Origin of the sequence: Paenibacillus sp. GCM10027628 (assembly GCF_042676385.1) — a bacterium.
Taxonomy (GTDB): Bacteria; Bacillota; Bacilli; order Paenibacillales; family NBRC-103111; genus Paenibacillus_E.
This window is the reverse complement of record NZ_JBHTHA010000044.1, coordinates 1-57,671: the sequence shown is the minus strand read 5'-3', so window position 1 is coordinate 57,671 and position 57,671 is coordinate 1. Positions and strand designations below refer to the sequence as shown.

The window sequence follows — 57,671 nt, the reverse complement described above, 5'->3', positions numbered from 1 at the left end:
CACCCGAAATATAGAATGGACCGCTGCGCAACCAAGCATGCGCAATAAACTTTCCTTCGGCATTTTTCGCCGTCCCTAAATATAACGTGCTTTCAATGCCTCGTTTCTCCAGCATTTTCATTCCGGCGATCGCCATGACAAGACACTTGCTTTCCCAAAACGTATGCCGGCTCATCGTTTGAATGGCTAGTGAAATATCTCTTATTAAGTCTTCGTTTTCGGCTTTATGAATTAACGCAGTTTCATGTCTTTTGCTGCCTAATGTAGGAGCCACTTTATTGAAGGGAAGTGCCTTTAAGAAACGCGCCAATCCCAGGTAAAAGAAGGCTTCAATGAACAACATCTGCATGAAAAACCGCATCGAAAGGAATTTTTTCACTTTTTTCACAGTCTCTCTTATTCCTTTCTAATTTGAATTAAACCTTCCTTCGATAAAAGATCCAGGAACGAAAGGACATGCTCTTCGCATTGTGATGTTTCTATATTGTATTCTGCTTCAAGCGAGGCAACGATCTGGCCAACCGACACCGGGCTCTCACATAATTCCCATATTCTCCCGCCCGTTGAGCCCAAATTATAATATTTCCCGGATGCAATGCTGAGCATTACTTTTTCACCGTCCATGTTGCTTACATAATTGCCTTCATTTTGAATAATGGTATGATCCAGTGTTATTTGTTGAATTGTCATTGTGTGATAAACTCCCCTTCATCAATTTGATGTGTAATTTGAGACACGAGATCGAATGCCGTGAATCGAGTTGTAGACCGCAGCACGTTATACATTTGAATTTGCCCTGCAATTGCTGCTGTCATTGTGAAATGCCATTGTTGCAAGCCCATCTTTGTTATAAGAGAACCTCGATAGGTATGCCTCATTAACGCATATATTTTCTCAAGACTGTTCATGGGCGTCATAGAGATCGTATCATTTTCTGACTTCGTCAGCTCAAAAACGCCTGCCAAAGGAATTTCCGTCTGATGAAAATTAGAAAAAACCGGTACAGCAAATTTGTTTTCTTCCTGAAAAATAGGACTGAACTGATTGGATTGCAAGCCGAAATGATCCATACTTTGCTGCCACAACTTTTGTTGCGGGTATGCCGGATGGACGATTGCCATTCCAAGCTCTGGATTTAAAGTGACTGCAATGACATCGTCAGTTAATAGTTGATAACCTTTTTGTCCAAACGCAGCTGCCAATGTTGATTTACCGGCACCGGATTCGCCTACAAACGCATAGGCTTTGCCATCAATTACAACCGCACTGCCATGCAAAGGCAGCACTCGCCTCTGCAGTAGAGTTGCTCCCATACAAGTTCCCAGTAAAAATAATCGAACCTTATCAATGTCGGCCCCAGGTAAAGGTGAAACCGTAATTTTACTTCCTTTTTCCATGCAATAAATCGCTGTATCGGGGATCTTAAATAGGAATACATCATTTTGGGCAATGAAGTTATTACCATCATCGACCATTTCGTCCCATCGTTGAGTTAAATTATCCATGGTTATTACAAGATCTTCAGAATGCTCTAGTCCTTCAGATTGCATGAGCTCCGGCAATGGAATTTCACTGGATACATGCATACCAAAGGCTTTGTAAGTGTTTCTGCTGTTTATTGCAATCATTCTCCCCTCTCCAGTCATCTTTGTTTATTAATAAAGTAGAAACGGATGCCGCCGTCTTTCGACAGGACAGCACCGTTCCACTTTTCAGAAATGCCGATACTATGTACTATACATCTCTGAAACATTGCAAATAACATTGATAAATAAGGAATTAGGATGGATCGTAAAGGTCAGCATCATGAGTGGATACCCAGTCAATCACTTTAGTACCTTTACCAGCCATAGTCATGCTTACTTCCAGAACTTCCAGAGTTGGTTGTTCCCATTCTTTTTTTTGCATAGTTTCACCCCCTTTCCAAGGAAGCTCCTATGTAAAATCAAGTCTCAGGATGGATCATAAAGGTCAGCATCGTGTGCAGTAACCCAGTCGATCTCTTTGGACCCTTTACCAGCCATAGTCATGCTTACTTCCAGCACTTCCAAAGCAGGTTGTTCCCATACTTTCTTTTGCATTGTATACACCTCCTTTCCAGAGAATAAATGCTTATTTAACGGCTTAGGACGGATCGTAAAGGTCAGCATCGTGTGCAGTAACCCAGTCGATCTCTTTGGATCCTTTACCAGCCATAGTCATGCTTACTTCCAGCACTTCCACAGTAGGTTGTTCCCATACTTTCTTTTGCATTGTGTACACCTCCTTTCATTAGAAGTTTTTAAGAAATCGATAAACAATCAGACTGTGCATAAGCAGTCTCGCCTTCGGATTCGTTGCATGTTCTGACCGCGGATCACTCACTTCATTCATAGCCTCTTTGATTTTATCGATGTTCAAATAGTCTGCGGCAACCCCGTCCTTGCAAAGCTGCTGCAATTCTTCTATAAATAAATGCCACGCAGGTGTCATACGATGAACCCAATCTGCCGGTTGTACCCCACGTACTCGCTGGTTCAATCTTACTTTATCCGGCAAATAATGATGTGTCGCCCTACGGATCAAAGACCTGTCTTGACCATTCTGGACATATTGTTCAATAGGAACAGATAAACAGAATTGAACGACTCTGGGGTCGCTCGTAGGATCTCGTTCCAGCAGACCGTAACTTAATGATAATTTTGTTGACAATGCTCCATTCTTATTGGCGATGGATAGATTCGTAAATTTATCTTTTCTCACTTCGATGGCATCATCTCTGGAATCGCGAAGATTCAAAACTGATTTTGAAAGATGCTCCATCACATTGGTTTTGTCTGCAAATGCAGGATGGATAAGATCAGAAATGCCTGTATGATCGGCATGTGATGTTTTCTTCATAAACGGAAATGCATTCCTGCCAATAATTTTCAGCAGTCTTTTTTTGCCAATTCCCGTAAGATTACTATATTGATAAATCTCTCTGGAAAAATGAATCCATTTCATTTTTTTCAACAACATGGTATAGTATTCCATCGTTGGTCCCCACGAGATTGTGAAGTTTCCCCTTGCACCCGTCAACAGAACTCCCACATCTTCAGTCTGAGCTCTTTCATAAAACCCTTTAATCCAGAAAGAATTTTCAAAGAATTTATAGGGCGTTTCCAAAGAAGTCAACATAGCGTCAATCTCTGAAAAAGGACTAATTCCATTAAAGTCCATATAATTTTCTTTAATATTCCCTACGTGCTGAACAGTCGATTGAATGAAAGGGCGCTCGTCAGCAATTAGTCTATTCGAGGTCCAATCAACAAAATCACTAACAGGCACATAGCTAAAAGCATGAATTGGCTTACCTTCCTGCCGTAAGGTCTCTGCCGCAAAGCTAACAACAGCACCGGAATCTAATCCCCCACTGAGGGCCGCGCCAATTTGTCGATGTGTACGAAGTCTAGCATTAACAGCTTCTTGAAAAATGTCGCGGAATGCCTCCACGTACTCCTCATTGGATTTAAGGTGAAGCGGCTCTACGTCAGATAGCACGGCATATCTATTCAACAAGATCCTGCCATCCTTAACTAGAATGGAATGAGCCGGGGGAAGTTGGTCAATACGTTTATAAGGGGTTGCATATATATTGGTAGATTCAAACATATCCGGTATGCTTAAAAACTCTGCCAGCCATTGTTCATGCAGTTCTTTTCTATTACCTGGTAAAGTAAAAAGAGGGGAAATCGCGGTACAAAACGCAAAGAACCGTTGCTCGTTATAATAATACAGCGTTCGATTCCCAGAGATATCTCTTGCTCCAAACATCTGCTGCTTGGTTTCATCCCAGATCATAAATGAAAAGTCGCCTATTAAATGCTTGGGAGACTCTTCACCCCATTTTAAGTAGGCTAGCAGGATTAATTCACTATCCGATATATGGCCCCTTCTACCCGGATCCACTTGCAACTGCTGGAATAATTCTTTACGGTTATCGATGATCGCATCCGCTGTAATAGCCAACCTATATTCGCTGTTATAAAAAGGTAACTTCTCATGAACGGATTCGGGTGTGATCCATTGAGCATGGCACCCTAGAAATACGGATCCATTAAGCCAAGTATGTACACAATCAGCGTGATATCTTTGCAAAGCATGCATAAGATTAGCACCTTCATCCAAAGACACTGGCTTCTCCTCATAATAGTAAATACCGGCTATAGCACTCATTTATTTCCTCCCACGATGAATCAAATAATCCGATGCCCAATTGGACAGCCGATTCCCAAAAGGAACGATTGACTTTATTCTGTTAACCTTGCTTTGCAACGCTTCAAGCTGATTCTTAGCCCGTCTTTGTTCCTTATAACTGTTTTCCAACCTCTTTTCCAATGAACGCAATGTGGCCTGAAGTTGAAACACTTGGCTATTCACATGACTTTCGGTACGAACAGTATCCATATCAACCGCTTCTATTTGATGCATCTTCATTTTATATTCGTCTTCCCATTTGCACCCTGTGGCGTCTACTAATTGTTTGGAGCGATATGCAATCAAATCCGAATCCGGTTTGGATGCAAAAGTAACCCCCGTCCATCTTTCCGCCTCTTTCAGTTCATCACTGTAACCGAGATCATGGAACAATTGAGCACCCAGCACATTGCAGTAGGTTTCAACTTCCTTCTTATCAAGCACTTCTTTCCAGCTATGTATGGAATCACGATGCGGTTCCGCATGAGTGGCTAGAAAGGGATCTCCTACGCCCATGCTGTAGAACATCTCCGATTTGGGAGTGTTCATATGCTGCCCATACTTTTCCAAACCTTCTTCATATTCAATTCCCATGAATTCGCATACCTTTTTCATTTCTTCTTGAGGTTCGGAAACCAACTTTTCATATTGCAAACGATATGTAAGAGGATGGTTAGACGAAAAATAGTTGAAGTAACGAAACAAACCCGCTGTAAGATCTGTGCTCTTGATATTAAATCGGGGATTCAAAAGATCTTCACTGATATTAAATCGATTGATTTGCGCTTCAACTTTTTTGTACGAAGCTAAAATACTTAGAGGGTTTCGGATAAGCCATATTCGTTTGGATTGCGGGAACAACTTATCCAGGAATTCTAATACGTAGTAATACCGAGGTGACTTGTCTACAACGATCTCAGCATCGCTGCTTTGAAGTAATCCATTGTACACTTGAAGTGAGAACGACCTGCAGGCTTGCTCAAACACTTCTCCTGGAAGTACGCCATTAAAGAACTGATTAACAATTCCCGCTCCTCCATACGGACGAGACTGGTTATTTTGCAAATCGTACAAGCTCATCAAAAACCACATCTCTTGGGTTGCAAACACTTTACTATGGTTTTGGAGCATAACAGTCGCTAATGAACTTCCGCTCCGGGGAACACAGAGCAGGAAAGTGAGGTTATTACCTTGAGCATTTATCAATCGAGCAGCCCCCTGCAAACTTCATTTTCTTTCTTTAGATACATTATGTATCATAGTATAGCACAAAGTATCCGTTTTGTATCGTATTTATGGAAATTTTATTACTTTTTTTTAACTCTAAGGATTGTACCCGTTAATTCCGAAGGATTGTTATCGTTACTCCCCATTCCAAAGTAAAAATCACCATTCAATTCTTCAAAAGACCTTGCAAAGGTATTTTGTTTAAAACTAAATAGTTCAGTCCAGTTGACTAGATCACTGCTATTCGCTTTATATACGATATTGGTATATTGTCCAGGGGAGGTTTCCACATAGGCTAATGCAAAAACCGTATCTCCACGAACTAGTAAGTCCATAGGCAGCGCTTTAGGATTAGGAAAGGCTACACTGCGGGCATCATTGATATCAGTGGCGACAAATAAAGATTGAGGGATCCAATGCTGATCATTCACTATTTCCCCAGCAATATACAATAGTTTATTATCAATAACGGTTGTTCTAACCATCCTTACATAAGGAGGCACTTTCGTCGCATTTTTGGAAATCCCGGGCAGCATTTCGCTCCCGAAAACGGTTGTCTGGCGAGTTTCTTGTTTCGCTATTCCTTCACTTGCACAACCTTGAATGCACAATATTTTAGTCTCATCTGACCAATTATTATTTTTGGGCAACAATGCACTTACTGCATACAGCTTTTTCTTAAATTCAAATAAAGTATAAGCTCTGGTCGGACCGAATTTATCGACGGAACCTATCTTGGACCACGTTATGCCGTCATCCTGCGACATGAGAACATCAGGACTGGTATCTGTACCAATAGCTGCATAAAGATTGCCATTAAAGTAGGCCATATCGTAAACATGTATGCCATTCGGAATGTTTCTATATTTTATCCACTTACCGTTATCCAATTTATAATAGTTGCCAAATTCCCAACCCTCGCCATGCGCGTCATTGCCAGGAATATAGAGTTTTCCGTTCAGCACTTTAAACGTGTCGATTTGTTCTTCATCAACATATTTCTTAGTACCCGTTTTTTTTGCCGAAGAGGAGACGACATCCTGTGTTTCAAATTTGTTTGTAGTTGGGTTATAATAGTAAATTGGAATAGGCCCCGCATTTGGCGAAGGCCCATCATTACTGCTATTGCCGTGCCCTAAATAGATTTTTCCATCGAAAACTTGCATGTCCCATACATTTCGCGCGTATGCTGATTTTGAAAATGGGTTCCCCAAGACTTCTACTCTTGATGTTACATCTTTATTGTTTGTTTCCTTATTATCAATTAATAACGATGCTTCCGGAGTCGACGCTGATACAAAGAGACCAAATATAAGTAATAGCAACGTATTTTTCAAAAAGAGTAGACTTGACATAACTCCTCCTCAAACAAAAAATAATTAGTTTTGATACATTTTGTATCACGGTAAGTATTATAGCACGCTTCGCAGTGATCTTCCAACTCATCCTTTCGCCCTCGCCTGATAATCAAGCAATTGACCGAACATGCCATCCCGCTCCGCGGAAAGTTGCTGATACCCTCCCTGCTGAATTACTCTACCATGGTCTAATACAATGACTTGATCCGCATGCCGGATCGTCGATAACCGATGGGCAATGACAATAATGGTCATGCTTCCCTTCAAGCGCTCAAGAGCTTCTTGAATCTTAGCTTCATTGTCACTATCAAGTGCACTTGTGGCTTCATCCAGAACCAGGATGGACGGTTTACGCAAGATCGCTCTCGCCAGAACGATTCGTTGCCGTTCCCCTCCTGATAAGCGTACCCCACGGTCCCCTAGGACAGTATCCAATCCTTGTGGAAGCTTCTTCACGAATTCTTCAGAAGCGGAGAAGCGTAAAGCCTCCCACATCTGCATTTCACTTGCATGAGGTGCTGCGATTATCAGGTTTTCCCTAAGACTTGCATGGAACAAAAAAGGATCTTGTGAGACATAGCTGATTGTACGCCGTAAAGAAGATGCGCCATCCATAGCAGATGGTTTTCCATCTACTAAGACCTCTCCCTTTTCTGGATGAATGAGTCCGATCAATAGATCAATAAGTGTGCTTTTCCCCGCTCCCGATTTGCCAACAATAGCCGTCATACTATTAGCTGAAATCCGCAGGTTAATATCCTTAAGTGCATAAGTGGAATTATGACTGTCATAACGATAATAAACGTTACGGCATTCAATTCCCTGCCTAATGCGAACCGTATTTTCATGATTAAGTTCCTCTAGGTCCATTTCTTGGGCAGCTGCATACTCTTTTTGCAAATCCGCCAAGCTCTTGAAAGCGGGAAGCGTTGCAGTAATTTGTTCCCAACTGGACTGTAATGTTGAAAACTTGGGCCATAAGCGCGAAAAAATAATGACAATAAAAACAAGCCTTTCTGCCGGCACATGAAAAACCATAAAGGATAAAAAAACAAATAAAGCAATTAATAATCCCGACGCTACTTTGTAATAGTATTGAGAAGCCGATTGCAATCTCGTAAATTGAATAAAATTATGCTCCATCTGATAACAAAGTGAACGGAACCAGGTCAAATGCTGTCCTTCCATCATATTGCTTTTGATGTCTTTAATACCGTTGAAATGATCGGTCATACCGGCCATATAGCTCTGTGACAGCAAAGTCGTATGCTCTCCGATTGTTTGAGATTTATGAATAAACCTGCGTAAATAAAGGGCGAGAGCCAATCCGCAGAGCAGGACAGAAACCGTAAGCGGAACTGATAGCCAAAGTGCGAATGCGATTTGGACAAAGGTAAACAGAAACGTCGTTATTAATTGTAGGGATTGGTAAATGCCATAACTGACCCGTGGCAATTCGGTTGTCATGATGTGAATAAAGTCCGATTTTCTTTTTCTCAGGAAAAATGACCAGTTGGACTGCAATAAAGCTTCATAAACTTCCAGTCGCAGATGCCGGATAAATCCTTGTTCGATTCCCTCATTCAAGTTCGTTTGATAACGCTGCAGAAGCGACTGGATGACAAGCAACAGAATAAAGAGCCCAAGAATCACACATAACTTAAATCCTTCCGGCAATCCATTCAATGGCTCAAATATCGATGAAACAAACGGAATACCTTCAGAAGCTGAACGAAATAGGCCGATTAAACTTAACATCGGTGCCAAAAGAAAGATGCCTGCACCTTCGAGCGAGCTGATCACAACCATACCGATTAAATTGACATATAATCGAATCCCTGCGAAATTATGCAGCTTCTTGATGAAAAGGAGTAATTGCTCCATTCAAAAGGCCCCTTCATTGACTGTTTGTAATACTTGGGATATCAGATCGTTAATCGTAAAACCGACAGACGGCCTGCGTAATTGGTACATATTTACCTTGCTGCTAATGTTTGAAATCGTTGAAAAATGCCACTGTCCCGCGCCCAATTGCGGAATCAGAAAATGACGGTAGGTGTGATAATACAAGATCGGCAGCCGTTCAAGCCCTCGGTAGCAATCTATTTCTACAGCATCGGTATCCGTCTTGAGCAGTTCGAATATGCCAGCCAATGGAACAGGCCTCTCGCAGAACATAGATGATACGGGTACGGCGTACTTGGTATCATATATGGTTTGGTAGCGATTCGCTTCCATCCCCAATTGATCAATGCTTTGCTGCCACAGCTTTTGCTGTGGATAAGCCGGAATCACGAAAGGATGATGGCTATCCCTTTCCAGTTGCACGGCAATCACATCATCGCTAAGAAGTGGATAACCGTTTTGGAGAAACGCAGCAGCAAGCGTCGACTTCCCGGCACCGGAATCACCAACGAACGCATAGGCTTTCCCATCAATAACTATTGCACTTCCATGGAGAGGAAGTATTCTTCGCTGTATTAAGATCGCCCCCATACACGTTCCGAGCAGGTATAGACGAATGCTTTCCTCTGTAGCCCCAGCTAAAGGAGATACGGAAATTTGTCTTCCTTCACGGATACTAAAAATTGCCGTATCGGGAACATAAAACAAAAACTGATTTTCGGTATATGCGCAGAAGTCATCAGGATCCCCGAATTCACTCCATAGTCCTGATAAGTCCTCCATCTTTATTTCTACATCCGCTATGACCTCTTGTTCTGCTGCATGCAGCACTTCTGGCAGAGCTATTTCACTCACTAGTCTTAAGCCGAATGCATGATAAACGGTTTGTTTTAAAGTAGGTATGATCTTCCTCACCTCGGATTTGGTTTTCTAATAAATAAGCCCTTATACTTTAATTGTATAAGGGCTAAGGACAATTGCAGTTTACTCTGGAAATGGATATCCTACGAGTCTCCTAGCTGCGGTTATTAGACCCTTTGCCATTTTTATCAGGAACACGGCCATTGGGTCCACCCATCGTCTGTGTGACGTCGAGCACTTCCAATGTAGGTTGTTGCCACTCTAGCTTCGTTTGGTTTTCCATGGATATCACCTCCTTTCAAGCAGCCGGATCTGCTAAGAGACACTTTGTAAAAATCGATACACAATTAGACTCTGCATAATCAATCTTACATCCGGATTATAGGCGAGCTCCGGCTTCGGTGAATCTCCGATTTTCGTAAGCGACTCCTTGATCTGTTTGACATTCAGCAATTGCGAAACAGCGGAATCGCGGCACAGTTGATTCACTTCCTCAGTAAGCAAGCGCCATGAAGGCAGCACACGGTGTATCCAGTCGGCCCCTTGAATACCGCGAACGCGTTGATTTAAACGGACTTTATCAGGCAAATACCCTGCCGTCGACCTTCGGATGAGCGAACGGTCTCTGCCCTCTTGGACATACTGCTCGACGGGTAAAGATAAGCAGAATCGAATGACTCTCGGATCACTGGTCGGATCTCTTTCCAAGACACCATAACGTAATGATAATTTCGTTGTCGACGTTCCTTGGTGATTCGATACCGCTAAATTAATGAATTGATCTTTTCTTGCAGCGAATTCGTCCAAAGAAGATTCCGTCAATCCGACATCGTATTTAATTAGCTTGTCAATGACTCCAGTTCGTGCTGCTAAGTCCGGATGAATTAATAGTGGGTTACTCGGTTGGGGCCTAGAAAATGGCATGCGCGTCATTGAAGAAATTGCTTGCTTGCCAATGAAAGGCAGCAAATGGACTCTTCTAATATTTTCTATTTTTCCATAGAGCTTCATTTCCCGGTAAAACCGGATCCAACGCAGTTTCTTTAAGAGCTGGGCATAATAATCGATAGCCGGTCCCCATGAGATCGTATAATTTCCTCTTGCCCCATTTAATAACACTCCAACTTCGTCAAGCCGCGCTTGTTCGAGCATCCCTTTGAGCCAAAAAGAATTCTCAAAAAATTTGTAGGGCCCTTCCATAAGATCAAGCAAGTCGTCAATTTCGCCGTATGAGTCTCGACCCGAAAAATCCATATAGCGATGTGTCAGATTGCCCAAATGTTCAACCGTAGCTTGAATATACGGGCTTTCGTCGGCAACCATGCTTTTTGAAGTCCAATCCACAAAATCCGATGGAGGGATGTAACTGTATGTGCGTAACGCCTTTCCCTCCATTTGCAATGGGTTTACGGCAAAACTGACGACTGCACCTGAATCTAGTCCCCCGCTTAGGCTTGCTCCGACCTGACGGTAGGTTCTGAGTCTCGATGTAATCGCTTCCATAAAAACTTCGCGAAACGCCTCTTCATATTCGGTGTTCGTCTTATACTTAAGTTTCCTATCAGGAACGGCAAATGTTCCATATTGCTCCAATCTTAACTTACCGTCCTCTATCGTAAATGTATGAGCTGGAGGAACCTGATCAATTGCACTGTACAAGGTGGATTGAACATCGATCGAATCCAAAATGAAGGGAATCGCCAGAAATTCGGCTAGCCACGATTCATTAAGTCTTTTTTTGATGCCGGGTAAAGTGAAGAGCGGATTCATTACCGTGCAAAAGGAGAAATGCCGCGTATCATGATGATAATATAGCGTTCGGTTTCCTAATAAATCGCGCGCTCCAAAGAGTTGACGTTTCTTCTCATCCCAGATGACAAAGGCAAAATCACCGATCAAGTATTGCGGCGCTTCTTTTCCCCATTTTTGATAGGCTAACAAAATAAGCTCACTGTCCGTTATCCGTTTGCGCCGATGATAATTGACTTGTAGTCGATTAAACAACTCTTCCCGGTTATCAATGATCGCGTCTGCCGTAATCGCCAGCATATTAGATTCATCATAATAAGGGAGCTGCTCGTGAATCGATTCAGGTGTGATCCACTGAGCATGACAACCCATAAACACAGATCCGCCATACCATGTTCTTACATCATCAGCAGGATATTTCTCCAGGGCATGCATCATATTCCGGATAACCTCGGTAGATACAGGTTCACCGTTACTGTTGAGAACGCCAGCTATAGCACTCATACATGCCTCCAATTTTATACGCCTGTAGTTCAAATGTACCAATTGGTTACATCATATCACATCGGATACGTTTTGTATCTACTTTTAATAATATTCTTCTTGTTTTTATGGTTTACTAGATTTTCGCGGCCTTATACTCCTAGATTTACGGCTCTTAATAGGCCAAATGTACCGATCACTTTTAGCATCGAGCTGGATACGAAACGTAACTCCATTGTCGCATTCTAGGACATTTTTAGTCGATGCATGGTTGTCCGGAAACTTTGCGAAGCTCGTTTGCCAGGCGGTGAAATTCTGATTTTGCATGTCATTTATCCATGATCTCCCCCCTTGCTTCTAAGTACTTGTATAATTTGTTTAATCTGATTCGGCAGCGGCAGCCCCATCCTTCCGTAATTTTCAGTAATTGAAATGAACTCATTAGCCAGATAAAAATATAAAGCGCCGGTCATCATAAGATCAATGTTAAATAAAAGATCTGCTCGATGAGCCAGCATAATGACGAGCAGCATAAACCCTTTACGCATTAGGCCCCAAAAGCCAACTTGGCTGTTGAGGCATTTCGATTCTTTGATAGAAACGGCGATGCTGGTGAAGTATTCAATGACAATTGCCAAAATAAAAAGGCTCAACAATTCATTCCATCCGCCAAAGGCGTACGTCAATAGCGTTCCGAGAAAAGCGATAGCGAAGTTGAGGCCAATTTGGTTCATTGTTTTTTGCTCCTTTCGGTTTTTTGTTTTGAAATTCAAAACATTTTTTTCATAAAAAGTATTTACGCTCTTTCACAAACTAACCTGCTGCAAAACTGTTTCACTCCTTCCCACCGCCCCCATACGCATCCTTGGCATAACGCAGGCTGCACTACTTGGGACTTGCTTAGCTCCTTCTTGCTCACGTTGATCACCTCCCTCATTCGTCTACATTACAAGCTTACCACACCAATAACCTAATGAAGTGCCAACAAACGGCCAAAACTCGGACACCCATCGACTTTCGCCAGACGGCCTTTGATTCACAGACTCATTGCTCATCAGCGCGTCTACTTCCGCATCACCTCAAGCCGAAGCATGTAAGCAAGCTTAGCCATGGCCTTCGCCTTGACCCTGCGATAAGTTCTCTCACTCATATCCAGCTCATAGCACAACATGAAATCAGGCTCTTTATCCCGCTTCAAATAACGCCTCCGAATCATTTCCTGCTCGTTGTCGTCCAAGCACCCGATTGCTTCTTCAACCTCCTTGCAAAGCTTGGTTAACCGCTCTTCTGTATCTACATTATAGACAGCGACGCGCTCGGTCACCTTGTTGAGCAGGTTTGTCGGCCCATGATAGAGCGGCTCATATCCCGAAATCACACTCGACTGTTTCCTCACAAAGCCAATCTGACCATAAACGCGAACCGTTTCCAGAACCCCCTCGACCTTTTTGCGTGTAGCTTGACGATCTATTTGTTCATTCTCAATAAGCTGAATGCTTTCCATATTCATTACATCATCTCCTAAAATTTGTTGTTTTGTATTTCTAAACAAATCTTACTCCATCCCGTTTATAAACTCAATACAAAAGTTTTGTTTTCCGAAACATTTTTCCGCATAACCCCTTGTTTTTCAGTCCCCACTACATTTACAATAGAAAAAGGTGATATATCGATGAAAGATATGGTGCAATTCGGCATTCGCATTCGGCGTCTGCGGCAGCAGCGCAATTTCTCGCTCAGAGAGCTGGGAGAACGATCGGGCGTTAGTTATTCCTTCATTAATTCCATAGAAAATAACCGCTTCAATCCTTCCAGAGAAACGGTCATTGCCTTAGCTGACGCCCTCAGCGTCGGTGATAAAGACGAGCTTCTGCTGCTCGCGGGGTTTGCCCCAACCGAAAGCGATGCCCTCGAATCCCAAACCGGGACCGAAGCCGCGGAAGTCGATGATCCGGAGGTCAACCTTTTTTTCAAGGATTTCAAAAACGCCCCTAAGGAACGGCGCGACGAAATGCTGCGTTTTTGGCATTTTATCCAGGATCAGCAGCAAACTCGGAAACCTGACAGTCAACAATGAGCAACTTCAAGCCCGCTCGGGCTTTTCTTTAACCTATATAAACGAACGTATATTCCCATAACGAGGTGTTCTATGTTTACTCATTACCAAGCCACGCCTCTGGAGCAATGGATCGAAGCTTTATACGAACGACACGGGATCACAGCTCCCGATCAGCTTCATATTATGAATCTGGCGGCTAAGCTTAATATTTGGACCTATTTCTTGGATATGAACAGCATGGCCGTAGAAAATAACGGACTGTTCAGTATCAATATCGATCGCCGTCTATCCGCCAAAGAGCAGTGGGAGGACTTCCTCCACGAGCTCTGTCATGTGTTGCGTCATTCCGGTAATCAAATGACGATGCCGGAACGTTATCTGGACTGGCAGGAGCAGGATGCAGCTTCATTCCAGCTGTACGCCGCCCTCCCGATCTCCATGCTCAAGCATATCCCGCTTCCGGAGCGAAAAAGTGAAATTATCGAGGTGCTTTCCGAGGAGTTTAACGTGACCTATCGTCTTGCTGCTGCGCGTCTGGAGCAAATTCAGCGACGCATCTTGCAAGGAATTATGGACTATGAGTTCCACAAGTATAACCAAGACCATACCACGAAGTATAACCCTGACAATTGGTCCGATGCTACGAAGATCATGATGGACAAGCTGGCGCACTTAAAACGAAAAGGAGCATCTATAGATGGCCAAACTCACCGTCCTTTATGATTTTCATGAAGAGCGGCTGCAGCCCTTCGTTATGTCAATCCGATTTAAACCGGGAGAGCTTGATTGGAGCAAGTCAGTCCTCTACGTGCCGCTCGCTGCTCCTTTTCAAAAACTCCAGGTTGAAGAAGTCGATGAGACGGAAGCCGCTATCTCTGTACTGCTCGATGATCTCATTATAAATCCGCGGCATCCACAATGTGTTGGGATTAGTTTAAGCACGATCAAACAACGTCATGCGGCTTTGGCAAGTAATCTTAAGTGTATCGGGCAATTATGGATACGTATGAATGATATCGAGGATGTCATGCAAATGGATAGCCGTACATTTTTCACCTGGGATCCCAAGCCAAAATAAAAAGAGAAGGTTTCTTTGACAGAAGCCTTCTCTTTATTTTTATCCGATTCCTATTGACTTTACCCGGTTGGATTCATTTGTAATTCTTGAGACGACAAGGGCTTGCTGCAAAAGAAGCGCTAATAGTCGTCGCATCGAACTAATCCCGATTTTACTCATAATGTTGGCCAGGTGTATCTTCACTGTTTTCTCACTAATATAACAATATTCAGCCAGCTCTCGATTCGTATAACCGTAAGTAGCAATTAACGCAAGAATTTCGGATTCACGCTGTGTAAGACCATAATTGGAAAAAAGCCGATTCAACACAGGATCCTGTTCCTGAATTGGGTCCTTATGACTATAAGCAGCCTCATTCGTCAGTGTACTATTATTCATGCGATTACTTCCTTTTTATGAGTATACTTTTTAAGAATTCAAAATATAACCAATTTCAATTATATACGACAGAATTCTTCACAGCCATGGGAGTCTATGCCTGAATTTCATCATATACAATGGGAAAATAATCCTATTTACATGGTAAACTCCTAATATTTCGTCTGAATTCATTTTACCGTGACATCCGTCTACCCGCCTGCATATAGTAAGTATCGAAAATATCCGCATTTACCCAAGGAGGAACAACGAATGGCATCGAAAAAAACGCAAGAAGTCCGCGATACGCAAAATAAACAAACCGATGAAACACGCTCAGCTTCACCAACTTCCTTTCCTTCCCAGTATCCGCAACCGGTACCTTATCCGGCATACACACCCTACCCGCCTCAAGCCTATGCCTGGGTGCCTGCTTACGATCCTCGCAGCTTCGGAGGAGGCGGCTTTCCTGGCTTAGGCGGTTTCCCTGGCGGAGGCGGCATGCCCGGATTCGGCCAGCCTGGAATGGCTCCAGGATTCCCTGGATTCCCTGGGTTCCCTCAACCAGGAGGTCCACAACCCGGATTTCCGCAGCCGGGACCATCCATGCCAGGCGGAGCGCAACCGGGTAGCGCGCAGGCGCCGACAAGTCCACCTCCATCCTATACGCCGCAGAAGCCATTTAAACCCGCTGGAGCCGTTTTCGCCGTAGATCCGGGCGCCATTGGCGGCTGCTTGTTCCGTTTCACTTATGTCTGGCTGAGTAATGGGCAGCAATTCTGGTACTTCCCGATTTTTGTAGGATCTACCTCCATTGCCGGCTTCCGTTGGACTGGATTTACATGGATGTATTTCGGAATTGACCTGCGATTCATCGATTCATTTACTTGTTAATCGATATCAAGATGAATAAAACGGATGCGTATTTTGAGCGCATCCGTTTTTTTCTTGACACTGTTTATTATTTTGTAATTTTATATTTATCTTCCATATAGTATTTCTGCAAATCGCTTATCGTCTCAGCCTTTTCCCTGATCAAAAGCACTGCACGATCTTTTTCATTCCAAGATACTTGATAGCCTAAAGATTCGGCAGCCGCTCTTACAGGAAGATAAGACTTGTTAGATTTAGTCACAGCGGGCACCTTTACATTTTTTGCATCTACGCCAAGACCAAGAAGAAGTTTATCCGCTTGAATGTAACTGGATCCGTCCTCAATGAACATTTGAGCAGCTTGGAACGGATAAGCTAAGCCATTAACTTTCAGGGTAAAAGTACCCTTTTCTTCTGCAACGGAAGACTTGGGTCTGTCCGCAGTAAATTTGACCGCGTCGACTCCGAGAACCGTACCTTCCCTTGTCTTGTCCGCACCGCCGTACATTTTTCCGTTTTCAAAATCGAAGATCACGGCTTGGACGTTTCCAATGCTTTGAGGATTTTCGTCAAATCGGTGGCCTCTTCCCAAAAGTTCAAGGACCACATCTTGATCAATTCCCTCTTCCCAGCTCACGTTCGGGTAGCTGCTGGAAAAGATGCGAGGCGTAAAGATCGCTTTTTGAATGGGCAGCTGATGATCGATCACGTTCATAATCGTTTGAGCTACGGATGCAATGATGGTGGATCCCCCAGGAGACCCGACGGCCATAAACGGTTTTCCGTCTTTGATGATTAGTGTAGGAGACATGCTGCTTCGCGGACGTTTACCTGGTTCAACTTGGTTAACCCCGCCCGGCGTGGCATCGAAATCCGTCAGTTCATTGTTGAGCATGAAGCCGTAACCCGGGACCATAATGCCGGAACCGAATACTTGTTCAATCGTGGTCGTATACGAGACAATATTTCCCCATTTATCCATAACGGAAAAGTGGGTGGTTTGTCCGATCGGTTTTTCTTCTTTTACCTTGGCTTTACCGGACAAATCCTTATCTTCATACTTCCAGGGATCTCCTTCTTTGACTGTCGCCGTTGCCGTAACCGGATTGATCAACTGCCTTCTTTCATTAATGAAACGTTCATCCAGCAAGCCTTTTTTCGGCACCGGATAAAAATCTTCATCAGCCATATAAGCGGCACGGTCAGCGTATGCCAGATGCATAGCCTCTATTAAATGCTGCAAATAATCGGCGGAATTAACTCCCATTTTATGTACATCATAACCTTCCATTAATTTCAGGATTTCTATGACGGTAAGACCGCCTGAGCTTGGAGGAGCTGAACTGGCGACTTCATAGCCGCGATAATTCCCTTTCACAGGCTCTCTTTCTTTCACGATATAGTTCTTCAAGTCGTCCGTGGTCATGGAGCCTCCGCGCTTTTGAACTTCGGCCACAAGAGCTTGACCGATTTCGCCACTGTATAATACGGTGGACCCCTTTTCTTTAATCAGCTTAAGCGTCTTGGCGAGATCCGGCTGAACGAGTTGATCCCCTTCTTTGAGAGGTTGGCCGTTTGGAACGAATACATTTCCCGCTGTTTCAAACTTTTGAAGCTTTTTTACGTTCTGATCGATATACTGAGCCGTAGCCCAGTTTACCTTAACCCTTTTTCGGCGTACTCGATAGCCGGGTCTATGACTTGGGACAATTTCATGGTGCCGTACTTCTGAAGAGCCGTTTCCACGCCTAGAAGCGTGCCCGGAACCCCTACAGCTTTACCGTTGGTATGGCGATCGTAAAAAGGAACCGGTTTGCCGTTTTCGTCCAAAAACAGTTTGGGCGTCACATTTTTCGGAGCCACTTCGCGGCTGTCGACCACAGTAATTTTGTTTTGATCTTTCAGGTAGATCATCATAAATCCACCGCCACCGATTCCCGACATCATCGGCTCCACCACATTTAAAGACATTTGAATAGCAGCGGCGGCGTCAACGGCATTCCCGCCTTGTTCCAGAATCTTTCTCCCGGCTTCAGCCGCCAAAGGGTGAGAAACGGCGACAATGCCTTGCTTTGCTCCAACGCCTGAAGGATCGACCCCTGGGACGGCAGCGAAAGCTGGCGATACCGCCAAGAATGAGGTCAAGGATGTTACCATAACCATTTTGACAAATCTCATAATCTATTCCCTCCATTTCTGCTTTTAATTTGGATTTAAGCGTTCACAAATTGTGGAAACGCTTTCAATTTTTATTCTATGAACACGACTATAAAAAACTATAAAAACCTACAGCTTATAATTATAAAAATATAAAACAAGAAAAACCCTTACTGGGTAAGGGTTTCAAACTTGTAAAACTGGGATGCGGTCGGAGGGATTTGAACCCTCACGCCTTGTGAGCGCCACCCCCTCAAGATGGTGTGTCTGCCGTTCCACCACGACCGCGCATATGTGGGAAGAATATGTCTTCCTATTCCTGAATAATGGTGACCCGTAGGGGATTCGAACCCCTGTTACCTCCGTGAAAGGGAGGTGTCTTAACCCCTTGACCAACGGGCCATAATGCCTTCGAACTATGCAGCCCGTTTTGACGACAAGTGTTATTATAACGGATAATCCAGAGTATGACAAGCACAAATTCTGGAACTTCGCCCTTCAACTATGATATGCTGAAATCAAATTAACGGACACGAGGTGCAAGTCATCTATGCTGATTTATGACACAATTCATGGTAGCATCCACGAGGAGGCCCCCCGCTTCCCAAAAGCGGATGAAGTGGCATGGGTTCGAATGGAAAACCCATCCGCAGAAGAGGTTAAACAAGTGTTGGGCCGCACGTTTAAGTGTCATCCCCTGCTAGTTGAGGATGCCATTAAACTGAATCAACGTCCGAAGATGGATACATATAAGGATCATATCTTTTTAACATTCTTCGCGATTTCTGAACAACTGCAGCCGCGGGAAATCGGGATCGTAGTCGGCCCTAACTTTGTTATTACCGTCTATAAAGAAAAGCTTCCCTTTTTAGATCAACTGTACGAAACCTGCCTGGAAGTCAAAGAAAAAATGAGCCATCCCGGCACCATTCTTCACGCGCTCCTAGACCGGTGTGTCGATGACTATTCCGTCGTTGTCGATCATTTTGATGAACGGCTGGATACGATGGAGCAAGGCGTATATGACAACCCTGCGATTCGGATTGCGAAGGATATTTTTCAGCTCAAACGCAGCATGCATCAATTAAGACGTGTCATCGTTGAAGAGAGGATTATCCTTTCCGCGATTAGTCATCGTTCCTTTCCGTACACCCGACAGGAAGACGAGGTCTATTTCATTGATATTATGGACCATATTTCACGGGTGGTCGATTCGCTGGACATTTTCCGGGAATCCCTTACAGGCCTGCTGGAGCTTCAAATGAGTATGAAGTCCGATCGGATGAATGAAATTATGAAAACCTTGACGGTATTCAGTACGATCTTTCTACCTCTTACTTTTATCGTTGGACTGTATGGCATGAATTTTAAAGATATTCCTGAATTGAGCTGGAATCACGGCTACTTGTATGTTTGGATTCTGATGATCCTCACTAGCGCTTTGATGTGGTATTACTTTAAACGTAAACGTTGGTTCTAAGTGTTCGAAAACTAATATAATGAAAAGGCACTTCGCTATGATACGGCTATCATAGGAGTGCCTTTCGTTTTCACCGTCTACTCGATTTTGAAATAAGCAACGGATTCGTTCAGCGTTTTCACCACGGATTGCAACTGCTCCGAGGCTGCGGCGATATTCTGCATCATGGCGAGCTGCTCCTCTGTCGCTGCGGCTACTCCCTGCGATTTCATAAGAATTTGTCCTGCGGTGTTTGAAGAATGCTCCATGGTAGCTGAAATTTCTTGCGAGCTTGCTGACATTTGCTCCGTAATCGCCGATGTCTCATGAATCTGCGCAACAATTTCTTGAACGGACTGCATGATCGTTTGAAAGCTCCGGTTCACTTCCTGCATCATGTTCGATCCGGCACTTGCTTCTTGTTTGGTCGTGTTCATTGAATCGGAGACACTAGTAATCTCGACTCGGGTTTCATAAATGAGGTGGTTAATTCCCTCAGCAGAATCAATGGATTGGCTGGCCAGCTTACGTATTTCGTTCGCAACAACATTAAACCCTTTGCCATGCTCTCCGGCTCTAGCCGCTTCAATGGATGCATTCAGAGACAATAGATTTGTCTGATTAGCGAAATTCGTGATACTTGAAGCAATTTGCCCAATTTCATCGGATTTGCGCGTCAAAGATTGGACCGTATCCGACAAATGATCAACCGATCTCAAGATGCTGACCATTTGCTGCTGAAGCTTGCTCAATAGATCGTTCCCAAGCTGAGCATGGCGAGAGGTCAGAGAGGAGTGTTCCGACATCACGCTGGAGTTCTCTGCCACACGCTGAATCCCAATCGCCATTTCTTCAATCGCTCTGCTTGTCTCCATGCTGCTTCTAGTCTGGTGTTCCACATCCTGAGTCATCTCTTGAATGTTGGTGGCTACATGCTCCGCGGCGGCTGCCGATTCTTTGGAACTATCACTCAATTCGAATGAAGATGAGTGTACGAATTGTGTATTGTGAGCAATCACACCAATAAGATCCTTGATTTTCAATACCATGGTGTCCACCGATGCTGTGATTTGCCCCAGCTCATCTCGCGAATACTTCTGCTGCGGCTCAAGACGAAGATCTCCTGCGGCCACTTTTCCAGTAACTTCAACAATGCGGCGCAACGTTTTCATAATTTTACGGATGACGAACGATCCCGCTGCTAGTAAGATCAAAATAATTATAGCTACAGATACGTATACTGACCATTTACTCCTTTTGTCTTGAGCTTGAATCTCTTCAATGCCGGTTTTGGCATACGCATCTAAAATTTCACCGATTTGATTGATACCTTCACGTCCTTTTTCGAACGTATCGGTTAATTTGGCGTCATTCACGACGCCCATTCCTGTTTTAGACGATTCAACGACCTGCGTAGCTTCTTTAGCCCATTGATCGAATAAAGAATGAAAGTTATTGAAATTTTGCTCAATTGTTAACTTCGTTTCGCTATGTACCGTTTGAAGCAAATGCTTTTCATTTAATATAGCGGTCGCTTGACCGACACGATCGTTTGCCTGCTTAATGTTTTCTTGAAAATTCTTCATCTGAACGGCTTTCTCTTCCGCACTTAACGCACCAGAGACAATCAGCTGATATGCGGTCAACGCTTGATACATATCGCGATCGGCGTTCAAAATCAGTGAGGTGCTCTTGTCCGTAGTTTCATACAGCGTAGAAGTGAGCTTACTTGCGTTAGCCTCATTGAGCTGCAACAGATACATGCTTGTTCCCACATACAACAAGGAAGGGACCAACAGTAAAAGAAGTAGCCTTACGCGTATTGAAAGTAGTTTTGCCATTGTTGTTTAACCCCCGTCTGTTTGAATAAGTCCTTATCATAGCAGAAAGTAATTTAGACGGTGTTAGAAAACTGTTAGAGATCAAAATAAAAATAAGCCCGACGGATTTAGCACCATCGGACTTATCATCATTATATACGGAGAGAGAGGGATTCGAACCCTCGCACCGCTTACGCAGTCTAACCCCTTAGCAGAGGGTCCCCTTATAGCCACTTGGGTATCTCTCCAAAAGATATGGCTCCCCGAACAGGACTCGAACCTGTGACAACTCGATTAACAGTCGAGTGCTCTACCAACTGAGCTATCAGGGAATGAAGTATTATTATTTTATTATGAAGGTGCCGGTAAGTCAAGTGTATACGATTTCAACTTTCCCCTACATTTTCCACAGGCGTATTTCCGCACATCCATCTTACGCTTACGATAATATTCAGTCTTGCAATTCACGCATTCCAACCTATATTTATAGGCTTGTTTCTTCGATGGCCGCGGAAGCGATTGACAAAATCGACTGCCTCCGACTTGTTTCAGCAGCTTTTTGAAATCGTAATCCCGGTGTTGGTACCCTCTTTTAAGTATATGCAGATGATAATGACACAGCTCATGCTTAATAATCTTCTCGATTTCATCATGGCCGAACGACTCCCACTGCACCCAGCTAATCTCGATATCATGGGATTTGGTGAAGTAACGCCCGCCCGTCGACCTTAATCTTCGGTTAAACCGCGCTTGATGAACAAAAGGTCTACCAAACGATGCCAAAGAGATCTGTTCCACCCATTGCTGCAGTTCCCGATCATCCATAAGCAATCCTCCAAAAGTGAAGAAATCCTTCGAAGCCTAATCCTTTTATTTTGGAAGGAGCGACCATTTTCCACAGAAATAAGCTTCGCATCATTTTCTAGAACGCTCCTTTGCCAAGTTCTCACTTGAATTTGTACCGTATCTACGGCTATACTGTCAAGTAGAAAAGAAGAACGAAAGCTTTACAGAGAGGGGATTTAACGATTATTATGCCACAAATGCGATATGCCATTCTAAAGCTTGAACAGCAACTGGAATTTGTAGAAATGCCTTCCTCCTATATGTATCAATTGACAGCACTTAATCAACGCCTGCACAAAGAAGTAGATAAGCTTACTGCTGATGATGTACCTCAACTTCCAAGAGTGATCGCTGAGTGCGATAACCTGGAACTCATCGGCTCCGCCTATACGCTCGTCCACGGATTAGAGTACATTAATCGGTTAGAGCAAACTTTTGCCGGCATTCAAGAAAAGTCGTACCCGCTCGTCTCTCTCCTGACAGAAATTCGCGCGCTGCAAGCTCAGCTCGAACAATGGTATGAAGAAGAGTACGAAGCTTAGTTCGTGAGCTAACTAACGCCAAAGCCAATAAATACGGACCTGCACGCAAACCGCCTATTCTTCATATGCTGTTACTACATAGCGAGGAAGGGGATGGGCACATGCCGCAATGGCTTTGTAATCAATTAATGCGGGCCTTCCAGAACAAAAACCGCAGACAAATCCGTTTATTAAACGATAGCTGGTTCTTCTACCGCACCCGCCGCTCCCAAGAAGAGTGGCCTGATACCCAATCAACCGACGGACCCGGCAAGCGTAAATATTAATGAGAGTAAACTGGTACCTCTTAGGAGTTATCAGTTTTTTTCTTGAATAGAAATTCGACATAATTTGTAAAAAAACTATTGCGTTCTTCCCATAACACCTCTATAATGTAAATAAATGTATAACATTGTCGGAGTGAAGCACACCCCGGTTGCAGCATGGTCTGCGCCGGAGGTGTGTTTTTTTCGTCCATTTTGGTAAAGGGGGCTTTGTCGTGGAGAAATTTAAAGGTAAAAATAGAACCAACCGTCACTATGTGTCGGTAACAGACGAAGGATTTCTGCATAATCTTACTCAAGCCGAAGCACTATTTCTGAAGTCAATCTGGTGGCCTATCGCCCTTCATGATGAAGAAATTTGGAAATCCGAACATCCTATAAGCCATCTTGGAAGTAGTAAATCCGTTGACGGATTTTGGTTCACTCAAAATGGAGCCAGGCTTTTCATCGAAATTAGCGAACTTCGTTCTGACAGGCTCAGTATGCAAGAGTTCTGCGATCACATGCAGCTCCATAATGAACTCATGTTGGGAGGATGGCAGGTATTAAAGTTGAATCCCATTCAAGTTGAAAATGATCCAATTTCATGCCAAAAAATGTTGCGTCATGCACTTGATTTGGCTAAAACGAAAAAATCAGCGCCTTCACTCCCTGCACCGCAAGATCCATGGAAATTAAGGAAACAGCAAATTATTGAAATCGCGAAACGCCGAAATGGAAAAATCAGACCCAAGGAGGTAGCCGCTGAATTTAATGTAAATATTCGTTCGGCTGCCGAATGGCTCAAGCAATTTGCGAAAGAGGGTTTACTATCGTTTGTAAGTGGTCCCAAGACGTCGAGGTTTTATATTTTAAATGAAGGTGTACATTAGTTCGAATCTCTACACAACATTTGATTAATTAAAGGAGGGATGTCTGAATCTAGCAGCAACATGACTACAGAAAAGGAGGTGGGGCTAACTAGACAAGTCCAAATAAAAGGAAAGAGGGCGATGCTTCAACAAATTCAGCTATACGGATGAAAGGGGGAAGTTCTGTAAACCTAATTACAACCGAATATACTGGAGGAATCATGCCGAGTAGAAAGTAAAAAAGCCCAGTGAATTTGATCACTAGGCTCTTCTCTCCAAATTTTATTGGGGCTTTTTCATCGTCAAACTGACACGGCCTTTTTTTAGGTCAACGCTCAATACCCAGACTTTCACGATATCGCCTACGGATACCACGTCCATCGGATGTTTGACGAAGCCGTTGCTCAGTTGAGAGATGTGCACGAGCCCGTCGTTTTTGATTCCGATATCGACGAAGGCACCGAAGTCGATGACATTGCGCACTGTACCGGTGAGCTCCATGCCCGGCACAAGATCCTCAAGCTGCAGCACGTCTGTGCGGAAGATCGGCGCGGGGACTTCGTCCCGCGGATCCCGCCCAGGTCGCTGCAGGCTGTCCAGGATGTCCCGCAGCGTCGGGACACCAACGCCCAGCTTCGGAGCCAGTTCCTCTGGCTCCACGGTCTGCAGCAGCGACAGGAGCTGCTGCGAGCCCAGCTGCGCCAGTTCCAGGCGCAGCTCCTTAAACAGCCGATCCACGACGTCGTAAGACTCCGGGTGGATCGGGGTGTTGTCGAGCGGATTGCGGCCGCCCGAAATCCGCATGAAGCCGACGCACTGCTCGAAGGTTTTCGCGCCGAGGCGCGGAACCTTCGACAGCTCTTGTCGGCTGCCAAACTTGCCGTTCTCCTCGCGATACTTCACGATGTTTTTGGCTAGTGTCGCGTTGACGCCAGACACATAGGACAAGAGCGAAGGGGACGCGGTGTTCAAGTCCACGCCGACATGGTTCACGGCCGACTCTACGACGGCCTTCAGATTCTCGTCGAGCCGTTTCTGCGAGACGTCGTGCTGGTACTGCCCGACGCCGATCGCCTTCGGCTCGATCTTCACGAGCTCCGCGAGCGGGTCCTGCAGCCTCCGCGCGATCGAGATCGCGCTGCGCTCGGCTACGTCGAGCTCCGGGAACTCCGTCTGCGCCAGCTTCGACGCGGAGTACACGCTCGCCCCCGCTTCGCTGACGATCAAGTACTTGAGATTGCGCTCCTTGATCTCGCCAATCAGCTCCGCAACAAACTGCTCCGTTTCACGGGAAGCCGTTCCGTTACCAATGACGATCAGCTCTACGCCATACTTGCTGATCAGTTGCTTGAACTTCGCCTTCGCTTCCGCGACCTTATTATTCGGAGGGGTCGGATAGGTAACGGCGATTTCAAGCATTTTACCGGTGTCGTCGATGACGGCAAGCTTACAGCCCGTCCTGTAAGCCGGATCGACACCGAGCACGACATGACCTTTGACTGGAGCTTGGAGCAACAGATTACGCAGATTTTCCGCGAAAATCTTAATCGCTTGCTCCTCGCCCATCTCAGTCATTTCATTACGCACTTCTCGCTCAATGGAAGGAGCAATCAATCTCTTATAAGCATCTTCAACGATAGCTCGTAGCACATCTTGAACCACAGATTGTCCTTTGATGATTTGACGTGCAATGTATTCATGTATTTTATCAACCGGTGCGTCCAAACTAACCTTTAACACTTCTTCCCGCTCACCGCGATTGATCGCAAGGATACGGTGTGGTGGCAGCTTACGTACAGGCTCTTGGTATGCGTAATACATTTCATAGACGGATTCCTGCTGGGCATCTTTAGCCTCTGTCCGAAGAATCCCCTGGTCATGGGTGTAACGACGCACCCAAGCCCTTATTTTCGCGTCATCCGCGATATTCTCGGCAATGATGTCCATCGCGCCTTGGATCGCGTCAGTGGCGCTATTAACCTGCTTGTTCGCGTCTATGTAACGCGTAGCTTCTTGCTCGAGCGAGCCTTGGCGAGGCTGCTTCCAGATCCAATCGGCGAGCGGCTCCAGACCGCGCTCTTTGGCCACGCTGGCTCTTGTCTTCCGCTTTTGACGATAAGGTCTATACAGGTCTTCGACCTCTTGCAGCTTGGCAGCCGTCTCGATGGACTTACGCAGTTCATCGGTAAGCTTGCCCTGCTCATCGATGAGGCGCACGACTTCGATCTTCCGATCCTCGAGGTTGCGCAAATATTGCAAGCGCTCCTCAATGTCACGCAGCTGATTCTCGTCGAGCTCGCCCGTCATCTCTTTGCGGTACCGCGCGATGAAAGGAATCGTATTGCCTTCGTCAAGCAGCCCTACCGTTGTTTTCACCTTGCCTGTCGGCAGCTGCAACTCCGTCGAGATTTGCTTGAGGATTCGCTCTTGAATTTCAGCTTTCTTTTCTTCAGAGAGCTGAACCTTTTCTCTAGGCTCTTCCATTTCCGACACTTTCCCTTGTCCTGAGGAAGCGTCTGCAGTTGTCGTGCCCGTCATTCCGCCTTCCTCTTTGGCGTGAAACATTTTCTGCAAGTACCTGTTCAACAATGTCACCATCATTCCCCAATTCTTCAATTATGTATATTTACAGTCCGTATAACCAAACAAACCAAAAAACGAGGGGTATCTCTCGCCCTCGTCCGTTCCAGATCGTATTCAAAATTCTATCAGTCCCACGCTAATTTGCAAAGCGTCGTCAACCTTCCGCATCGTCTCTTCGTCCAAATGCGTGATTTTGTCCGTAAGCCGCTGCTTATCGATCGTACGGATTTGTTCCAGCAGAATCACAGAATCCCGATCGAACCCGTGCGTTTCTGCATCAATTTCGACGTGCGTGGGAAGCTTTGCCTTTTGGATTTGAGCGGTAATCGCTGCAACAATCACGGTGGGGCTAAAGCGGTTGCCGATATCATTTTGGATCACTAGAACAGGACGAACGCCTCCCTGCTCGGACCCGACCACCGGCGAAAGATCTGCGAAAAACACATCGCCACGTTTCACAATCACCTTCTACACCCCGCTTACTAAGCGATCAAGCGTATTGTCCGCTTCTTCCTCCGCTTGAAAAGCTTCAGATGCCATGCTGAGATTGATTTTCGCCATCTCCATATAGCCGCGCTGCATGGATTCGCGCAGACTGCGCTTTTTACGCTCAATCAAATAAAGCTTCATAGCCTGGCGAATAAACTCGCTGCGATTCGAATTCTCTTTCTCGACAATGCCATCGACCTCTTGCAGCAGATTGTCAGGTAAGCTAATCATGATCCTTTTCGTATTATGCGCATTATTCAAATTCTCGCACCCCCAGAAACGATACAAAAACAATATTACCAGTATGTCATCATGAAAACCAAATTATACAATAGATATATGCCTTGGGTATATCAATTATGTTACACAACCGGATATCAGACATTCCATACGTAGTATTCGATAACATATCCTGAAAATCCTCTTAAATGTCTTCAAATTTTACATGGTAATTTTATGAAGCCACGCACAGAACTAGTACCGATGCCGCATCAAAGGATTAATTGCATCCTCGCGTATACCATTACGGACATATACCTTGGCTACACGGTGCGATATCATACAAATAAATTCATAATTAATCGTACCAAGCTGCCCGGCTACATCCTCTACTGTAATGCGCTCCCCATCCTGCTCTCCTACGAGCACAACCTCATCGCCTGCCTGCACGTCAGGTACTTCTGTTACATTTGCCATACACTGATCCATACAAATTCGTCCGACAATCGGCACCCGCCGACCACGAATAAGAGCCTCTGCTTTCGTCGAAAGCATCCGGGAAAAACCATCCGCATAGCCGATCGGCAAGGTAGCAATCTTTTCATCCGACTTCGTGAAGTAGATGGTACCATAGCTGATTCCGGAATTTGGCGGCAGCGTTTTGAGATGTACGATTCCTGTTTTCAAACTAAGTACCGGCTTCAGCTCGATCTTCTGCTTGTTAACCTCCTCAGAGGGGTAGAGACCGTACATACTGATGCCCAGACGCACCATGGAGTACGTTAGATTCGGCAAATCGATAGCCGCCGCACTATTGCCCGCATGTATAAACGGAAATTCAATTTCCTTCTTTTTAAAATGATCCACAATCCGCTCAAACCTGCGGTATTGCTCTATCGTATACGTTTTGTCAATCTCGTCGGCATTTGCATAGTGCGTAAATAAACCCTCAACCACAACATTCGGCAAGGCTAATGCCTGCTCGATGAATGGAATGGCATCCTTCTCCGTATTCAGACCAAGGCGTCCCATGCCAGTGTCCAGCTTTACATGGATTTTGAGTTTCTTCGCTTGTTCTGGATCCTTCTGCTCCTGAGCCTGCTTTCGAAGAGCATCCAAAACCTCTCGACTATAAACAGCGATCGTAATATCCTGTTCCCGGGCCATTTCGACCCCTTCAGGCGGTGTATAGCCCAAAACTAAAATGGGAGCCGTTATGCCCGCATTACGCAGCTCCAGCGCTTCGTCAAAGAAAGCTACACCTAAATAGTCTACACCCACAGCAATCGCCTCTTTGGAAACCGCTACAGCACCATGGCCGTAGGCATCGGCTTTAACGACCGCCATTAGCTTCATACCTTCCGGAAGCACCTTTTGAAATCCCTCTATGTTACTGCGAAGAGCATCTAATGATATCTCAACCCATGTTGGCCGATAAAAAGCATCCATTGCCGTCCACCTCTTTTTCCAATTGCAAAGGACAAGGGAAGACCCACTCTCCTTCGAGCAGGACTCCCCTTTCCTTTTTCCGAACCCGTTCGGACCCATATTCTCTATGTTAAGCTTTAATATGAAAAGCTGTCAACCTTACTTTCCAATTGTTTTCCAGATCGCGAGCACATTTACTACAAACAGCACTTCTTGTATTTCTTACCGCTTCCTCCAGGAAACTTTGTTCCATAGGGCGTCCAGGACAACGATGCATGCTCGGCATCCATTAATGAAAGAAATATTTCTTCTGCAACCGAGGATTCAGTTATTCCCTGTCTTAACAAATCAGTCCTCAAGATCGTCGGCAAAAAACCAATCCTGCATCAAGTCTTCATCGTCATCAGTATCCATATAACTGTCAAATCGCTCATAGAAAAATTCTTTATTCTTGCAAACCCGTAAAATGTCGCTGTACTGCGTGGAGGATATTTTGCCTACTCGTTGTAAGTATTGCGCCCACTTTTTGAACGACGACAAGAAAGCAGACAACTCCGTCTTTGTACTGTTCAGTACCTTAGATATATAAAAATTGCCGAGGAAGTCAACAACCGTTCCTCCATCAAATTCGTCATAACCGATATCATAACGCATGAAGTAAGCTTCAGTTACAAACAGTATCCGACTCACATGCTTTTCCACGGTATCCGATTTTAACTTCCCACCATCATTCAGCTGTTTGGCAAACAGATCAATTTCTGATTTCCAGAACTGAAGCTTCTTTTCCCATTCTCGGTCAAAACCGCTCATGACGTATGCTTTACTCCCTGCCTTTTTCAAATAAGTTTTTTCTTTATAGTACTTTTTGTTACATACAAAAACAAGGGAAGACCCGCTCCCAAATGAGCAGGACTCCCCTTTGTTTTATTTTCCAGACTGCCCTTCAGTGGCCATCGCGACTTTAATCATTTCTGAAGTAGGCAGATCTCCTGTTGAGAGGCGGAACTCTACGCCATCATCCGTCCAAGTCAACGTCTTCTTATCATCACCCGTAAGAACAGCTATTGTATAGCCTAGATCTACGATTGTCCCAGGTTGCAAAGACACTGTCTTCGACTGTGGTCTTACCTCAACGATGCTGTAATTGTACTTGCCTTTGTATCGCAGCAACACCGCTGGGTCCTCACCAAGCTTCATGTCAGTAATGTCTTGTTTTACCACATCTTTAGGGATGTAGGATGGCTCAATAATACCAATATTTTGCGGTTTGCTTGCCGCGGCGTTAGACTTGCTGTCAGCTGTCGGTTTTGTGCTTGTTGAGTTTGAAGTGCCTGAAGTACCGGTTGTTCCTGAGGTACTTGTATTGCCAGAAGCTCCGGTTGCACTCGATCCTGACTTTCCTGTAGTGCCTGTATCCTTTTGGCCTTGGGTAGCCTTGCCCGTTTGACCGATAGCTTGGTCGGATTGTCCACCCGTAGCCGTCAAGTTTTTATCCGTTACACTCGCATTAGCCGTTGTAGGCAACGTTTGTTGAGACATATTCCAGCTCGTCATGTTGCGCTCCATTTGGAAATAGTCCTTATCAAACTTCGCATCAAACTCAAACTTCGTAAAATTCACCTGAACCATCACATTCTGGTTCGCATCCGACACCTGCACCTGCAGAGGCGCCAGTGTTTTCTTGTTCAGCCAGATCTTCTGGCGGGACAGCATTTCGTTCTGGTAGTTCGCTGCTACATCGAACACATACGCATCATTCTCCGTCGTAAACTGACGGTCTTTATCCGCGACGATACTCTTCGCTAAAGACTGGAACAAATACACCTGGCCTTGATTCTCCGGCCAATCGCTTTGGAATCGGAAGCTCTTCTTCAAATGAGGCGTCAGGACAAACACGCCCTCCTCATTACGCAGCACGATCTGCGTAACATCCTTCTGTGCATTCGTCAACGAAATCCGATAAAAATGCTCCGGCGAAAACGCCACCTCCACCGCATACTCCTGCGGCTGCTGTCCCGTATGCAGAATCATGCTCCCTGAAGCTTGATAACTGCCCGGCTTGCTGATCACATGATCCAAATCCTTTACAATGGATCCTGCATCCTTTTTCCCGATCCCGCATCCTGCGAGAACAACTGCTAAGCTCAACATGATAGCTACCATCATCCATGTGACCCGGCGCATCGAATCATCCCCTCACTGCTTGATTAACATCACTAGTACATGCATATGAGGGGACTTGGCCGATTATGCAGACGAGTTGGGGGCTTGGCTTAGAAAAAGGAAACTCGTGAAAGTTTAAGAAACTTTTCAGCTTGTAGACATACTTCCTTCACAATCCTCTGTCATGATCGTTGTCATATACATACACATAGACCGGAGGAACATAAATGAATGCAAATCAAAAAATCGCGCTCCAAGCATCGCGGGGAGTAGCGGCTTTCTTTGTCTTGTTATTCCATGCATCAGCGATGTCCTACAAATATTTTCAATATGATCTTTTCGGGGTTAGTTCCATCGGGCGATCGGGAGGTCTTGATTTTTTCTTCGTACTGACCGGATTTCTGCTATTTAGTGCTTACGGCAGCCGGATCGGCTCTAAAATGACTATCCTTCCTTATCTGTCTAATCGTCTCATCCGGATCTATCCCTTTTACTGGTTAATCACACTAATCGTATTACCCGTTTATTTCCTCGTTCCAAGCTTTGGCTATGGGTATGAAACCCACAAAGATACGATTATCCGTTCGCTACTGTTGCTGCCTCAGGCTCATGGTCCCATTTTGCCGGTCGCCTGGTCTTTAAGTTACTTTTTACTGTTTTACCTGCTATTCAGCCTAATTATGGCCATTGGAAAAAAGCCCGCGTATCTATTCGCTTCTATCTGGATGATATTAACGCTTTGTCATGTCTTGAATGTACCCCTGATTGGCGCCGATATTGACCGACATTTTTATCTAAATTTTCTATTCAGTGAAGTTAACTTGGAATTTGCCGTAGGCTGTTTACTTGCCAAATGGATGCAGCAGCATCGGAGTTATCACTATAAGCTCCTACTGATCGTCGGGGCACTGGGATTCTTCCTTATATGGCTTAACAACAAGTACGCAGTTGTCCCTTTTCACGACTACCTGCTGTATGTCATTCCAGCTACATTCGTTCTGCTAGGAGCTGCTTCCGTTCCAGATCAACTGCGTCTAACCCGTTGGGTTCAGGTGCTCGGCAAGCTAGGAAATGCATCGTACACCATCCTGCTTACGCATCTATTGTTCATTTCGATCATCATGAAACTGTCCAAAGCCAGTCATTTGGCTGGAAAAATCGGATTCTTTTGGACGGATATGATAGTTGTAACTTTGACAATCCCACTCTGTTATACAGTTTACAAACTGGGCGAAAAGCCCCTTGTTGCCGTACTCAAAGGCACGTTGAAATGGACCCCTTCGAAATCTCCGAAAGTTGTTTCTTAAGCAAAATGAGATAAACCCCTATCGAGGTCTTTCGATGATGAGCGACCTCGTTTATATGTAGGTTTATTCGCCAATCAGAAAGTCTTCATCGCGCTTTAGCGCTTTAGTGAACTTATCTTTCTGATGTGGTAAAAAGGCTGCTTTGAGCATATTTCAGCCCAAGCAGCCCTCCATTCAAAAAACCTTCTATTTACTTCACCCACATAAAAACAATTCCGGCTATAATGGCCGCCCAAATCAGGGAGCCGAACACAACACCAAAAATCAAACCTTTGCCAATCGATAGGTTATCTTCCTGGTAAGCGTCTTCATGATCTATCATAAAAAAACCTCCCCGCATATCCAGTATATGCACTAGTATGGGGGAGATGTTGGCGAATTATGCCGTCGATAGAAAAAAATTTCAATATGCGTTTTTATTTATAAAACCGTTAATAATCGTTCTCCAAATAATTTTAATATCAAATAAAAAAGTCCAATTTTCGATATAAAAAATGTCATGCTTGATACGCTCTTCGATGGAAGTATCTCCCCGCAACCCATTACTCTGTGCCCATCCTGTGATACCTGGACGAATATGATGCTTTACCATGTACTTCGGTATTTCTTCTTTAAATTGTTCCACGAAATATGGACGCTCCGGGCGCGGACCAACCACGCTCATATGCCCAAAAAGCACATTAAAAAACTGCGGCAGCTCATCCAGACTCGTTTTGCGAAGGAACGTTCCGACTTTCGTCCGCCGCGGGTCATTCTCGACCGTCCATTGCGTGTTGGAGGCATCCTCAGGCAGCACTTTCATCGTTCGGAATTTATACATCATAAACCTTCTTCGGTTAAGGCCTACGCGTTCTTGTTTGAAGATGATGGGGCCTGAGGAGGTCAGTTTAATGGCTACGACAGATGCCAGCATAACCGGTAGCGTGATAATGATTGCCACTGCAGCGAAGACAATGTCGAACACTCTTTTGAAGAGGCGATTTCGTAACTCGTCCAGTGGAATGTCACGTACATTAATCAGCGGCATATCGGCAAAATTGTCGAAATACGGTCTTGATGGCAAGAAGTCATAGAAATCAGGGATAATGAGCGTTTTGACACCGATCTTCTCACATACATTGATAATACTTCCAAACTTACGATGTGCGTCTAGAGGCAGAGCAATGATAACTTCATCCACAATCAGTTTGTTCAAAATCGATTCCAAATCGTCAATGGTACCAATAATCGGTTTGTAATGCTGATAGGAGACTTCATGTTTCTCCTGAAAATCATCAAGAAATCCTACAACCTCATAACCCAATTCAGGATGTTGCTTCAGCTTCGTGTAAAATTGACGACCTAATGAGCCGGCTCCCAATATTAGAACAAACTGTTTGTTGTACCCTTTTTGCCGGAATCGTTTGAGTGAAACTTTTACCAAGTATCTGTACATGCTTATGAACAGAATGTTGTTTACAAGAAACAATAAGAGGTAAGAGCGGGATACATCTACTTCTTTAAGGATAAACAACAAACTTAGCAGCAAAAGTAAGCTGAATGAATGCACTTGAATGATTTTCAACACTTCAAAAGAGAATCTCTTCCTTCTTTTCGGCGTGTAGAAACTTACAAAGTAACTAATCCCTATAGCTATCAAACCATAGGCAACGCTCCACATCATATAGTGCCTAAAAGGCAACGGCCCATCGAAAGGCACCCATCCGCTCTTAAATTTAATCCACCACGAAAAAAGAAAGACGAGCTGGATACACACAAAATCGACGACCGCATATAGTTGTGTTAAAAATCTCTGACTTTGCCGAATCATATGTATCTCACCTCGTCGGACGCAGTTTATTAGTTAAAAGAGAAAGTACGAATTTCAAGCCAACACCCGCATATACCATCGCATTGATGGGCCAGGAATATTGATACTGATAGTGCTTCTTGTGAAACAGAATCATCGCACGATGGAATTCATATATGATTTTAAAAGGTTTCTTGCGGCTGCTCGCACCTTTGTAATGAATGATTTGAGTTCGAGGGTAATAGTAATTCACCCAGCCTGCTTGTTTAATTCTATAACACCAATCGATGTCTTCTCCATACATAAAAAATTCCTCATCAAGCATCCCGACCTGGTCTATGGCCTCACGGCGTACCAGCATGAAGGCTCCGACGAGTGAATCAATCGGATATTCTTGATCCGGGTCGAGATAGCCAAGCTGGTACTGATTGAAGCGCGGGATGTTTGGGAATAGCTTGGAGAACCCAAATGCGTAATAGAAGGATGCTGAGGGCGTCGGAAAGCCCCTTTTACAGGCTTTATCGAGTGAACCGTCCGGCAGAACGATTTTGCAGCCGCTAGCTCCTACGTCAGGGTGAGAATCCATGAATTGAAGCATGGTCTCTAGAGTGTCGAGTTGAACGACCGTGTCCGAGTTTAGAAGTAATACGTACCGACCTTTGGCGATTTTAATGCATTGGTTATTGGCTTTAGAGAAACCTACATTTTGGTCATTGGCGATGCACGTTACTTGCGGAAAATGCTCTACAACAGCCTGCAAGGTGTTGTCACTAGATGCATTGTCAATTAAAATCACTTCATATTTGTAAGATGTGGTCGACGCGAAAACCGATTGCAAACAATTGAGAGTTAGCTCGCGTGTATTATAGTTTAAGATGATAACACTTAAATCCAATAGAATAACCTCGTTTTTATTTAATCTATGATAATTATACCATGGTAAACCTTAATTTTTCATAAAAAAAGTAAGACTAGTTTTAGCTAATCTTACTCTTATCTAAAGCATTTATATATGTCGTGATGTGTTGCTTTTCGGTTACTTTGAATGATACTTCTCTTCTCGCAAAGCTCTGGAAGCTTTCGCAAGAAGCTTGACCAAGCCCCAAGCAGCTTAGGCTCACGAATTAGAGCATAACCAAAGCTTAAGATCTCATAGACCAGAAGTGGAAAGAAATTTTTAACGATATTAAAAAGTCGATCATTTTTCCAAATCATTTTATACCGATTTATGTACGATAGTCTTCTTACAAAGAGCGGCTTGCTGCTCCTTCCGCCTTCTTTCCAGCCTCTTTCATGATATGCAATCGCAGAAGGCTCGAAATACGCTTTCCAGCCCATAATCTGAGCTCTCCACGCGACGTCTACGTCCTCTTTGTAAGCAAAAAAGTCCTCATCAAAGAACTCGCCATTGACGCTGATATCATCAATCATTCTCCGGGCATACATCGCGGCCGCTCCGGAAACGCCGAAGACCTCGCCTGCCTGATTGTATGATTCACTCGGTTCATTTGCCCCTCTGTCAAACGCTCTTCGCGCTTTGTTGATCACAAGCCCCGTACTGTCAATGCGTGTTGGATCTCCCTTGAACAATAGCTTTCCAGTGGCACTCCCAATATGACTATTTTTTTCTAAGGCGACGATTAAATTGTGAATATACCCCTGATCTAAAGCTACATCCGGATTTAATACAAGGCAATAATCAGAATTGGATAGCTTGATTGCTTGATTGTGGCCGCCTGCAAATCCATTATTTTTGGTATTCCTAACGATCGTGCACCTATGAGACCAGTTCTCTAACTTCATTAACGTACGGTCACTAGAAGCATTATCAATCACAATAACTTGAGAGATTGAGTATTTTTGACCAAAAACGGCCTTCAGACATTCATCAATATGCTCGGCACTATTATAAGTAATAATGTGGACGCTAACTTTATTCATCCTTCGATCTCTGGCAGCTCCTTTTAACAAAAAGACCTTTTTTTTTAGATTATTTGCTGTCGAATCAGGTACTCGATAATGCGCTGTGCTGACTCCACAATGGAGTAATTTCCCGTTTCAATATTCAATTCTGGTGAACTTGGAGTCTCATAAGGTGCTGAAATTCCAGTAAATTCTTTAATTTCACCCTTCCGTGCCTTTTGGTATAGTCCTTTTGGATCTCGCTGCTCGCAGATTTCAATGGAACAGTTCAAGTAAACTTCAATAAATTCATCATCGTCAAACAATGATCTGACCATTTCCCGATCAGCTTTATATGGCGAAATAAATGCTGATAAAACAAGCACTCCCGCATCTACGAATAACTTGGTTACCTCACCAATTCTTCGAATGTTCTCTTTTCGATCTTCGGTACTAAAACCTAAATCCTTATTAAGACCAAGTCGCATGTTATCTCCATCGAGAATATATGTTCGAATTCCTCTTGTGTAGAGTTGCTTTTCGACTTCATTAGCCAAGGTTGACTTCCCAGATCCAGACAAACCTGTAAACCATAAAACACAACTCTTATGGTGATTAAGAACATTACGATTCTGTTTATTAATAGTTGAATTTTGAAAAGTTAGGTTTTTAGATGAGGTTTCTATGATGTAGCACCACCCTTAATATTCATCAATGTACGATTTCCATCGTCATGATAACCTACTCTTCCTTGCTCTTAAGCATGTTATTACCAGAGACAAAATTAATGAAGAAAACAAAACTACACAAACCATTACACAGGTTCAAGTAGTCTCATTTTTTGTTCGCTTCACTTTACTTTTGCATACTTAGCAAATTGCTTAAGAAATTCTTTTAATCCCTCACGCCAATGTCTTAAATCTTCAAAACCATTTGCCCGAATCGCCAAGTGTTCCATAGCAGAATAACGCGGTCTACGCGCTAGCCTTGGAAATTCCTCAGTTGTGCAAGGCTCTACCTTTATATGTAAACCTAACTCTTCAAAAATGGCACAAGCAAAATCAAACCACGAACAAATTCCAGAATTAGAAGCATGGTATACACCAAATTTCTCGGTTTGTACTAAACGTTCAAGGAACCGGGCGAGATCTACCGTATAAGTCGGAGCACCGATTTGGTCATTTACAACCTTTAGAGTTTCACTTTCTTGAGCCAGCTTGAGCATCGTTTTTACGAAATTATCTCCATAGAGCCCGTATATCCACGAAGTTCTGACAATAAAATAGCGAGAAGATATTGATTCGACAAGTCTCTCTCCAGCCCTTTTTGACTTACCATACACGCTCTGGGGATTCGTATTATCATACTCCCTGTACGGTTTCGAACCATTCCCATCAAAAACATAATCCGTGCTGATATAGCATAGCTTAGCCCCGATTTTTTCGGCTGCGACAGCAATATTTCTTGTGCCAAAGGCATTAATCCTATAGGCCAAGTCCTCTTCCGTTTCGGCCCGATCCACTGCTGTGAAAGCAGCGCAATGGATAATAATTTCCGGTTTAAAATTGGAAAGCACTCGTGAACACTGTTCTTCATTGGTTATATCCAGTTGATCTCGCCCTAGACCCTTAACATCATGCTGCTCCTTTAGAAGCCTAACAATATCCTGTCCTAATTGACCGTTGGCCCCAGTTACTAATATATTCATTATTTGAACCCTAGATTCGAACCATACTGCTGGGCAAAATATTTCTGATACTCGCCAGACTGGATTCGCTTCCACCAAACCTGATTGTCTAGATACCAACGAATCGTTTCATTAATACCTGTCTCAAAATTATGAGTAGGCTTCCAACCAAGCTCGGTCGTAATCTTTGTCGAATCGATTCCATAACGGCGGTCATGTCCAGGTCGATCCTTTACATATTGAATAAGAGACTCCGGCTTGCCCAATTCACGAAGAATCGTTTGTACGATGTGAATATTCGTTCTTTCGTTATTACCACCAATGTTATAAACCTCCCCATTAACGCCTCTATGTAACACCAAATCGATCGCGCTGCAGTGATCTTCGACATACAACCAATCACGGATATTTAGCCCATCTCCGTACACAGGCAGCGGTTTATCAGCCAGGGCGTTAGCGATAATAAGAGGAATGAGCTTTTCAGGAAACTGATACGGCCCGTAGTTGTTGGAACAACGTGTGATGTTCACAGGTAGACCAAAGGTTTGGTGATAAGCACGAACGAGCAGATCAGAGCCAGCTTTGCTTGCTGAATAAGGACTATTCGGAGCCAGCGGAGTTTCTTCTGTAAACAGCCCTGTTTCCCCTAATGTTCCATAAACCTCGTCCGTAGAGACATGAACGAACTTTTTAACGCCGTACTTTTTCGCGGCCTCAAGCAGTACCTGCGTACCAAGTACATTAGTCTTCACGAATACATCGGGCTCTAAAATACTTCTGTCCACGTGTGATTCCGCGGCGAAATTAATAACAACATCTATGCCTTCCTCAAAGAGACCGCTAACAAGCTCTTGGTTAGTAATACTTCCTTCTACAAAGGTATATTTACTTTTATTTTCGATATTCGTAAGGTTCTCCAAATTGCCTGCGTACGTCAATGCATCCAGATTAACAATTTTATAATTCGGATAACGGTTAACCATGTAATGAACGAAGTTGCTGCCGATGAATCCTGCTCCACCTGTGATAAGTAGTTTCATCAAAAGACTCCAATAAGATTATTATTTTTGTGTTACTTGTTTTAGATAATCTAAAAGATCGTGTTTTAACTCGGGATGTACTAAAGCAAAATCTATCGTTGTTTTAATAAATCCTAATTTCTCCCCAACGTCGTACCTTGTCCCCGTAAAATCATACGCATACACATTTTCAGCATCATTTAACGCCGATATAGCATCTGTTAATTGAATTTCCCCACCACGCCCAGCTGGTATTGTTTCCAAAATCTCAAATATATTAGGGGTTAATATATACCGTCCCATGATGGCTAGATTAGAATTAGTAACATCTGCCGTTGGCTTTTCAAATAATTTTTTTGCCTTATACACACGTTCACTCATCTCTTCAGCTTCAATAATCCCGTAACGTGAACGTTCCTCATCACTAACTTGCTTTACCCCAATTATAGAGGCTTTATAATCTCCAAATAGATCAATCATTTGCTTTAAACAAGGTGTTTCAGAAACTACAATATCGTCTCCAAGGAGTACTGCAAAGGGCTCATCACCAATAAATTTACGTGCACACCAAATCGCATGACCAAGTCCCTTAGGTTCCTTTTGTCTAATATAATGAACATCAGCTAGCTGTGAGGGCTTCTGAACTTCATTCAAAAGATCAAATTTACCTTTATCATACAAAGTTTGCTCTAATTCAAAATAATTATCAAAATGATCCTCAATGGCTCTTTTCCCTTTGCCAGTTACGATAATAATATCTTCAATTCCAGAAGCAACAGCCTCTTCAACTATGTATTGAATAGTCGGTTTATCAACAATTGGAAGCATCTCTTTTGGCATTGCCTTTGTTGCTGGGAGGAATCTTGTTCCTAGTCCAGCCGCTGGAATTATAGCTTTTTTTACTCTCATTTATAGAATCCTCTCATAAGTAACCATTTTATTAAATATGAATATAAGGAAATTTAAAGCAATCACGAAATTAACTCCGCTTCTTTTAGTAGTGGGTATTTTAGGTCTTTATCTGAAAGAACAGGCTTCGATGTTGGCCAGACAATACCAAGATCAGGGTCGTTCCAAAATATCCCCCGTTCGTGCTCGGGCGAGTAATATTCATCGACTTTATAAAGCACCTGTGTATTGGGTACAAGGGTACAAAAACCGTGAGCAAAACCTTTCGGCACAAGTAGCTGACGCTTGTTAGTCTCACTCAGAATAACTCCAACCCATTGACCATAAGTAGGAGACTCCTTACGAATATCTACAGCCACATCATATATTGCTCCTGATACTACACGAACAAGCTTAGTCTGAGCTTTTGGATTTACCTGATAATGAAGTCCGCGTAGTACTCCTGCCCCAACTGACAAGGAGTGATTATCTTGAACAAATGAAGTAATAATACCAAGTTCAGCATACTTCAGTTTGCTGTAGCTTTCCATAAAAAAACCGCGATGATCCTCATGGATATCCGGTTCAATTATTAATAAACCATGCAACTTAGTAGAAATCATCAACATAAACTATATACCTCTCATACTTTAAATTCCCCAAACTCAACACCAAGAAAAGTATCTCTGGCTAATTCATTAGCTTTTGCTAATGAGTTATGAGTACCCGCATCAGTCCACCAACCTTGGAGAATATCATAAGTTAGATCATTTCTCGAAATGTATGCATTGTTAACATCCGTAATTTCCAGCTCGCCGCGTCCAGATGGAACTAATGTTTTAATAATATCAAAAACCGAATTATCAAACATATAAATACCTGTAACAGCATATTGACTTTTCGGTTTATGAGGTTTCTCTTCAATTGAAACAATTTTGTTACCTTCTAACACAGGGACGCCATATCTTTGAGGATCTTGAACTTTTTGAATTAGAATCTTGGCACCAGACTTTTGGACTATAAAGTTATTTACGAATGGCACGATCCTGTCTGCAAAGATATTATCACCTAAGATAACAACCATTCGGTCATTATTTACAAATTGTTCTGCCAATCCAAGAGCTTGTGCAATGCCTCCAGCTTCATCTTGCACTTTATATGTGAAGCTGACACCCAATTCCTGTCCACTACCAAGGAGATTGACTACGTCACCCATGTGTTCTTTACCTGTGACAATTAGTATATCTAAAATCCCTGCTTCTTTTAATTTAGCAACGGAATAGAAGATCATGGGATATTTACCTACAGGCAGTAAATGTTTATTTGTAACTTTTGTTAACGGAAACAATCGTGTACCTGTACCTCCCGCCAATATGATTCCTTTCATTCCGCTGCCTCCTAAATAACTGTATTTACACTTCAATTAAACTCATTTTTTTTCGAACTGTTTCAAATCTTCAACTGCTTTAACTAGCTTATCAAAATCAGAAGAAACTATATCGATATATTCTTTTTCAAGCCAATTAATTAAGGAATTTAATGTTTTGATACTTAAAACATCCTCAGCCTCAATTAATCTCAACTTAAAGTAATCAAAGCATAATTTGATTAAAACAGGGGTTAGAGTTGGCAAAACCTCCTTGATATCAGCAGCATATTGGTCATCAAACAGAATAGCAGTTTTTTTGAACTGAGTATGAACTGCATCTGTGTAATCTATCAATAATTTATGCTTTAACCAAAGAATATCATCTTTATTATTTTGCAAAAATTGTTTTTGGGTATCCGTATCTAAATAAAATCGCTCCCCAGCTATTTTATATAAATTTATTGTATCTAGTTGGATTCTACCATTCGATAATTTGTTATCATGAACTAGTGGAATAACAGTATTAATAAAATTAATTATATCTACAGTTTGCCTTGACACACCTTCGTTAGTCTTTATTATTTGTAATTTATCAATTACAAAATTAGATATACCAATTTGTTTTAGAAAAAAGGCTACAGGGCCGTCCTCATATGCAACTGCATCTTCAAACTTATAAGCGATAATATTTTCTTTACCGAAAATATCAATAAACTTTTCTATTCTGTTCTGGTAATAATTTGTTTCATATTTCAATATATTTTCTTTTGCTTCTTCTAAAAATAACCCTGACTTAATACTTTCTTGAATAGATGAGGTCATATAGGATATTAATTCTCTAAAACAAATAACAATCTTTATATTAGCTTCTGGAAGTACCTCATGTAAAAAAACTTTTAATTTTTCAACACCCTCATAACTAAGAAGTGAAATATCTTCTCCAGAAAAAATTATATTATTCGTACTGGTTGTTAGCAATTCATTGATTAATAGCTGCTTGTTTTGCTCATTATATTTTATACAATCTTCTTTAGTTCTATTTGCTACAATATTACCTCCGAATTCCACAGGATTATCCCAAAACATACTTGCTAAAATCCAGCTGTGTCCATCAGGCCAATTTTCCGGATAAAAATATCCATACTTTCTTAAAATATGAATATTGTTACTTAGCGTACTTTGTATGCTAGATGTAGCCGTTTTTTGTGATCCAACGTGTAAATAAACTGTTTTTTTAGATTTGGAATTTTCAAAGTATATTCTTTCTATTAAATCTTTATATTTCCCATCATCGATTTTTGGTAAACAAACCAAAACAATTTCATATACTGGATCAAAAGGATTTTGGTTTTGAATATAAAATTCATAATTTAAGCCTAACTCTTCAATAAATGGCTTTATATTAAAGAAGTCCTTTGGAGTATGATAGAGTGATGCTAAAATAACTGGTTTATCTCTTTTTATTGTTTCGATAGCACCTTTGATAGCTTCAAAATCAAATCCTTCAGCGTCTATTTTAATTACCTTTACATTTGAAATATTGTTTTCAATTACGTAATCATCTAACTTTTTTGTTTTTATCGAATCTTGTTCTTTATAAATATTGCGATGATTTTCCGTATTATAAACTGTTGCTATTGTTTTTTCTCCAGATACATTTACATACTGATCACTTATATCTGATATTGCAAACTGCTCAGCTACTATTAATGAGCTTCGATTGTTTATCTTTGCTGTGTAATTAATATTTTCGATATTCTCTTTCAAAATATCAAATGAGATAACTTTATTTGGTGAATATTCACACATAACAACTGCAGAATCTCCAACGTACCCACCAATATCAACAAAAACTCCATTTTGTATATATTTTTTGTAAATATCCGGCAAATGTTTTAAACCATTATGGTAATAAAATACTGGGATTTCATAATGTGCGCCTTCTGGCAATGTATATCCTTCGATAACTTCGTTAAATTCTTCTATAATTCTTTTCTGTTCACTTAGCTCTTTTTCGTTAAAAATTTTATTAGTATTAAACAAATAATATCCTTTTTGAATTTCAGAAACTTTAGGTAATACATTGATGTATCTATCCCAAACCCCTTCAAGAATTTTTATATCTTCTACACTGAGATTCCGAAATAACTTTTGTTTTTGCTCATCTATATTATTATTTGCCCTTTCATATTCTTTAAAGACATCAGCCCAAACCCATGAATGACCTGGTGTAAATGCTTCAAAATTAACAGGCTCCCAAAAAGGTTTAAACTCGGTATATGAAGAGTTAACGGTATTAATCTTTTCATTAAGATCTTTTCTTACTTCCGTAACACCCCAATAGACATGCTCACCAACTCTTTGATCAATTTTATTTGTTGCATTTTCCAATTTCTGAGCAATATTACTGATATTATTCTTAGTTTCGGTAGTACTTAAAAATATATATTCGTCGATAATTTCCTCTGCATTTTTAGCTACTTCAGTTACTCCCCAATAAACATGCTCACCAATTCTACTATCAATTTTGTTATATACTCGTTCAAGTTCTGGATATATAATTTTATTTAGTTCTCTTTCAAAAATCTGAGTCAATCTCAATTCTAATCTCCAATATAAAGGCTGGAACAACTTTTTCAGTACTTTTTTCAGTGTTTTCTTCATAAGTTGTTTTAAGTTAACCTTCCTGAATATTTTTTCCAAATCACTTTCACTTACATAATGAAACTTATATTTCTTAGCTTCTTCTAATGTATATTCTTTTAAATAATAGGATGCTTTTTTTAGAAAAGGTCTATAAAAGTCATTATCTTCAGGGATGATCCAAGACCTTTCAAGTAATAAAAGACATAGAACTTTCAGGTATGCATATTTTGCGTCGTCGTTATTCATATTTGCATAAAGTAATTTTTTTATATTATCTAACACGGGAAATACATCAAAAATTTTATTATTTATTGTATTAGTTATTTGTCCCGTTCTATTCGATCTATATTCGTAGTTTTTCATGGGAATGTAAGCAATGTTTTTACACTTAAAAAAATAACTATAATAAAACTCATGATCTTCGTAATATAAGCCAACAGGAAAACGCAGATTATTATTTTCGATGATTTCACGACGATATATTTTATTCCATGCAGATGGCCATAAGTATGTTACAATACTCAAGTCTTCAATTGAAATATCATAGTAATGAAGTGAATCTAAATCAATTTTAGGCGTGAGACTTTTATTTAGATCTTCACGAAATATAATATGATTATCTGTATATAACCAATGATTTTTGCTATCGATATACTGTACATCACACATAGCAAAATCGTAATTAGTATTCTCCATAACAATACACAATTGTGAAATAAAGTGTTCTTTAACCATGTCGTCTGAATCTATAAACATTACATATTTACCAGTAGCAATATCAAGTCCCGAGTTACGAGCTTGTGAAAGTCCGGAATTTGTGGTATGTTTTATCATTTGAAAATAGTCATATTTCAATACAAATTCATTTGCTATATGTTGGCTATTATCAGTTGAACAATCTTCTACAAGAATGACCTCTAAATTAGGATATGATTGCTTAACTATTGAATTCAAACAATCATTTAGATATGGCTCAACATTATAAATTGGTACTATTACAGAAATTAAAGGCAACCTTTGAAAATTTATTTCTTTTGCATTTTTCCACCAGACACTTGCAAATTCTGAGCTAGGATCAACCCAAGGTTTTCTTTTCCAACTGAAATGTATAATTGAAGGCTTTTGTATAATTAAACTATTATTGAATTTCTTTTTGATTTCATCAGGAAGGAATGATAAAACCCATTCTTTCTCTCTCCATTCACGGGATTCATAATTCCAGTTATAACCAATATCGAAATTTTTTCCTTGAAAAGCGATATTCAGTACATCCTGATCTTGAAAATAATATACATTTTTACAAAGTTCAAAAATTTTCTCAGAAATATTGTCTTCACGCATTTTTTTCAAATTAAATACCATTATCCCTGCTTGAAAATAACTGTCATGTTTATTAAATCCAATTTGGTTATAATAGTTACTAACTGTTTGATTATCAAGCACAGGTAATTTATTTTGTGAATAATAATTACCAAGCATGCTATAATCTATACTTGCCCCAGAGTAATTATCACCAATATCTAAATCGTATAGATTAGAGATATCTTCCAAAATTATTACATCGCTATCTAGATATACTATTTTATCAATTTCCGGGAATCTTGTAACAAGCTCAAGCCTAAAAAAAGTTGCCACTGAATAGTGCTCGGAGGCTCCCGATAGAGCTTTAATATATTGACTTGTAGTTTCATCAAAATTGGAAAATATAACAGAGCAATTGACATAGTTATTTATTAAGTTAGTTATTTTTTGTTTATTATCTTTATTAACTTTATGCTCTAATATAAAAATCTCATATTTTCTATTCTTATTTGTTTTTTTTAACAACGAATGTAAAGCTACACACAATACATCTACATAGCCGTTATCAATCGCAAAGGCTACTCTTACTGTATCCATCACCAAAATTCCCTTCATATTTAGTTATCAAAATTAGTACTTATTTGCCTCTATAAAATCGGGCCATTTTCGAAAAGACTCTATTAGAAAAAGCAGAAATATAGCCTGGAATTTGTATATCTCTGATTTTAGGTTCTTTAATCTTAAAATCTTGGTAAATTTGTGAAATTACTTTAGTGTACTCTTTTGAAAAAATTTCCTCATTATGGTGATTATTGTATAAATCAAGATTTTCATTTTTCATTTTATTTAACTCTTTTGATTCCAATTTGAAAAATTCAACGATCTTATTTGCTAACGAACTAGCATTATATCTTTCAAAAGTAATTACACCTGAAGTATTGTCGGCAAAATATTTCATACCGCCTACATAGGATGTTAGCACAATTTTGCCAAGTGACAGAATCTCAATCATTGAAAGATCAAAATAATTATGCTTACTAGGCTGTATAACTAAATCAAGTGAATTTATAAAATCACCTGGACAATCTGTAAAACCGATTTCTATCCATCTATTATCATCTGTTATAGGTTGCTCACCGTAGGCATTTAATTCTCCAGCCATTACAAAATAAACATTTGGGTCTTTTGCCCAAGTTTCAATAGCAGCTTCTTTTAGAGTATCATAACCTCTTGCTACTACATGTCTGCCAATATATCCAACAACTTTAGCATCTAGAGGTATATTATATTTACATCTAAAGTTTGCCACCGGGGTTTTAACTTCATAGGGAGCAGAGCCTGTTAAAAAATAGTACACAGGTTTAGAATCTATTATTTTCCCCAGTTCAGGTGAATATTCATAATAGCTATCTATAGCTTCTTTTATAGGGAAAATGAGTACATCTGCATTTCTATATGCCAATAATTCCCTATAAGTAAGCAATCTTTTTAAATCATCACAATAGGCTTTATTGTTTGGAAATTGAGCAATTAAATTATCTTCATATATTTCTTGAAATAGCGGTACTGGACTGTGTGTAGTTAATATTTTAACAACATCATTTTCAATTTTATTTAATTTTAAAATGTTTAATACTTTAAAAAAATCATAAGAGCCATGAACATGTATAGAAGCCAAATCATCAAGGTACATTTGGCGCATAAGTTTAATGCTTGGGAGAGACAGCATTGAATCATAAATGCCCCAATCACTTTCTTCATGCATATTCCTAAAACTTGCATGCAAATTTAACAATTCTTTATTGAAAGAATCATTCTTTATATTATCCAAAATTTGTCCCCAGGGATATCTACCTTCTTTGCTATCGGCAAACATGATATTAATATCCACTATCTGGTCATTATTTGTAACAAAAGATGAGCCCCTTTCGCCATATCCTCTGTATAACCGAGAAATATATCCTCCTGGCCCTCCACCTCTACAATTATAATTATCTTGGTTAAAAACAACATGTCTCATTCTATTTTCCCCTCAACTATTGTTTTATTCATGAAACTCTCGTCGTACTGCTAAAAGCGCCGCGGCGATTACTTTGTCCATATCATAATATTGATAACTACCTAGTCTACCACCAAATATCACATTCTCTTCTTTGCTGGCAAGATCTTTATACTTAACGTACACAGCAGTATTTTTATCGTTATTTATAGGATAATATGGTTCCATACCTTCTTTGTATTCAGCTGGATATTCTTTAGAAATTATAGTCTTGGACTGTTTTCCGAATTCAAAGTGTTTGTGCTCAATAATTCTGGTGTATGGCACATCCCGTTCTGTATAATTAACAACTGCATTACCTTGAAAATTTTCGCATTCCAGATATTCTTCTTCAAAAAACACCGAACGATATTCCAAATTTCCTTCCTTGTAGTCGAAATATTCATCAATCATTCCAGTAAAAACAATTTTTTTTGCAGAAGCTTTCTCAAGCTCGCTCATTTTTAGATAATCAGTGTTTAAGCGAACCTCAATGCCATCAAGCATTTTTTCAACAATTTGAGTGTAACCACCAATCGGTATACCTTGATAACGATCAGTAAAATAGTTATTGTCATATGTAAAACGTAATGGCAATCTTCTAATAATAAACGCTGGAAGTTCCGTACAAGATCGTCCCCACTGTTTTTCTGTATAACCTTTAATAAGTTTTTCGTAAACATCTCTACCAACTAGTGATAGGGCTTGTTCCTCCAGGTTTTTAGGGTCTGTAATTCCTAAATCGGCAATTTGCTCTTTAATGATTTTCTGTGCTTCTGCTGGCGTCTTAATATTCCACATTTTACTAAAAGTGTTCATGTTAAAAGGCAAATTATATAACTCATCCTTATATACGGCAACGGGTGAGTTTATATAGTTATTAAATTCGGCGAATTGGTTGATATATTGCCAAATAGCTTCATTGTTTGTATGAAATATATGCGCACCATATTTATGAACGTTAATACCATCGATATTTTCTGTATAAATATTTCCACCTATATGAGAACGTCTGTCAATAACAAGAGAACACTTACCACGTTTTTTAGCTTCATAAGCAAAAATTGCACCAAACAATCCAGCACCTACTATTAAATAATCATATTTCATCTTACACACATCCTGTAATTTTTTTATTTTCTAAATCCGAATTTAAATTTTATACCTAACTTGATTCCATGATATTTACTATTATTTTTAATAAATTACCTCTAAAAACCGACATTTGAAAATACTTTTCATATATTTCTCTGCTTTCGCATCTTATTTTGTCAAGTTTTTCAGGATTTTCAATAATATAAACCATTTTTCTTAGTAAATCCTTGGCGTCTCCATTTTTAAAAACAAAACCATTACGCTTGTCCTGTAAGAGCGATGCTGTGCCTGTTCCTGTTGAACAAATACATATCTTTGACAATGCCATGCCTTCTGTCATTACAATCGGCATTGGATCATCGAAAGAAGAAGATACAACTGCTGTGCTTTTTTTATAAATGTTTATAATTTCGTTTCTTGGCAGTTCCGATATAAGCTCTACCTGATCGGGGAATTGTTCTTTTAGCTTTAGAACGCGATCATAGCAAATATTATCCACTTTCTTCCCAACAATTATAAATTTGCATCTGTTGCGCAAATGTTCAGGCATCAATTGAATTGCTTTAATAAATACTTTGTGGCCTTTTCTAAATTCAACTGTTCCAACAATAGAAAACACAATTTTCTCATCTTCAAAAATTACATTAAGTTCTTGAGCAATGTCTTCAATTCCGTAAAGCAAGATCTCAGCATTATATTTTTTTCTATGTGCTAACAATGCTGCTCTAGCATACTCACCAACGCAGTAAATTTTAATATGCTCAGGTAGTATTTTTGGAAGAGGCGTCGGACAAGTGTTGTATGATAAATTTGACTCATGTATCCACCAAATAACAGGTAGTTTTTCTTTTTCTAAATAAGTAATAAATATCGCTGGAACAATCGTATTTACTATTACCAAATTAAATTTATTAATCAATTTTTTAAAATGATTTTCTTGATTAAGTTCGGCATCAATAAGAACTGTAATCTCATGCTTTGCGAACTCGTTCTTTAGAGGTCCGTCTTTTTCGCAAACAACAACAGGGAAATCACCATTATCTTTCAATATTTTTGCAGCAAATAGCGCTGCAATTGGTGCACCTGTTAAAGACATTTCGTGAATTAAGATTAAAAATTTGCGTTTTTGGCTATTTATTTTTAGCAATTCATTGAAGGTTGTGTAGTCTACTTTTTTTGGAGTTTCATAATCACATTGATTAGCCGTTAGTTTTGGTGTTATAGAGTTAACTTTATCCCATACACCTTTAAGGCCTTCATACTTAAAGACTATACAAATACTTTTGATAATATTTTTTTTATTCCTAACTCTTCTAACGGCATTAATAATTAATTTAACTTTTTTTATTAACTGCATAAAAGTATACTCCTAAGTGTTACATCATATCACTCTTAGCCATATTACATATTTTTTATCCCCTAATTTTGGGTATATCTATTACATACTTCAATTGCTTCTCCGATTTCCACAAAATTCCCCTTATTAATCCATAAAACTCTGTCACAAAGATTCTTCATTTGCTCAATGGAATGAGAAACCAATACTACGGTAGTTCCTGACCCCATCATTTGTTTCATTTTCAATTCACATTTTTGTTGGAACTTGAAATCTCCAACACCAAGTATTTCATCAACTATTAAAATTTCTGGCGTGACTAAGGTTGCAATAGAAAATCCAAGTCTTGCGATCATACCTGAAGAATAGTTTTTGAGTGGTACATTAACAAACTCGTGTAACTCTGAAAATTCTATTATTTCTTCAAATTTTTGTTGCATAAACTTTTTAGAATATCCTAGAGTCGCTCCATTCAGGAAAATATTTTCACTTGCAGTCAAATTCATATCAAATCCGGCTCCAAGCTCAATTAATGGGGCAATACTGCCATTTATTTTTACAGATCCAGTAGTAGGCTTTAAAACACCTGCAATAATTTTTAGAAGAGTACTTTTTCCTGAACCGTTATAACCGACTATACCAAAAACTTCGCCTCTTTTGATCTTTACAGATATGTCCTTAAGGGCCCAATATTCTTCGAACATAAGCTCTTTTTTTATAGCCTTGATAAAGTACTCCTTTAAACTGTCAACCTTTTCACGACTCATGTTGAACTTCATTGATACATTACTAACTTCAATTGAATATTCCATAATTACCTCATCATTTTTATAAATGTAAAATAAATTTATTTTGATTTTTATAAAAAACAATCATTCCCAAAATAAGCGTAATACAACCGGTCGATAAACATATTAAATTCAATTGTATTGTTGGTAATTTACCATATAAAATGATATCTCTAAAATATTGAATGTAATAATACAGTGGATTATAATCAACAATAAATTTAAATTTATCCGGGATTATATTCACTGGATAAAAGATCGGTGTAAAATACATCCAAGCAGTAAGAAGTACCCCATATAGATGCAATATATCTCTAAAAAAAACTGATATTGAAGAAAGGAGCATTCCTACACCTAGTGAAAAAAGAAAAATGTAAATAAGCGGTAATGGGAATAATAGTATTGCTGCTGTTATCTTAACTTTAGTTACAAAAAGCATTATAATAATAGCTCCCAAAGAGAAGAGTAAATTAACTAAACTAGATAAGACTTTCGATAAAGGAAAAATGTATTTAGGAATATATACTTTTTTTATGAGGGAAGCATTTGAAAACACTGATGACATTGCTACATTTGTTGCTTCTGAAAAAAAATTAAACATAAGTTGCCCTGTAAGCATATAGATCGGATAATTAGGAATATCGAACTTAAACAAATTAGAAAAAACTAAATTGAGCACAACCATTGTCAAAAGTGGATTTAATAAACTCCAAAGATATCCTAAAAATGAACGTCTATATTTGATTTTTAAATCTCTAGTTACAAGTTCCCATAGCAAATGATTATATTTCATAAAGTTTCGAATGTATTTTCCCAACTAAATCCACCCTTAATATATTAATATTTTGTTTTGCAGCTCCGGCAACTTTACTGATATTCTAAAAAAAATCATAAAAAATTGTTCCCACTCCCTCACTATGCTAAAATGAAACTCGAACTTTAGCGAAGAAGGAGACTGTTTGTCATGAGTGCAAGTAAGAATGCGTACGCGGCTTCGCGAGCGAAAGCGAACGGGACGATATCGACAGAGAAAAGCTCTGTTATCTTTTGGCTTCTTATTGGTTTTGTAGGTTTGTTTATGTTCTGGGCCCCGTTTCAGCGTGGGTTGTTTAATGGTGGGACTTACGACTTCGAAAGATCGATTTACTCGGCTTCCGTATGGTCCTCCATCATTTTGCTTCTAATCGCAATCTTTGCTTTCTTTGTGTACAAGCTGAAGGAACAAAAAGATGTGCTGACCATTCTGGTTGTGATTATGCCACTAACTTATGTCATTTCCTTGTCGAATGCAGCATCCCATTATTTGGCAACAAACATGATCTACATCCAGATGCTGTATACAACCTTCTTCATTTTAGGCGTATTTCTGACAAAAAACAAGCTTGGAACGTCGATTGCTGCTGGTATCTTGATGGTAACCGGTTATGTGATTGTGTTATTCGGTCTTTTGCACTGGTTAGGTAACGGGAACTTCGCCGGCCATCTCGTTAGCTGGTTCGCTACCATGGATGCGAGTAATCAATATAACTATAGAGATGCGGTTATGACAGATTCCAATGGCCTGCGTCTTACGTCTGTTTTTCAGTATGCCAATACGTATGCCGCCTACCTAATCATGCTTTTCCTGGGTTCTTTATTTTTCATTGTAAAGTCTCGCAAATGGTACGCGGTTCTTCCTCATGCACTGATGATGGTGCCCATGATTGTATCTTTCTGGCTTACGCTTTCACGCGGTGCGATTGTCATTATTCCTATTCTTTTCTTGATCATGCTTTTCTTTCTATCTATAAGCAGACAGATATTGTCTCTCATACAACTTGGACTTGCTTTCGCTGCTTCTCTGGCTATTCTTACAAAAATCACGAATATCGGTACGGAATTGCAAAAACAACCTAGCGCATCTGTTTCTTGGCACGGCTGGTCGATCTTGCTGATTGCATCGGTGGTATTCACAGCGCTAGCTATTGTTATTCAACTCTTCGGCGCTCCTTGGTTAGAGCGAATCACAGCTCGTTTCGCGGCTAAAAAGTCTGCAAACTTCGTTTTACCAATCGCCGCTATTATCGTCGGTGTTCTCGCTGCTTTTCTTTTACTCAGTGACACGGGCCTTAAAAATGCCCTCCCAGAAAACGTAAAAACGCGTCTAGCAAATATTAACTTCCAACAGCACAGCGTTCTGGAGCGCGGTACTTTTTATAAAGATGCTGTGAAGCTTTGGTCGGACTACCCGATTATCGGGGCAGGTGGAGGAGCTTGGGCCTCACTTTATGAGAAGTACCAAAACAATCCTTACACAAGCCGCCAGGCTCATAACTTCGCGCTACAATACTTGGTAGAGGCTGGTGCACTCGGGTTCCTTGCTTTCGTTAGTTTCGTTATTGCGGTTATGATCTTCTATATTCGTAGTTACATTAAAAGTCCTGAAGAAAAAAGAGACCGGCATTTTCTTTTCTTCATTGTAACGATCTCGCTATTGGCTCACAGTATGATTGACTTCGACTTGAGTTATGTATATTTGGGGGCCGTGCTGTTCCTTGCTCTTGGCGGCATGCTATCCAATACTACTTCAGCTCCGCTTCGACTGAAATCAGATTCGGCGGCTCTGCATAAAGCTTTTCCGGCACTTTTAACCGTGTTGTCTGTGGTAATGTTCTATATTTCAGCACAGCTCGTCTCGGCGAACAGCTCTTACGAACAATCGCTTGAGGTTGTGAAAAAGAGCCAAGATTATAATACGATTGTCGCTCCTTTGGACAAAGCCATTTCGTTGCATCCTGCACATCCTGACTATTTGTTAACGGGTCAACTTAGTCGAATTGGCATACTTATGCAAGTCTATAATCAAATGAAGACGACAGATCCGACGAAAGCTGATGGATTTTTCAATCAAGCTCAAGATCTACTCAATCAGTTGTTGAAAAAAGAACCCCATAACCGGATGGTAGCTTTGCAGCAATTGAACATGCTTCTGATCAAAGGAAAACAGCAAGACGCTCTGGATTGGTCCAACGCTCAATTGCCCAACTATCCGTGGTATATCGATCTTTATGAGAAGAGCATTTCTCTGAATATCGAACTTGCGAATAAAGCGAGAGAAAAGAACGATGCGAAAGAGTTCAATCAACACTTGGACAACGTTTTAGCTATTTATAAGGAAGTTCAACAAAAAATCGAGTCTCTTAAAAACTTGCCTAAAGGCCAGTTACAAGGGCGTGAGTTCACAGTGACTCCAAGTATTGCGTTGAATGTCGGCCAAGTATCCTTCATGCGCGGTGATTACGCGGCTGCTGCCAACATGATTAAGCCGTACATTACGGATCAACTCGATGATCAAGCGAACCGATTGCTTGCCAGATGGTATCTTGCCGCCTTACAAAAACAAGGAACGAACGATCAAGCGCTGTTAGACAAGTTGGTCGCTAAAGATCCGAACGAAAAGCAAATTGTTGATTCGATCACAGCAACGAATTTTCAAATAAAATAATGCGTCTAAAGGTGGCACAGTGATGTGGCACCTTTTTTTGTTCGGACGTAAAGAAAGTTCACCCCCTCACAAAAGGGGATGAACTGATCACCAACAGAGCCTGTCCTATGTGCTGCCTCTATCTACCCGTCCACATATCCATCACACAGTCGGGATCCTGAAACATTTTATAAGGAATATAGCAATAGCCTTGATCCCCCCACTCCGTGCCCCAACTGTTACGAACAATAACATAGCCTGCTTTGCCACTGTCGACATAGCCGACTGCAAGCAATGCATGTCCGCCTAAAACGCGTTCCTTTGATTTCTTGGGGACTGGAATTTTACCTGTTTGCGTGACTTCGGGCGATTCAAAGCTTTCGTAGATCATCATGCCGATAACAACCGGTGAGCTTTCTGCAAGCGCGGCCTTGAGTGCGTATAAGTCCGGGATACGATGGTATTCGCTGATTTTATAGTTGGCCGCATCCTTTTCAGCGATTTGACTGGGGGTGTCCCTGAAATGAGAAACGACGTACGGGTAATCTTCCTCGGGACATACGCCGATCTTTTGCAGCACTTTCATACCGTCGCGGATGTAGGCTCCTGAATCTTCTTCAATGTGCCCCTCCAGTTGGCGCTCGTGCCAGTACAGAAACAGCCTGGAAAGTGCTGTCCATTTCTCATGACCCTGTATGAGCAAATACTCCCTTAATCCGCTTGCAATGGCGTTTGCAGTACAGCTGCCTAACTCGCCTTGATTCACAATTGGCGGCATGGTTGAACGTAAATCGACTTTCTTCGGTAGTTCATCCGGCGATTTGAACGAGCTGCTCATAAAGTGATAATCACGCAAGTCACGCTTTTCCCTTTTCAAGGGATATTTTCTATTCGACATAAATACACCTCTTTTCTCCAATATTATACATAATTATACAATTATACTAAGTAGCTGTATAGATCTTTGAGTCCTATTTGCTTTTGGTATAAAAAGAAAGAGAGCCGGCTCTGTTTCCGACTCCCTTTAGTGAGCTACCTTCTCATATACCCCTCATGCGGATGCCCCCCGCAATACTCATCTCTCTCCGAGCACGTATACACATGCTCATACACCGGCACACAGTGGTGCCTGTTAATGATTTCAATCGGATGTACGACCTGGACTCGTTGCGGGTGATAAAAATCTCTTACGACCCTTTGTGGGTCTGTCATTATCGGGTCCGCTGGGGGACACTGGAATTTTCCTTGATATGGTTGATTTGCTTGATAAGCCATGGTTTGAGGTCACTCCTCTTATAGGTTTGTGTTAATATACGTTTAGCCCTAGTCCAAAGAATGTACGATGGCCTAACTGGTACAGATTTGGGCTTTTTCGGTAGTAATCTTGGCCATATGTCCAAGCAGATCGAAAAATACAAGGCAATAGTGCAAAAAAAGTTTGAAATTTTTGGTATAATGGTTTATGTATAGTTAGTACAGGAGCAGTTAGAGGAGGCGAATTATACGATGCTAGTCAATGATTTAGCCGAGAAGATTGCAACTTCCATACATAACAATTCGACAGAGCCATCGTCTTCTGTAAACGTCATTAAGCATGCTTTGATCAATCTGATGAATTACATCATCATTGTTTCGATCGTCGAGATCATTTGTATCTTTACCGGTGATTTCTTGCACTCGCTTATTCCTTTAGTCGCATTTCCGATTTTACGCTATTTTTCGGGCGGGTTGCATCTGAAGCATCCGAATGCTTGCAATATTCTTACAAGCGTTTTCATGCTTACTTCTGTTTATTTACCGATTAACTTTTGGTATACAGGTGTTGTACTCAATGTGATTGCCCTTTGGATTACATTGCTGAGAGCTCCAACGAATATCAGTCGTTTTACGGAGAATCAATATCCTGCCTTGAAAATCGCCGCCGCGTGCGTCATCGGGATCAATTTTTTGATCCAATCTCCTTTACTTTCAATTATCTTTTTCCTGCAAGCGTTAACTTTATTAAAAAGTCTTCAAAAGACAGCCGAACGCTTCGGATTCTAGGCTAAGTTAATTGAACTTTCCAGAGATTAAAGGAGCTATCTGAGCCTATGAATATAGTGTCGGTTCTTCTTATTGTGTTTTTTCCATTGCTCGGCTTCGTCTATTACCGAAATTTGTCCAAATTAGGGAAAATACGATTTTATCTACACTTAATTGGCTGGTATTGGGCACTTACAGCTAGCCTTTATGCATTGAATAAGGATCTACACATCGTTACAATTGATAAAATAAAAGCGCCCCCTCTTGTCCAAATATGCATGTGGACTGTCATTATCATGTGGCTGGTTTCTGAGGTTTTACCCGTTGTGTTAGCCCTTTCAAGCTCTCAATATCGGAATTTGGTAAAACAAGAGGTCATTACGAATGACTCTATGCCTTTAACGAAAAGCGAACGTAAAGTCTTTATCCTGGTAGCAATAACGGTTGGTTTTTGTGAAGAGGTGTTGTGGCGTGGTTTGATGCCTGCTCTATTCCGCGATTTTTCAATGGCGGCTTGGATGAGTTTTGTTGTGGCCGCTGTTTTTTTCAGTTTTGGACATTTTGTTCAGGGATGGAGGGGAATTATAAATAGCTTCATTTTGAGTGTTATGTTGACACTCATTTTCCTTCTGAGTGGAAGTCTGTTAATTCCAATCATTCTACATATTCTTTATGACTATAGACTTGTCCTAACAGGTGTTATTATTCAACAAAGAACTAACCTCCAAGAGGGGCAGTAAATCAAAGGGAGTAGTGTCACATGGATTTTTTTGAGGTTTTATGCAGGATGATCGTATCAGGAGTATCTTATTATGCGATTGTCGTATTTATATTTAGTCTATTCCAGGTCCCACTAAAGAAGTCACATGTTTTTAACGGAAAAAACTTCTACGAGGATAAAATCTATGATCTTAAGCTTACCATACTTGTTCTAGCGTTAACCTTTACTAATTATTACACCAAATTTGTACTTCAGAGCCCTCTATTTTTATTAATGACGATTCTCGTCTTTGTCTCTTTGTTAGTTTTAATTAGACGTTATCCATTATTTTATGCTTTTATTGTAGTGGCAACCGGATATATTTTTATAGTAACGATTGATATGCTTATCTCATTTATAGGAATATCGCTTGGATTAACGACTAATGAAAGGCTTACTACGAATCTCGCGGATTATACCGTAGTGAACGGTATTTATACATTATTATTGTTTGCGGCGGCTTGGTTCCTAAGAAAAAGGAAGGTTAATTTATCTTTCATAACAAAAAGATTTGTTGGTAAATATGCCTTCAATCGAAAAAACTTTATTTGGGCAACAGTCCTGTTAGTTGGGATTACTTATTTGCAGGTATCTTGGTTCGCATTACATATACAATCGTTGTACATTTGGATATTTATTGGAATGGTTGCCATCCTTATTGTCAGTCTCCTTCACGCGTATATTCGGAACAAAGAACATGTCCAGGCAAGGTATGGCGCATTCGAATCATCTTCCCTGGCTTTGGAAGAATTCCTAAAGCATATTGATGAAGCGAAAAAATTGAACGATAGCAAGTAATTCGATTCAATAACAAAGGAGACTTCCACTTAGTCTGTTCCAGGACTAAAGGAAGACTCCTCTAATGATTTCATGCGTTTGCAATCTTAGCAGTTTTACGCTCCATATACTCGCGTTTGTATTGTTGTAATTCTTCAGGAAGTTCTTGTTCATAGCACGCCCAAGCGCATCCAGTAATGGCCTGTCTGCGTGCAATCGCTGTCAATACGCGGTTTGCAACATTGGCAAAAAGTCTTTTCATAGCTACACCCCCTTTCCATTGTTACAAGTGTTCAATGATTTGGAGTTATGAATCTATTCGAAGACGATGCAAATCTGGGTTGTCACAATTTGTCCACAAGAAAATATTAACAGAAAATCAAGAGAACTACAATAGAATTTTACTAGTTTTCTAGATCTTGTGACCTAGTAAATAATCGGGTAGGAGGCTACCCATTAGTTGAGTAGCCGACCTCCCACACCACCGTACGTACC

At 41.2% G+C, this 57,671-nt stretch carries 56 protein-coding genes, 4 tRNA genes and 1 pseudogene (1 of these 61 running past the window's edge); 13 read left to right on the top strand and 48 right to left on the bottom strand.

Going from position 1 to position 57,671, the window contains the following annotated elements:
• The 15 genes from ACFQZT_RS27440 to ACFQZT_RS27370 all read right to left on the bottom strand — a co-directional run.
• Positions 1-361, bottom strand: partial view of a lasso peptide biosynthesis B2 protein gene (locus ACFQZT_RS27440; protein ID WP_379305479.1) — the 5' portion only. Its footprint begins 56 nt before the window's first position; only the first 361 of its 417 coding nucleotides appear in the window; its start codon is at positions 359-361; its stop codon lies beyond the left edge, outside the window.
• Positions 362-396: 35 nt separating this feature from the next.
• Positions 397-690, bottom strand: coding sequence for a lasso peptide biosynthesis PqqD family chaperone (locus ACFQZT_RS27435; RefSeq protein ID WP_379305217.1), 294 nt, complete (start codon positions 688-690; stop codon positions 397-399).
• Positions 687-1,628, bottom strand: a complete 942-nt coding sequence (locus tag ACFQZT_RS27430) for an aldolase (protein ID WP_379305215.1) — start codon at positions 1,626-1,628, stop codon at positions 687-689. The genes ACFQZT_RS27435 and ACFQZT_RS27430 overlap by 4 nt, the downstream gene beginning before the upstream one ends.
• 151 nt (positions 1,629-1,779) lie before the next feature.
• A complete protein-coding gene (locus ACFQZT_RS27425; RefSeq protein ID WP_379305213.1) occupies positions 1,780-1,908 on the bottom strand; it encodes a paeninodin family lasso peptide in 129 nt (42 codons plus the stop codon).
• A 44-nt stretch (positions 1,909-1,952) separates the two neighbouring features.
• Complete coding sequence (locus ACFQZT_RS27420; RefSeq protein ID WP_379305211.1) at positions 1,953-2,081, bottom strand: paeninodin family lasso peptide; 129 nt, start codon at positions 2,079-2,081, stop codon at positions 1,953-1,955.
• A 43-nt stretch (positions 2,082-2,124) separates the two neighbouring features.
• On the bottom strand, positions 2,125-2,253 hold the full coding sequence (locus ACFQZT_RS27415; RefSeq protein ID WP_379305209.1) for a paeninodin family lasso peptide: 129 nt from the start codon (positions 2,251-2,253) through the stop codon (positions 2,125-2,127).
• 18 nt (positions 2,254-2,271) lie between these two features.
• A complete protein-coding gene (locus ACFQZT_RS27410; protein ID WP_379305207.1) occupies positions 2,272-4,197 on the bottom strand; it encodes an asparagine synthase-related protein in 1,926 nt (641 codons plus the stop codon).
• Positions 4,198-5,424 (bottom strand): sulfotransferase family protein, encoded by a 1,227-nt coding sequence (locus tag ACFQZT_RS27405; RefSeq protein ID WP_379305205.1) that lies wholly within the window; start codon positions 5,422-5,424, stop codon positions 4,198-4,200.
• Between the two features lie 101 nt (positions 5,425-5,525).
• The gene (locus tag ACFQZT_RS27400; RefSeq protein WP_379305203.1) at positions 5,526-6,800 is read right to left on the bottom strand and encodes a hypothetical protein; all 1,275 of its coding nucleotides are present in this window, start codon (positions 6,798-6,800) and stop codon (positions 5,526-5,528) included.
• Positions 6,801-6,887: 87 nt separating this feature from the next.
• The gene (locus tag ACFQZT_RS27395) at positions 6,888-8,687 is read right to left on the bottom strand and encodes an ABC transporter ATP-binding protein (RefSeq protein WP_379305201.1); all 1,800 of its coding nucleotides are present in this window, start codon (positions 8,685-8,687) and stop codon (positions 6,888-6,890) included.
• Positions 8,688-9,614: an aldolase gene (locus ACFQZT_RS27390; RefSeq protein ID WP_379305477.1), complete on the bottom strand. Its 927-nt coding sequence runs from the start codon at positions 9,612-9,614 to the stop codon at positions 8,688-8,690. It lies immediately after the preceding gene.
• A gap of 109 nt (positions 9,615-9,723) precedes the next feature.
• Positions 9,724-9,852 carry a paeninodin family lasso peptide gene (locus tag ACFQZT_RS27385; RefSeq protein ID WP_379305199.1) on the bottom strand — a complete coding sequence of 43 codons (129 nt, stop codon included), beginning with the start codon at positions 9,850-9,852 and terminating at the stop codon, positions 9,724-9,726.
• A gap of 32 nt (positions 9,853-9,884) precedes the next feature.
• On the bottom strand, positions 9,885-11,822 hold the full coding sequence (locus ACFQZT_RS27380) for an asparagine synthase-related protein (RefSeq protein ID WP_379305197.1): 1,938 nt from the start codon (positions 11,820-11,822) through the stop codon (positions 9,885-9,887).
• A 311-nt stretch (positions 11,823-12,133) separates the two neighbouring features.
• Complete coding sequence (locus ACFQZT_RS27375) at positions 12,134-12,535, bottom strand: phage holin family protein (protein WP_379305195.1); 402 nt, start codon at positions 12,533-12,535, stop codon at positions 12,134-12,136.
• A 329-nt stretch (positions 12,536-12,864) separates the two neighbouring features.
• Positions 12,865-13,311: an ArpU family phage packaging/lysis transcriptional regulator gene (locus tag ACFQZT_RS27370; RefSeq protein WP_379305193.1), complete on the bottom strand. Its 447-nt coding sequence runs from the start codon at positions 13,309-13,311 to the stop codon at positions 12,865-12,867.
• Between the two features lie 162 nt (positions 13,312-13,473).
• Between ACFQZT_RS27370 and ACFQZT_RS27365 the strand changes: the two genes are divergently transcribed.
• The 3 genes from ACFQZT_RS27365 (at position 13,474) to ACFQZT_RS27355 (ending at position 14,938) form a co-directional block, all read left to right on the top strand.
• The gene (locus ACFQZT_RS27365) at positions 13,474-13,878 is read left to right on the top strand and encodes a helix-turn-helix domain-containing protein (RefSeq protein ID WP_379305191.1); all 405 of its coding nucleotides are present in this window, start codon (positions 13,474-13,476) and stop codon (positions 13,876-13,878) included.
• A gap of 72 nt (positions 13,879-13,950) precedes the next feature.
• Complete coding sequence (locus ACFQZT_RS27360; protein WP_379305189.1) at positions 13,951-14,583, top strand: ImmA/IrrE family metallo-endopeptidase; 633 nt, start codon at positions 13,951-13,953, stop codon at positions 14,581-14,583.
• Entirely contained in the window at positions 14,558-14,938 is a 381-nt protein-coding gene (locus ACFQZT_RS27355; RefSeq protein WP_379305188.1) for a hypothetical protein, read from the top strand. Before ACFQZT_RS27360 ends, ACFQZT_RS27355 begins: the two co-directional genes overlap by 26 nt.
• Before the next feature lie 39 nt (positions 14,939-14,977).
• Here ACFQZT_RS27355 and ACFQZT_RS27350 read toward each other — a convergent pair whose 3' ends face one another.
• On the bottom strand, positions 14,978-15,316 hold the full coding sequence (locus ACFQZT_RS27350) for a response regulator transcription factor (protein WP_379305186.1): 339 nt from the start codon (positions 15,314-15,316) through the stop codon (positions 14,978-14,980).
• Between the two features lie 405 nt (positions 15,317-15,721).
• Between ACFQZT_RS27350 and ACFQZT_RS27345 the strand changes: the two genes are divergently transcribed.
• Positions 15,722-16,189: a collagen-like protein gene (locus ACFQZT_RS27345; protein WP_379305475.1), complete on the top strand. Its 468-nt coding sequence runs from the start codon at positions 15,722-15,724 to the stop codon at positions 16,187-16,189.
• Positions 16,190-16,256: 67 nt separating this feature from the next.
• On the opposite strand, the gene ACFQZT_RS27340 is transcribed toward ACFQZT_RS27345, so the two are convergent.
• The 4 genes and pseudogenes from ACFQZT_RS27340 to ACFQZT_RS27325 form a co-directional block, all read right to left on the bottom strand.
• Positions 16,257-16,520 (bottom strand): stalk domain-containing protein, encoded by a 264-nt coding sequence (locus ACFQZT_RS27340; protein ID WP_379305473.1) that lies wholly within the window; start codon positions 16,518-16,520, stop codon positions 16,257-16,259.
• 183 nt (positions 16,521-16,703) lie between these two features.
• A pseudogene (ggt, locus tag ACFQZT_RS27335) lies at positions 16,704-18,139 on the bottom strand (gamma-glutamyltransferase); the annotation flags it as partial.
• A 392-nt stretch (positions 18,140-18,531) separates the two neighbouring features.
• Positions 18,532-18,613 (bottom strand) — tRNA-Leu (locus ACFQZT_RS27330).
• Positions 18,614-18,652: 39 nt separating this feature from the next.
• Positions 18,653-18,727, bottom strand: a tRNA-Glu gene (locus ACFQZT_RS27325).
• Positions 18,728-18,875: 148 nt separating this feature from the next.
• Between ACFQZT_RS27325 and corA the strand changes: the two genes are divergently transcribed.
• Positions 18,876-19,805 (top strand): magnesium/cobalt transporter CorA, encoded by a 930-nt coding sequence (gene corA / locus ACFQZT_RS27320; protein ID WP_379305184.1) that lies wholly within the window; start codon positions 18,876-18,878, stop codon positions 19,803-19,805.
• 77 nt (positions 19,806-19,882) lie between these two features.
• Here the strand turns inward: corA and ACFQZT_RS27315 are convergent, their stop codons facing one another.
• The 4 genes from ACFQZT_RS27315 to ACFQZT_RS27300 form a co-directional block, all read right to left on the bottom strand.
• Positions 19,883-21,625, bottom strand: coding sequence for a methyl-accepting chemotaxis protein (locus ACFQZT_RS27315; RefSeq protein WP_379305182.1), 1,743 nt, complete (start codon positions 21,623-21,625; stop codon positions 19,883-19,885).
• A 138-nt stretch (positions 21,626-21,763) separates the two neighbouring features.
• Positions 21,764-21,852, bottom strand: a tRNA-Ser gene (locus tag ACFQZT_RS27310).
• Positions 21,853-21,860: 8 nt separating this feature from the next.
• Positions 21,861-21,936 (bottom strand) — tRNA-Asn (locus ACFQZT_RS27305).
• A gap of 19 nt (positions 21,937-21,955) precedes the next feature.
• Positions 21,956-22,429: a SprT family protein gene (locus tag ACFQZT_RS27300; protein ID WP_379305180.1), complete on the bottom strand. Its 474-nt coding sequence runs from the start codon at positions 22,427-22,429 to the stop codon at positions 21,956-21,958.
• A 209-nt stretch (positions 22,430-22,638) separates the two neighbouring features.
• Here ACFQZT_RS27300 and ACFQZT_RS27295 point away from each other — a divergent pair, with 209 nt between their 5' ends.
• The 3 genes from ACFQZT_RS27295 (at position 22,639) to ACFQZT_RS27285 (ending at position 24,127) form a co-directional block, all read left to right on the top strand.
• Positions 22,639-22,992, top strand: coding sequence for a hydrolase/acyltransferase (locus ACFQZT_RS27295; protein ID WP_379305178.1), 354 nt, complete (start codon positions 22,639-22,641; stop codon positions 22,990-22,992).
• Positions 22,993-23,093: 101 nt separating this feature from the next.
• Positions 23,094-23,258 carry a cortex morphogenetic protein CmpA gene (gene cmpA / locus ACFQZT_RS27290; RefSeq protein ID WP_188173512.1) on the top strand — a complete coding sequence of 55 codons (165 nt, stop codon included), beginning with the start codon at positions 23,094-23,096 and terminating at the stop codon, positions 23,256-23,258.
• A gap of 212 nt (positions 23,259-23,470) precedes the next feature.
• On the top strand, positions 23,471-24,127 hold the full coding sequence (locus ACFQZT_RS27285) for a hypothetical protein (RefSeq protein WP_379305176.1): 657 nt from the start codon (positions 23,471-23,473) through the stop codon (positions 24,125-24,127).
• A gap of 261 nt (positions 24,128-24,388) precedes the next feature.
• On the opposite strand, the gene ACFQZT_RS27280 is transcribed toward ACFQZT_RS27285, so the two are convergent.
• The 6 genes from ACFQZT_RS27280 to ACFQZT_RS27255 all read right to left on the bottom strand — a co-directional run bounded on the left by ACFQZT_RS27280 (position 24,389) and on the right by ACFQZT_RS27255 (position 31,009).
• Positions 24,389-26,590, bottom strand: a complete 2,202-nt coding sequence (locus tag ACFQZT_RS27280) for a Tex family protein (protein WP_379305471.1) — start codon at positions 26,588-26,590, stop codon at positions 24,389-24,391.
• A gap of 213 nt (positions 26,591-26,803) precedes the next feature.
• Positions 26,804-27,154, bottom strand: coding sequence for a type II toxin-antitoxin system PemK/MazF family toxin (locus ACFQZT_RS27275; protein WP_028553893.1), 351 nt, complete (start codon positions 27,152-27,154; stop codon positions 26,804-26,806).
• Between the two features lie 3 nt (positions 27,155-27,157).
• A complete protein-coding gene (locus ACFQZT_RS27270; protein WP_379305175.1) occupies positions 27,158-27,439 on the bottom strand; it encodes a CopG family ribbon-helix-helix protein in 282 nt (93 codons plus the stop codon).
• 213 nt (positions 27,440-27,652) lie between these two features.
• Positions 27,653-28,846: an alanine racemase gene (gene alr, locus ACFQZT_RS27265; RefSeq protein ID WP_379305173.1), complete on the bottom strand. Its 1,194-nt coding sequence runs from the start codon at positions 28,844-28,846 to the stop codon at positions 27,653-27,655.
• 327 nt (positions 28,847-29,173) lie between these two features.
• Positions 29,174-29,635, bottom strand: a complete 462-nt coding sequence (locus ACFQZT_RS27260) for a hypothetical protein (protein ID WP_379305171.1) — start codon at positions 29,633-29,635, stop codon at positions 29,174-29,176.
• 114 nt (positions 29,636-29,749) lie between these two features.
• A complete protein-coding gene (locus tag ACFQZT_RS27255; RefSeq protein WP_379305170.1) occupies positions 29,750-31,009 on the bottom strand; it encodes an outer membrane lipoprotein-sorting protein in 1,260 nt (419 codons plus the stop codon).
• A 206-nt stretch (positions 31,010-31,215) separates the two neighbouring features.
• Between ACFQZT_RS27255 and ACFQZT_RS27250 the strand changes: the two genes are divergently transcribed.
• Complete coding sequence (locus tag ACFQZT_RS27250; protein ID WP_379305168.1) at positions 31,216-32,295, top strand: acyltransferase family protein; 1,080 nt, start codon at positions 31,216-31,218, stop codon at positions 32,293-32,295.
• Between the two features lie 190 nt (positions 32,296-32,485).
• Here the strand turns inward: ACFQZT_RS27250 and ACFQZT_RS27245 are convergent, their stop codons facing one another.
• From ACFQZT_RS27245 to ACFQZT_RS27170, 16 genes are all read right to left on the bottom strand, one after another.
• Positions 32,486-32,617 carry a hypothetical protein gene (locus ACFQZT_RS27245; RefSeq protein WP_379305166.1) on the bottom strand — a complete coding sequence of 44 codons (132 nt, stop codon included), beginning with the start codon at positions 32,615-32,617 and terminating at the stop codon, positions 32,486-32,488.
• 81 nt (positions 32,618-32,698) lie between these two features.
• Complete coding sequence (locus ACFQZT_RS27240) at positions 32,699-34,105, bottom strand: undecaprenyl-phosphate glucose phosphotransferase (protein WP_379305164.1); 1,407 nt, start codon at positions 34,103-34,105, stop codon at positions 32,699-32,701.
• Positions 34,106-34,112: 7 nt separating this feature from the next.
• Positions 34,113-34,979 (bottom strand): glycosyltransferase family 2 protein, encoded by an 867-nt coding sequence (locus ACFQZT_RS27235; protein WP_379305162.1) that lies wholly within the window; start codon positions 34,977-34,979, stop codon positions 34,113-34,115.
• Positions 34,980-35,077: 98 nt separating this feature from the next.
• On the bottom strand, positions 35,078-36,025 hold the full coding sequence (locus ACFQZT_RS27230) for a glycosyltransferase family 2 protein (RefSeq protein ID WP_379305160.1): 948 nt from the start codon (positions 36,023-36,025) through the stop codon (positions 35,078-35,080).
• Positions 36,026-36,069: 44 nt separating this feature from the next.
• A complete protein-coding gene (cysC, locus tag ACFQZT_RS27225; protein ID WP_379305469.1) occupies positions 36,070-36,672 on the bottom strand; it encodes an adenylyl-sulfate kinase in 603 nt (200 codons plus the stop codon).
• Between the two features lie 164 nt (positions 36,673-36,836).
• The gene (gene rfbD, locus ACFQZT_RS27220; protein WP_379305158.1) at positions 36,837-37,694 is read right to left on the bottom strand and encodes a dTDP-4-dehydrorhamnose reductase; all 858 of its coding nucleotides are present in this window, start codon (positions 37,692-37,694) and stop codon (positions 36,837-36,839) included.
• The gene (gene rfbB, locus ACFQZT_RS27215; RefSeq protein WP_379305156.1) at positions 37,694-38,713 is read right to left on the bottom strand and encodes a dTDP-glucose 4,6-dehydratase; all 1,020 of its coding nucleotides are present in this window, start codon (positions 38,711-38,713) and stop codon (positions 37,694-37,696) included. The genes rfbD and rfbB overlap by 1 nt, the downstream gene beginning before the upstream one ends.
• A gap of 21 nt (positions 38,714-38,734) precedes the next feature.
• The gene (gene galU, locus ACFQZT_RS27210; protein ID WP_379305154.1) at positions 38,735-39,601 is read right to left on the bottom strand and encodes a UTP--glucose-1-phosphate uridylyltransferase GalU; all 867 of its coding nucleotides are present in this window, start codon (positions 39,599-39,601) and stop codon (positions 38,735-38,737) included.
• Between the two features lie 62 nt (positions 39,602-39,663).
• Positions 39,664-40,209 carry a dTDP-4-dehydrorhamnose 3,5-epimerase gene (rfbC, locus tag ACFQZT_RS27205; RefSeq protein ID WP_379305152.1) on the bottom strand — a complete coding sequence of 182 codons (546 nt, stop codon included), beginning with the start codon at positions 40,207-40,209 and terminating at the stop codon, positions 39,664-39,666.
• Between the two features lie 14 nt (positions 40,210-40,223).
• Positions 40,224-40,967, bottom strand: a complete 744-nt coding sequence (locus ACFQZT_RS27200) for a sugar phosphate nucleotidyltransferase (protein WP_379305150.1) — start codon at positions 40,965-40,967, stop codon at positions 40,224-40,226.
• Between the two features lie 42 nt (positions 40,968-41,009).
• Complete coding sequence (locus ACFQZT_RS27195) at positions 41,010-45,494, bottom strand: FkbM family methyltransferase (RefSeq protein ID WP_379305148.1); 4,485 nt, start codon at positions 45,492-45,494, stop codon at positions 41,010-41,012.
• A gap of 40 nt (positions 45,495-45,534) precedes the next feature.
• Positions 45,535-46,917, bottom strand: coding sequence for a glycosyltransferase (locus ACFQZT_RS27190; RefSeq protein ID WP_379305146.1), 1,383 nt, complete (start codon positions 46,915-46,917; stop codon positions 45,535-45,537).
• Positions 46,918-46,941: 24 nt separating this feature from the next.
• On the bottom strand, positions 46,942-48,045 hold the full coding sequence (glf, locus tag ACFQZT_RS27185) for a UDP-galactopyranose mutase (protein WP_379305144.1): 1,104 nt from the start codon (positions 48,043-48,045) through the stop codon (positions 46,942-46,944).
• A gap of 55 nt (positions 48,046-48,100) precedes the next feature.
• Entirely contained in the window at positions 48,101-49,387 is a 1,287-nt protein-coding gene (locus ACFQZT_RS27180) for a glycosyltransferase family 4 protein (RefSeq protein ID WP_379305142.1), read from the bottom strand.
• A 62-nt stretch (positions 49,388-49,449) separates the two neighbouring features.
• Positions 49,450-50,178 carry an ABC transporter ATP-binding protein gene (locus tag ACFQZT_RS27175; RefSeq protein WP_379305140.1) on the bottom strand — a complete coding sequence of 243 codons (729 nt, stop codon included), beginning with the start codon at positions 50,176-50,178 and terminating at the stop codon, positions 49,450-49,452.
• A gap of 16 nt (positions 50,179-50,194) precedes the next feature.
• Entirely contained in the window at positions 50,195-50,971 is a 777-nt protein-coding gene (locus ACFQZT_RS27170) for an ABC transporter permease (RefSeq protein ID WP_379305138.1), read from the bottom strand.
• Between the two features lie 147 nt (positions 50,972-51,118).
• Between ACFQZT_RS27170 and ACFQZT_RS27165 the strand changes: the two genes are divergently transcribed.
• On the top strand, positions 51,119-53,638 hold the full coding sequence (locus tag ACFQZT_RS27165) for an O-antigen ligase family protein (RefSeq protein WP_379305136.1): 2,520 nt from the start codon (positions 51,119-51,121) through the stop codon (positions 53,636-53,638).
• A gap of 118 nt (positions 53,639-53,756) precedes the next feature.
• On the opposite strand, the gene ACFQZT_RS27160 is transcribed toward ACFQZT_RS27165, so the two are convergent.
• Entirely contained in the window at positions 53,757-54,515 is a 759-nt protein-coding gene (locus ACFQZT_RS27160; protein WP_379305134.1) for a C1 family peptidase, read from the bottom strand.
• A gap of 608 nt (positions 54,516-55,123) precedes the next feature.
• Between ACFQZT_RS27160 and ACFQZT_RS27155 the strand changes: the two genes are divergently transcribed.
• The 3 genes from ACFQZT_RS27155 to ACFQZT_RS27145 are packed head-to-tail and all read left to right on the top strand — an operon-like array spanning position 55,124 to position 57,197.
• Entirely contained in the window at positions 55,124-55,660 is a 537-nt protein-coding gene (locus tag ACFQZT_RS27155) for an accessory gene regulator B family protein (protein WP_379305132.1), read from the top strand.
• A 47-nt stretch (positions 55,661-55,707) separates the two neighbouring features.
• Entirely contained in the window at positions 55,708-56,379 is a 672-nt protein-coding gene (locus tag ACFQZT_RS27150) for a CPBP family intramembrane glutamic endopeptidase (RefSeq protein WP_379305130.1), read from the top strand.
• Between the two features lie 20 nt (positions 56,380-56,399).
• Positions 56,400-57,197, top strand: coding sequence for a hypothetical protein (locus ACFQZT_RS27145; protein ID WP_379305128.1), 798 nt, complete (start codon positions 56,400-56,402; stop codon positions 57,195-57,197).
• 70 nt (positions 57,198-57,267) lie between these two features.
• On the opposite strand, the gene ACFQZT_RS27140 is transcribed toward ACFQZT_RS27145, so the two are convergent.
• On the bottom strand, positions 57,268-57,438 hold the full coding sequence (locus tag ACFQZT_RS27140; protein WP_379305126.1) for a cyclic lactone autoinducer peptide: 171 nt from the start codon (positions 57,436-57,438) through the stop codon (positions 57,268-57,270).
• Between the last annotated feature and the right edge of the window lie 233 nt (positions 57,439-57,671).

Excerpts from the sequence above, each read along its gene's own strand:
- ACFQZT_RS27435 (WP_379305217.1), bottom strand. The coding sequence starts at position 690 with ATGACAATTCAACAAATAACACTGGATCATACCATTATTCAAAATGAA.
- corA (WP_379305184.1), top strand. The coding sequence starts at position 18,876 with ATGCTGATTTATGACACAATTCATGGTAGCATCCACGAGGAGGCCCCC.
- ACFQZT_RS27365 (WP_379305191.1), top strand. The coding sequence starts at position 13,474 with ATGAAAGATATGGTGCAATTCGGCATTCGCATTCGGCGTCTGCGGCAG.
- ACFQZT_RS27260 (WP_379305171.1), bottom strand. The coding sequence starts at position 29,635 with ATGAGCGGTTTTGACCGAGAATGGGAAAAGAAGCTTCAGTTCTGGAAA.
- ACFQZT_RS27150 (WP_379305130.1), top strand. The coding sequence starts at position 55,708 with ATGAATATAGTGTCGGTTCTTCTTATTGTGTTTTTTCCATTGCTCGGC.
- cmpA (WP_188173512.1), top strand. The coding sequence starts at position 23,094 with ATGCCGCAATGGCTTTGTAATCAATTAATGCGGGCCTTCCAGAACAAA.
- ACFQZT_RS27400 (WP_379305203.1), bottom strand. The coding sequence starts at position 6,800 with ATGTCAAGTCTACTCTTTTTGAAAAATACGTTGCTATTACTTATATTT.
- ACFQZT_RS27230 (WP_379305160.1), bottom strand. The coding sequence starts at position 36,025 with ATGAATAAAGTTAGCGTCCACATTATTACTTATAATAGTGCCGAGCAT.
- alr (WP_379305173.1), bottom strand. The coding sequence starts at position 28,846 with ATGGATGCTTTTTATCGGCCAACATGGGTTGAGATATCATTAGATGCT.
- glf (WP_379305144.1), bottom strand. The coding sequence starts at position 48,045 with ATGAAATATGATTATTTAATAGTAGGTGCTGGATTGTTTGGTGCAATT.
- ACFQZT_RS27410 (WP_379305207.1), bottom strand. The coding sequence starts at position 4,197 with ATGAGTGCTATAGCCGGTATTTACTATTATGAGGAGAAGCCAGTGTCT.
- ACFQZT_RS27180 (WP_379305142.1), bottom strand. The coding sequence starts at position 49,387 with ATGCAGTTAATAAAAAAAGTTAAATTAATTATTAATGCCGTTAGAAGA.
- galU (WP_379305154.1), bottom strand. The coding sequence starts at position 39,601 with ATGAGAGTAAAAAAAGCTATAATTCCAGCGGCTGGACTAGGAACAAGA.
- ACFQZT_RS27375 (WP_379305195.1), bottom strand. The coding sequence starts at position 12,535 with ATGAACCAAATTGGCCTCAACTTCGCTATCGCTTTTCTCGGAACGCTA.
- rfbC (WP_379305152.1), bottom strand. The coding sequence starts at position 40,209 with ATGTTGATGATTTCTACTAAGTTGCATGGTTTATTAATAATTGAACCG.
- ACFQZT_RS27300 (WP_379305180.1), bottom strand. The coding sequence starts at position 22,429 with ATGGATGATCGGGAACTGCAGCAATGGGTGGAACAGATCTCTTTGGCA.
- ACFQZT_RS27360 (WP_379305189.1), top strand. The coding sequence starts at position 13,951 with ATGTTTACTCATTACCAAGCCACGCCTCTGGAGCAATGGATCGAAGCT.
- ACFQZT_RS27145 (WP_379305128.1), top strand. The coding sequence starts at position 56,400 with ATGGATTTTTTTGAGGTTTTATGCAGGATGATCGTATCAGGAGTATCT.
- ACFQZT_RS27420 (WP_379305211.1), bottom strand. The coding sequence starts at position 2,081 with ATGCAAAAGAAAGTATGGGAACAACCTGCTTTGGAAGTGCTGGAAGTA.
- ACFQZT_RS27350 (WP_379305186.1), bottom strand. The coding sequence starts at position 15,316 with ATGAATAATAGTACACTGACGAATGAGGCTGCTTATAGTCATAAGGAC.
- ACFQZT_RS27250 (WP_379305168.1), top strand. The coding sequence starts at position 31,216 with ATGAATGCAAATCAAAAAATCGCGCTCCAAGCATCGCGGGGAGTAGCG.
- ACFQZT_RS27340 (WP_379305473.1), bottom strand. The coding sequence starts at position 16,520 with ATGTTCATTGAGGACGGATCCAGTTACATTCAAGCGGATAAACTTCTT.
- ACFQZT_RS27355 (WP_379305188.1), top strand. The coding sequence starts at position 14,558 with ATGGCCAAACTCACCGTCCTTTATGATTTTCATGAAGAGCGGCTGCAG.
- ACFQZT_RS27415 (WP_379305209.1), bottom strand. The coding sequence starts at position 2,253 with ATGCAAAAGAAAGTATGGGAACAACCTACTGTGGAAGTGCTGGAAGTA.
- ACFQZT_RS27165 (WP_379305136.1), top strand. The coding sequence starts at position 51,119 with ATGAGTGCAAGTAAGAATGCGTACGCGGCTTCGCGAGCGAAAGCGAAC.
- ACFQZT_RS27240 (WP_379305164.1), bottom strand. The coding sequence starts at position 34,105 with ATGATTCGGCAAAGTCAGAGATTTTTAACACAACTATATGCGGTCGTC.
- ACFQZT_RS27315 (WP_379305182.1), bottom strand. The coding sequence starts at position 21,625 with ATGGCAAAACTACTTTCAATACGCGTAAGGCTACTTCTTTTACTGTTG.
- ACFQZT_RS27190 (WP_379305146.1), bottom strand. The coding sequence starts at position 46,917 with ATGAGACATGTTGTTTTTAACCAAGATAATTATAATTGTAGAGGTGGA.
- ACFQZT_RS27175 (WP_379305140.1), bottom strand. The coding sequence starts at position 50,178 with ATGGAATATTCAATTGAAGTTAGTAATGTATCAATGAAGTTCAACATG.
- ACFQZT_RS27255 (WP_379305170.1), bottom strand. The coding sequence starts at position 31,009 with ATGCGCCGGGTCACATGGATGATGGTAGCTATCATGTTGAGCTTAGCA.
- ACFQZT_RS27195 (WP_379305148.1), bottom strand. The coding sequence starts at position 45,494 with ATGGATACAGTAAGAGTAGCCTTTGCGATTGATAACGGCTATGTAGAT.
- rfbD (WP_379305158.1), bottom strand. The coding sequence starts at position 37,694 with ATGAATATATTAGTAACTGGGGCCAACGGTCAATTAGGACAGGATATT.
- ACFQZT_RS27370 (WP_379305193.1), bottom strand. The coding sequence starts at position 13,311 with ATGAATATGGAAAGCATTCAGCTTATTGAGAATGAACAAATAGATCGT.
- rfbB (WP_379305156.1), bottom strand. The coding sequence starts at position 38,713 with ATGAAACTACTTATCACAGGTGGAGCAGGATTCATCGGCAGCAACTTC.
- ACFQZT_RS27160 (WP_379305134.1), bottom strand. The coding sequence starts at position 54,515 with ATGTCGAATAGAAAATATCCCTTGAAAAGGGAAAAGCGTGACTTGCGT.
- ACFQZT_RS27200 (WP_379305150.1), bottom strand. The coding sequence starts at position 40,967 with ATGAAAGGAATCATATTGGCGGGAGGTACAGGTACACGATTGTTTCCG.
- ACFQZT_RS27395 (WP_379305201.1), bottom strand. The coding sequence starts at position 8,687 with ATGGAGCAATTACTCCTTTTCATCAAGAAGCTGCATAATTTCGCAGGG.
- ACFQZT_RS27140 (WP_379305126.1), bottom strand. The coding sequence starts at position 57,438 with ATGAAAAGACTTTTTGCCAATGTTGCAAACCGCGTATTGACAGCGATT.
- ACFQZT_RS27295 (WP_379305178.1), top strand. The coding sequence starts at position 22,639 with ATGCCACAAATGCGATATGCCATTCTAAAGCTTGAACAGCAACTGGAA.
- ACFQZT_RS27385 (WP_379305199.1), bottom strand. The coding sequence starts at position 9,852 with ATGGAAAACCAAACGAAGCTAGAGTGGCAACAACCTACATTGGAAGTG.
- ACFQZT_RS27245 (WP_379305166.1), bottom strand. The coding sequence starts at position 32,617 with ATGATAGATCATGAAGACGCTTACCAGGAAGATAACCTATCGATTGGC.
- ACFQZT_RS27155 (WP_379305132.1), top strand. The coding sequence starts at position 55,124 with ATGCTAGTCAATGATTTAGCCGAGAAGATTGCAACTTCCATACATAAC.
- ACFQZT_RS27380 (WP_379305197.1), bottom strand. The coding sequence starts at position 11,822 with ATGAGTGCTATAGCTGGCGTTCTCAACAGTAACGGTGAACCTGTATCT.
- ACFQZT_RS27280 (WP_379305471.1), bottom strand. The coding sequence starts at position 26,590 with ATGGAAGAGCCTAGAGAAAAGGTTCAGCTCTCTGAAGAAAAGAAAGCT.
- ACFQZT_RS27425 (WP_379305213.1), bottom strand. The coding sequence starts at position 1,908 with ATGCAAAAAAAAGAATGGGAACAACCAACTCTGGAAGTTCTGGAAGTA.
- ACFQZT_RS27430 (WP_379305215.1), bottom strand. The coding sequence starts at position 1,628 with ATGATTGCAATAAACAGCAGAAACACTTACAAAGCCTTTGGTATGCAT.